Genomic DNA, 57,236 nt, shown 5'->3' on the forward strand with positions numbered 1-57,236 from the left:
AGGTGTCTGGAAATATAGGGGCAAATCCACTTATGTTGATTCCGTCTAAATTAAGTTGTCCGGTTCGTCTCGACCATACGGTGGTTCGTGAGCGCCTGTTGGCTAAACTTTCCGGCGCGAACAATTTCAGGCTCGCCCTGATCACAAGTCCTGCTGGTTATGGAAAAACAACGCTTGTTTCACAATGGGCGGCGGGGAAGACCGAGTTAGGTTGGTACTCTCTGGATGAAGGCGATAACCAGCAGGAGCGCTTTGCCAGCTATCTGATTGCCGCGATCCAGCAGGCGACCGGTGGACATTGCACCACCAGCGAAGCGATGGTGCAAAAACGCCAGTATGCCAGCCTGACGTCACTGTTTGCGCAGCTATTTATTGAACTGGCCGAGTGGCATCGTCCACTTTATCTGGTGGTGGATGATTATCACCTGATCTCCAATCCGGCCATTCACGAGGCAATGCGCTTTTTCCTGCGTCACCAGCCTGAAAATCTCACACTGGTCGTTCTTTCGCGTAATCTGCCGCAGTTGGGCATTGCCAACCTGCGGGTGCGCGATCAGTTGCTGGAAATAGGCAGCCAACAGCTGGCCTTTAACCATCAGGAAGCGAAACAATTTTTCGATCGTCGTTTATCCTCCCCTATTGAAGCAGCTGAAAGCAGCCGGATGTGCGATGACGTTGCTGGCTGGGCTACTGCGTTACAACTGATTGCTCTTTCCGCTCGCCAGAACAATAACTCTGCGCACCAGTCGGCACGACGCCTCGCCGGAATCAACGCCAGCCATTTATCCGACTACCTGGTGGATGAAGTGCTGGACAGCGTTGACCTCGGCACCCGTCACTTTCTGCTAAAAAGCGCCATCCTGCGTTCGATGAACGATGCGCTGATCGTTCGGGTCACCGGCGAAGAAAACGGGCAAATGCGACTTGAGGAAATTGAGCGTCAGGGGTTATTTCTGCAGCGGATGGATGACGTCGGCGAGTGGTTCAGTTATCACCCACTGTTTGGCAGCTTTTTACGCCAGCGTTGCCAGTGGGAACTGGCGAGCGAGCTGCCTGAAATACACCGCGCCGCCGCAGAGAGCTGGATGGCGCAGGGTTTCCCTAGCGAAGCTATCCACCACGCGTTGGCGGCAGGCGATGCCCACATGCTACGCGATATCCTGCTTAACCATGCGTGGGGCCTGTTTAACCACAGCGAACTGGCGCTATTGGAAGAGTCGCTGAAAGCCCTGCCGTGGGAAAGCCTACTGGAAAATCCGCGTCTGGTTCTGCTGCAAGCCTGGCTGATGCAAAGCCAGCACCGCTACAGCGAGGTTAATACCCTGCTGGCCCGTGCAGAACAAGAGATGAAAGGCGACATGGAGCCGACGCTGTACGCTGAATTTAACGCGCTGCGGGCACAGGTAGCGATTAACGACGGAAACCCTGACGAAGCTGAACGTCTGGCAAAACTGGCGCTGGATGAATTACCCATCGCCTGGTTCTATAGCCGTATCGTTGCCACCTCGGTGCATGGTGAAGTCCTGCATTGTAAGGGCGATCTCACACGTTCACTGGCGTTGATGCAGCAAACCGAGCAAATGGCGCGCCATCATGATGTCTGGCATTACGCGCTGTGGAGTCTGATCCAGCAAAGCGAAATTTTATTTGCCCAAGGCTTTTTACAGGCGGCCTGGGAGACGCAGGAAAAGGCGTTCCAGCTGATCAAAGAGCAGCACCTGGAACAGTTGCCGATGCACGAGTTCCTGGTGCGCATTCGCGCGCAACTCCTGTGGGCATGGGCACGTCTGGACGAAGCCGAAGCGTCTGCCCGCGCGGGCATTGAGTTACTTTCCACATTCCAGCCACAGCAACAGCTACAGTGCCTGGCGCTGCTGATTCAGTGTTCGCTGGCCCGGGGCGATTTAGACAACGCGCGTAGCCTGCTCAACCGTTTGGAAAACTTATTGGGCAATGGTCGTTATCATAGCGACTGGATCTCGAACGCCGATAAGGTACGGGTGATTTACTGGCAAATGGTAGGCGATAAAAAATCAGCCGCCAACTGGCTGCGCCACACGCCAAAGCCTGAGTTCGCTAATAACCACTTCCTGCAAAGTCAGTGGCGCAACATCGCCCGCGCGCAGATCCTGCTGGGTGAGTTTGAACCGGCGGAAATCGTACTGGAAGAGTTAAATGAAAATGCGCGTAACCTGCGCCTGATGAGCGATCTGAACCGTAACCTGTTGTTGCTTAATCAGTTGTACTGGCAGGCAGGACGCAAAAATGACGCGCAGCGCGTCTTACTCGAAGCGCTGCAACTGGCGAACCGTACCGGATTTATCAGCCACTTTGTTATCGAAGGTGAGGCGATGGCGCAGCAGTTGCGCCAACTGATTCAGCTCAATACGCTGCCAGAACTCGACCAGCACCGCGCCCAGCGCGTTTTGCGGGAGATTAACCAGCACCACCGCCACAAATTCGCCCACTTTGATGAAGGATTCGTTGAGCGACTGCTTACCCATCCGGAAGTGCCGGAGCTTATCCGCACCAGCCCGCTGACCCAGCGCGAATGGCAGGTTCTGGGACTGATTTATTCAGGTTACAGCAACGAGCAGATCGCCGGTGAGCTGGCCGTTGCAGCCACGACCATTAAGACGCACATCCGCAATTTGTACCAAAAACTCGGCGTCGCCCACCGCCAGGATGCGGTGCAGCATGCGCAGAAACTGCTGAAGATGATGGGCTATGGGGTATAGTTAATGCCTGATGCGCTACGCTTATCAGGCCTGGAGTTAACTTAACACAGCTCTAATTGAATATGGTGGTCGGCAATAACCTGCATCACACCGGCTGGCGGTAGCGTGTCGGTATACACCGCATCCACCATGCTGATACTGCCCATATTCACCATCGCGTTACGCCCAAACTTCGAGTGATCCACCACCAGCATGACGTGACGTGAATTCTCAATGATCGCGCGTTTGGTGCGCACTTCGTGATAATCAAACTCCAGCAGAGAGCCATCGCTGTCGATGCCGCTGATCCCCAGGATGCCGAAGTCCAGACGGAACTGGGAAATAAAGTCGAGAGTCGCTTCGCCCATAATGCCGCCGTCACGACTACGCAGTTCGCCCCCGGCCAGAATAATGCGGAAGTCCTCTTTCGCCATCAGCGTGTTTGCCACATTGAGGTTATTGGTCACAATGCGTAAGTTGCTGTGATTAAGCAGCGCATGCGCCACCGCTTCCGGTGTGGTGCCGATATCAATAAACAGCGTTGAACCGTTAGGGATCTGCGTGGCAACTTTGCGCGCAATGCGCTCTTTTTCCGCCGTCTGCGTCGCTTTACGGTCATGCCATGGGGTATTGACCGAACTGGATGGCAACGCCGCGCCACCGTGGTGACGCAAAATCATGTTTTGATCGGCCAGGTCATTCAGATCCCGGCGAATCGTCTGCGGACTGACGGAGAAATGCTCCACCAGCTCCTCGGTACTGACGTATCCCTGTTTTTTTACCAGCTCAATGATCGCGTCATGTCGTTGTGTTTGCTTCATTATTGTTCCCTGGAATTTTTCCGGATGCGCTGACGCTTATCCGGCCTACAAATTGGTCCAAACGCACACCGCCTTCCGGCACCACAAAACTTGCATCAAGTTCGTTTTCGCACATTAAGTGTATCGGCAAACGCCATTGCCAGACCCACGGCCAGCCCGGCGATATGTGCGCCGTTCGCCATCGACATGCCGAACAGATCAAACCAGCCGGCAACAATCCAGATCAAGGCAAAGATAATCAAACCACGCTGCAGGAAAATACCGCTTTGCGGATCGCGCTCGCCGCGCAACCACACGTAGCCCATCAGCGCATATACCACGCCAGACAGCCCGCCAAACCACGGGCCGCTAAATTTCTGCTGAACATAACCGCTCAGCAAGGCGCTGATCACAGTAATGACAATCAGCTTTCCGCTGCCCAGGCACTTTTCAACCGCACCGCCGAGATACCACCACCACAGCAGGTTGAACAAAATGTGCATCAGCGAGAAGTGCATAAAAGCGTGGGTGAAATAACGCCAAAACTCAAATTTCAGCGAAGGATCGAACGGCCAGGCCAGCCAGAGCATTACCGCCTGGTCGCCCAGCACATTCATCGCGATAAACACCAACACACACGCCGCCATTACCGCCCAGGTCACCGGGCCGGCACGTTCGCGCAATGTGGCCAGAAACGGATAACGTTGATAGCGCAGACCGCTGTCGGTATGACCTGACTGCCAACTGGCCGCGAGGTAACGCGGATCGCCCGGGTTATCGAGAAATCGCGCCAGTTCAGCACGCACGCGTTCAGCCTGGGACTCATCCGCCAGCCAGACATCCGTTTGCTGATGTTGTTGAATCGTCAGGATAACGCCCTGTGTCGCCATATAATCAACAAATGCCTGCGCCACGCGGGGGTTAGCAAAAGAGGTAATCATCAACATTATTGCTGTCGCTTATTCCACACAAAAGAGGACAGTATATATATCCTGTCCGTTTCAGGCTGCATCTTTGTTAGCTTACGAACCGTATGTCACTTCTGCAGGAAAATGTCGATGCCAGGCGTCGAAGCCGCCGTCAACGCTGTAAACCGCGTCATAGCCCTGCTGGAGGAGATACTGCGCCGCGCCTTTACTGCTGTTGCCGTGGTAACACATCACCATTACGGCAGTATCAAAATCATGGTCACGCATAAACGTCCCCAACGTGTCGTTCGTCAGATGAAAGGCCTGCGGCGCGTGGCCCATCGCATAGCTTTGCGGATCGCGGATGTCCACCAGCACCGCCATTCCGTGCAGTAGTTTCTGATGGGCTTCTTCGACATTAATACACTCAAACTGATCCATGGCGTTCTCTTGTTAAGTTCTACTTATATTCTGGCAGGTAACCAATATTACCCTCCAGTGTACGTTGCCTGAGCAGGTAAACGCCATAATGTTATATGTATCACTGTAAATTGTTTATCCGATGTTACCAATGGCGCGATTCTTTGCTATTATGCTCGATAACGAACATTAATGAGCTATAACGAAAGTGCGAGAGGCCAGCATGGAAACCAAAGATCTGATTGTGATAGGTGGAGGCATTAACGGTGCCGGTATCGCGGCAGATGCCGCTGGACGCGGTTTATCCGTGCTGATGCTGGAAGCTCAGGATTTAGCCTGCGCCACCTCCTCCGCCAGCTCCAAACTCATCCACGGTGGCCTGCGCTACCTGGAACACTACGAATTCCGCCTGGTGAGCGAGGCGCTGGCAGAACGTGAAGTGCTGTTGAAAATGGCACCGCATATCGCCTTCCCGATGCGCTTCCGTCTGCCCCATCGCCCGCACCTGCGTCCGGCATGGATGATCCGTATTGGTTTGTTTATGTACGATCATCTGGGCAAACGCACCAGTTTGCCGGGTTCTACCGGTTTGCGTTTTGGCGCGGATTCCGTAATGAAACCTGAGATTGTGCGCGGTTTCGAATATTCTGACTGCTGGGTAGACGATGCGCGTCTGGTTTTGGCAAACGCCCAAATGGTCGTACGCAAAGGCGGTGAAGTATTAACCCGCACCCGTGCCACCTCCGCTCGCCGTGAAAACGGCTTGTGGATTGTTGAAGCCGAAGATATCGATACCGGTAAAAAGCATACCTGGCAGGCGCGTGGTCTGGTCAACGCCACCGGACCGTGGGTGAAAGAGTTCTTCGACGATGGCATGCATCTACCGTCGCCGTACGGTATTCGCCTGATTAAAGGTAGCCACATCGTGGTGCCGCGCGTACATACCCAGAAACAAGCGTATATTCTGCAAAACGAAGATAAACGTATTGTGTTTGTCATCCCATGGATGGACGAATTCTCGATTATCGGGACGACTGACGTCGAATACAAAGGCGACCCGAAAGCAGTGAAAATTGATGAAAGCGAAATCAATTACCTGCTGAAGGTCTACAACGCGCACTTTAAGAAACAACTGGGCCGTGACGATATCGTCTGGACCTACTCGGGCGTGCGTCCGCTGTGCGATGACGAGTCCGACTCGCCGCAGGCTATCACCCGTGATTACACGCTGGATATCCACGACGAAAACGGCAAAGCGCCGCTGTTGTCGGTCTTTGGCGGTAAGCTGACAACCTATCGTAAGCTGGCCGAGCACGCGATGGAAAAACTGTCGTCATACTATCAGGGCATTGGCCCGGCATGGACCAAAGAGTGCATCCTGCCTGGCGGTGATATTGGCGGCGATCGCGAAGATTACGCGGCAAAACTGCGCCGTCGCTATCCGTTCCTGACCGAATCGCTGGCACGCCATTATTCACGTACCTACGGCAGCAATACTGAATGGATTATCGGCGACGCCACGTCAATTGCCGAGTTAGGCGAAGACTTCGGCCATGAGTTCTATGAGGCCGAGCTGAAGTATCTGGTTGAGCACGAGTGGGTGCGTCGCGCGGAAGATGCGCTGTGGCGTCGTACGAAAGAAGGCATGTGGCTGAATGCTGAACAGCAGTCCCGCATGACCCAGTGGCTGACGGAGTATGTCGAGAAGCACCAGCTGTCGCTGGCCTCCTGAGAAAAAATGCCGGGTAAAATATTGCCCGGCATGACTATCAAATCTTATCAACGATCTGCATAGTTGCTTATGGACGAGCGCCATTCCCGCTTAGCTATAGCATTCATTGCCCCATCATTAAGCGCAACGTATTGGTCGCGTCAGTGTCATAACCGGGGATAATCTGGTCGTAAGCCACCGCCAGGATCTCTTCGGCCTCAATCCAGCGCGTTTTCTTGCCTTCCTGCTGAATACGCCCGTCAACAATACTTTGCCTGAGCATATCGTATATCGTAGCGGATGCCGAGGTCTGGGTCGTTTTCTTCATCAATCAGCTCTTCAAGGTCTAAACCCATCCCTTCCAGCGCGCCTTTGACATTCCCCACAAGTTACTTCCCTAAATATATTCCGAATTTACAATAAATTGACAACACATCACTACTTACCTTCGTTTTCCAGGCGTATGTTGCTTCATCGTTATGTCACGGAGATACACCTATGTCATTGCAGGGACTGCGTTTTATCCTGTAAGTGGATGGTCAGAAACCAGATACGAGACGGGAACGACCGATGCCTAGGGTAAGGCAGCGTGGCATTTTGCCAATGAAGCTGAAAACACTTATCTGCATATGCTAATGGACTAACTATGGCTGTTTACCAACTCAGTACCCGTATCAAATCAAACGTTCCTGCATCCTCGCTACTTTACGATCTGGTCATTTACCGGATGGATGGCCAACGCAATAAGAAACTCATCGTGGACGTGCAGCAGCAGTCCCTGAACGCGGATTACAGCACGAAGCAACATAGCACCAGCGACATCGATGACCCGCTGACAACGATCTACATCATGGAAGTCACGCTCTATCGCCAGCTAATGCTCAAGATGATATGCGTCACGCTCACGCCCTTCACTAAGATGTACACCCTGAAGGAATTTGCGTCTGGCAAAGCCTTCTCACCGGTTAAGCGTGAAAACCCGTGTTACTTTGAGTCGCAGGGTACGATGAAGCCAGAAAGTCAGGGCGGAGAAATCAAGCGACTGCAAATATCCCGCCCTGAACGCCCTTTTATTGCAAAAGAATATCCGATTGGTAACCCTCAAGACCCATTCGAAAAAACAAGGATTTATAGAGATATTGAGGATAGATTTTATCGTAGATCTTTCCCTAATCAGAATCAGACTAGCGTGTGTGGCCCTGCTGCATTTTTTTATTGTTTACAGAAAGATCGTCCCGATGTTTACAAGCAAGCCGCTCTTGATTTGTGGAGTTATGGAAAAACGGCAATTGCCGGATTAGAAATAGCACCAAGCAATGGTTGCCGACACCCTGGTGGGGATTTTTATGGTGTATACGGCGAGACTGTTTCAGGTCTCGATTGGATGACCCTCGCAGGTTTAAGAGACTCAGAAAATGCGATTTTTAGTTTTGATGCGATTGACTCTCCTGTCGCCGGAATCACGATGTGGCAAACCTTGTCCGACTGGTTTGAAAAAACCGGATATGAAAAAGTGTTTAGTAACGTTGGAATAGCTCAGGCCGATCTTCAAGGGCTTCGAGACTTAAACAGTTATGTCGAGAAAGGATATAAAGTTGTGACCCTAATCGATGACAGTCTTTTAAGAAGAAGTAATTCTGAGAGGTCAACAATTCCAAAACACTGGATCGTATGGGAAGGTCCTGTAACCCAAGGAGAGGATGGTTCTGTACATTTAAATCTTTTTTCTTGGGGGGATGTTACTGATCGTATAAAAATCGGCAAGGATCTGACATTTTTCATTAAACGCTTTTTTGGAGGTATGGTTTTCAAGCCATTAAAATGAATATGCCATTTATTAGATTTTTTTGGGCCTTGTGTATTTTTTCGTTAGTTGCGTGTTCGCCATTAAGCCCAAAAGCTGAATATATACCTGATAATGCTGTATTGCCTAATGCAACGATCGGTAAGCCTTATTTTTTTAAGATTTTCATCCTTGGAGGAGCAGTTATAGGTGGAAAACAAATTAGAGCAGGCTTCGTTCATCCAGATGATTCGGGTATATCACTGAGAAACTGTAAGCTCCCTGCCTCAGTGATCACCGCAGACACGGTGGATACGAACGATCACAACTGTGTAGAAATCTACGGTACACCTACAAAAGCTGGAGTTATAAAAATTAACATCGGCGGTGGGATGTACGGCGACATGCTGGCCCCAGCAAGTAATTTTAGCAAAGACTACACGCTGAATGTTGATGCTTCTTAATCTCAAGAGGGGGGCTCGCCCATACTTTTTGGAAATCGCTAAAATCGAGGTTATTGGTGGCCGTGTCATGGGAGGTTGGTATCATCAGAACCCTGATTATAAAGCTGGCGTGGTAAACCCGTTGAATGCAGGCATTGCTATGCGTAACTGTTTACTTTCTATTCCAACCCGCAAGAACCTCTCTATGACGGCAATTGTGTTGAAGTTTTCGAAACACCAACTCAAACGGGAATTATAAAAATTACGATCGAAGGAGGCATGTACGAAAGCACGGCTATCCCTGCAAGCGAGTACAAGAAGGACTACACATTGAATGTCTGAGGTGTAGTGATATTAAGTACGACAATCCAGAAAACCGCTCAACTTCCGAAAGATGTTAGCAATAAAAAAGGCAGCGACATTATCTGCTGCTGCCCGATTCCTGACACATGGATATCAAGTCACGTCAACCCGCGCCTACAACCGCACCGAATCAATATGCCAGATGTTTTCGGCATACTCTTTGATCGTCCTGTCCGATGAGAAGTACCCCATATTGGCGATGTTTATCATCGACTTCGTGGTCCACTCTTCCGGATGGCGATACAGCTCATCAACCTTATCCTGGCAATCGACATAGCTGCGATAATCCGCCAGCACCTGATAGTGGTCGCCAAAGTTGATCAATGAATCGACCAGATCACGGTAGCGTCCCGGCTCCTCAGGGCTGAACACGCCGCTGCCGATCTGCGTCAATACCTGATGCAGCTCTTCGTCTTTCTCGTAATACTCACGCGGCTTGTAGCCCTGGCTACGTAAAGCCTCGACCTCTTCTGCCGTATTACCAAAGATAAAGATATTCTCTGCTCCCACATGCTCCAGCATCTCAACGTTGGCACCATCCAGCGTCCCGATGGTCAGCGCACCGTTGAGCGCAAATTTCATATTACTGGTCCCAGAAGCTTCGGTCCCGGCCAGCGAAATCTGCTCAGACAGATCGGCGGCAGGAATAATCACCTGCGCCAGACTGACGCTGTAGTTGGGGATAAACACGACCTTCAATTTATCGCCAATCTGCGGATCGTTGTTGATCACCTTCGCGACATCGTTGATCAAATGAATGATGTGCTTCGCCATGTAATAGGCTGAAGCCGCTTTACCCGCGAAGATATTCACGCGCGGCACCCACTCGGCGTCCGGATCGGCCTTAATGCGGTTGTAGCGGGTGATCACATGCAGCACATTCATTAGCTGACGTTTGTACTCGTGAATACGCTTGATCTGCACATCAAACAGCGATTTCGGGTTCACTACCACGTTCAGCTGCTGGGCGATGAGCGTTGCCAGTCGCTTTTTGTTCTCCAGCTTCGCACGACGCACAGCCTGATTCACTAACGGGAAATCACAGTGCTGCTCAAGCTCGCTGAGCTGGCTGAGATCGGTTCGCCAGGTGCGGCCAATGTTCTCATCAAGTACGTCAGAAAGCGATGGGTTCGCCAGCGCCAGCCAGCGACGCGGCGTCACGCCGTTGGTCACGTTACAAAAGCGGGTCGGGAAAATCTTCGCAAAGTCAGCAAACAGCGACTGCACCATCAGGTTGGAGTGCAGTTCAGACACACCATTAACCTTATGGCTCACCACGACCGCCAGCCATGCCATACGCACACGACGACCGTTAGATTCATCGATAATCGACGTCCGTCCCAGTAGACCGGTATCGTTCGGATACTGCTCCTGCAGCGTCTTCAGGAAGTAGTCGTTAATCTCAAAAATGATTTGCAGATGGCGCGGCAGGATTTTGCCCAGCATATCCACCGGCCAGGTCTCCAGCGCTTCGCTCATCAAGGTGTGGTTGGTATACGAGAAGACCTGACAGCACACCTCAAACGCGTCGTCCCAACTGAACTTGTGTTCATCTATCAGCAGACGCATCAGCTCAGGGATCGACAGCACCGGGTGGGTGTCGTTAAGGTGAATGGCGATTTTATCGGCCAGGTTGTCGTAGGCTTTATGCAGTTGATAATGGCGGTTCAGGATGTCCTGCACCGTTGAGGAGACGAGGAAATACTCCTGGCGCAACCGCAGCTCGCGTCCCGAATAGGTAGAGTCATCCGGATACAGTACGCGGGAGACGTTCTCGGAGTGGTTTTTATCTTCCACCGCCGCAAAGTAGTCGCCCTGGTTAAATTTACCGAGGTTGATTTCGCTACTAGCCTGGGCATTCCACAGGCGCAGCGTGTTGGTGGCATCAGTGTCATAACCGGGGATAATCTGGTCGTAGGCCACTGCGAGGATCTCTTCGGTCTCAATCCAACGCGTTTTCTTGCCTTCCATCTGCACGCGGCCGCCAAAGCGCACTTTGTAGCGCGTGTTGTGGCGTTTGAATTCCCACGGGTTACCGTATTCCAGCCAATAGTCCGGGGACTCTTTTTGTCGACCATCGACAATGTTCTGTTTAAACATGCCATAGTCATAACGGATACCGTAGCCACGTCCCGGCAGACCCAGCGTTGCCAGTGAGTCGAGGAAGCAGGCTGCCAGGCGTCCGAGGCCACCGTTACCGAGACCGGGGTCATTCTCTTCGTCGATCAGATCTTCCAGATCTAATCCCATACCTTCCAGCGCACTTTTAACATCGTCGTAAATCCCCAACGATAACAGCGCATTGGAAAGCGTGCGCCCAATCAGAAACTCCATTGACAGATAATAAACCTGACGGGTTTCCTGGGATAATTGCGCACGGTTAGAACGCAGCCAGCGCTCCACGAGACGATCGCGCACCGCGAATAACGTGGCGTTCAGCCACTCATGTTTGTTGGCAATGACCGGGTCCTTACCAATCGTGAACATCAGTTTGTAGGCAATAGAATGCTTAAGTGCCTCGACGCTGAGTGTGGGCGATGCATAAGTAAATGGAGCGTTCATATAGGTGATTCCTGGATATCTATTTCAAGCGGTAGTAAAGCTCGCGGTAAGACTTCGCCGCGACTTGCCAGCTAAAATCCATGGTCATGGCCTGGCGTTGTACAAACCGCCAAAGCGAAGGCCGGGACCACAATACGAAAGCACGCCGGATCGCGCGTAGCAGCGACCAGGCATTACTGTCTTCAAAGACAAACCCACTGGCGATACCGTCCGCCAGGTTTTCCAGCGAACTGTCAGAGACCGTATCCGCCAGCCCACCGGTACGCCGCACCAGCGGCAGCGTGCCATACTTCAGTCCATACAACTGCGTTAAGCCGCACGGTTCAAAGCGGCTGGGTACCAGAATGACGTCAGCCCCGCCCATGATGCGGTGCGAGAAGGCTTCGTGATAACCAATTTGTACCCCTACCTGTCCTGGATGTTCCGCCGCAGCGGCCAGGAAGCCTTCCTGTAATACTGGGTCGCCCGCGCCAAGCAGCGCCAGTTGCCCCCCCTGTTCTAACAGACCCGGCAAAGCCTCCAACACCAGATCTAACCCTTTCTGACTGGTCAGACGGCTCACGACAGCAAACAGCGGCACTTTATCGTTAACCTTAAGTCCCATCGCAATTTGTAGCTGACGTTTGTTCTCCGCCTTCTCGTCCAGCGTGTCGCGCGTATAGCGCGAGGCCAGTAGCAGATCGGTTTCCGGGCTCCAGATTTTTTCATCCACGCCGTTCAGCACGCCGGAAAGCCGTCCTTCCCGATGACGCTGCTGCAACAGACCTTCCATGCCGTAGGCAAACTGCGGCTCGGTAATCTCCCGAGCGTAAGTCGGACTCACCGCCGTAATGTGGTCTGCGTAGTACAACCCGGCCTTCAGGAACGAAATCTGCCCATTAAACTCCAGCCCGTGCACATTAAAGAACGACCATGGCAATTGGATGTCATCCATATGCTTTGCATAAAACATGCCTTGATACGCCAGATTGTGTACGGTGAACACCGATTTCGCCGGATGGCCGCGCGCCGCCAGATACGCCGGAGCCAGACCGGCATGCCAGTCGTGCGCATGCACCACATCCGGGCGCCAGAATGGGTCAAGCCCGCAGGCCATTTCACATCCGGCCCAGCCGAGTAACGCAAAACGCAGGACGTTATCGGTATAAGCGAACAGGTTGGTGTCGTGATACGGGCTACCAGGACGGTCGTAGAGATGCGGCGCGTCAACGAGGTAAATGCCTACACCGTTGTAATGCCCGAACAGCAGCGTGATTCTGCCTGCAAAGGTATCGCGACGCGTCACTACCTGAGCATCAGGAATGCCGCGACGGATATCCGGAAACGCCGGGAGCAGCACGCGGGCATCTACACCGTCGGCAATTTGCGCGGCCGGTAACGCCCCAAGCACATCCGCCAGTCCCCCGGTTTTTAGCAGGGGGAACATCTCTGAACATACGTGTAAAACCTGCATTATCGCTCCTGTTTGATTTGCAGTTTGCGCAGCATTTCACGCGTGACCAGCACAATGCCTTCTTCTGAGCGGTAGAAGCGACGTGCATCCTCTTCCGCATTTTCACCAATCACCATGCCTTCAGGGATAACGCAGGCGCGGTCAATGATACAACGACGTAAACGGCATGAACGTCCTACCCATACTTCAGGCAACAACACTGCCGAATCAATGTTACAGAATGAATTCACCCGCACTCGCGGGAACAGAACGGACTGCACTACCACCGAACCAGAAATGATACAGCCGCCGGAAACCAGCGAGTTCAGCGTCATTCCGTGGCTACCGGAACGATCCTGCACAAATTTCGCCGGCGGCAGAGATTCCATATGCGTACGGATTGGCCAGTCCTGGTCGTACATATCCAGTTCAGGCGTCACCGAGGCCAGATCGAGGTTGGCCTTCCAGTAAGCTTCCAGCGTTCCCACATCGCGCCAGTACGGCTCGGATTCCGGGTCAGACTGTACGCAGGACAACGGGAAGGGATGGGCATACGCCATGCCAGCTTCAGTGATTTTTGGAATGATGTCTTTACCAAAATCGTGACTGGAGCTTTCATCGAGATCATCTTCCGCCAGCAATTCATACAGGTAGTCGGCGTTAAAAACGTAGATCCCCATACTGGCAAGAGATTTGGTCGGATCGCCTGGCATGGCTGGCGGGTTAGCGGGTTTTTCAACAAACTCGATAATTTTGTCGCTGTCGTCCACGTCCATTACGCCAAACGCGCTGGCCTCTTCGATAGGCACCGGCATACAAGCCACGGTGCAACGCGCGCCCTTCTCGACGTGGTCGATCAGCATACGCGAGTAGTCCTGCTTATAAATATGATCGCCTGCGAGGATCACCACATATTCCGCTTTGTAACGGCGAATGATGTCCAGGTTTTGAGTTACCGCATCCGCCGTGCCGCGATACCAGTTTTCACCCTGCATTCTCTGCTGGGCAGGCAGCAGATCGACAAACTCGTTCATCTCTTCGCTAAAGAACGACCAGCCGCGCTGAATATGCTGTACCAGCGTGTGCGACTGGTATTGCGTGATCACGCCGATACGGCGGATGCCGGAGTTAATACAGTTGGATAAAGCAAAATCGATAATGCGGAATTTACCGCCAAAGTGTACGGCCGGCTTGGCACGTTTGTTGGTCAAATCTTTCAGGCGGGTACCGCGGCCACCGGCCAGGATCAGGGCAACAGATTTTAATGGCAGCTGGCGCGCCAACATAACACGATCGTTCTTCTCTAAACTCACCATGACTAACTCCTTTTTTATCCTCTATGGAACACACACAGTCCGTGCGCAGGTCCCTGCCAGACAGCCGTAAGCACCGGATTGTCCTCTCCGGCAAATGGGGGAATAGCTCGCCATTCCCCTTCAGGTAAAACGATATCTGTCACCTCAAGCGTGGCGTTAATTGCAATCAGGAAACGGCCAGAAAGCAGGATTTGCATCTGCCTCGGGCCGTTTTGCCACTCATCCGCACTTAAGGGTTGTGCGTACTTATTCAGCCAATGAACATTGCCATCACCCTCTTCCCACCAGCAATCGCCTGTTAATGCGGGAATTTGCTGGCGAAGATGAATCAACGCGGCGGTAAATGTGGTTAGCCCACCGTTTGCCTGCTGCCAGTCCAGCCAGGTTAAGGCGTTATCCTGACAGTAAGCGTTATTGTTGCCGTGCTGGCTATGACCATGCTCGTCACCGGCCAGCAGCATCGGCGTTCCCTGTGAGAGCAACAGCGTGGTCAACAACGCATGAATGCTGTCGCGCCGCCGTTCAATCAGGTCCAGCGTGCCGCCTAACCCTTCTTTACCATGATTATCACTGTAGTTATTGCTAGTGCCGTCGCGATTTTCCTCACCATTCGCTTCATTGTGCTTATTTGTGAAGCACACACAGTCACGTAGGGTAAAACCGTCATGCGCTGTCACCAGATTGACCGTGGCGCTGGGTTTGCGGCCATTGCGTTTAAACACGTCGCTGGATGCGGCAAAACGCCCGGCAAATTCTCCCAAAGAGAGATTACGCTGGAGCCAGAAACGTCGCGTCGCATCGCGAAAATGGTCATTCCACTCGGCAAACGGCGGTGGAAAATTCCCCACCTGATACCCGCCTTCACCGATATCCCACGGTTCCGCAATCAGTTTGACGCGTGAGAGCAGCGGACAGTTTTTAATTGCAGTAAACAACGGCGCATCCTGACGAAACGTAGGCGTACGTCCCATAACGGACGCTAAATCAAAACGAAAACCATCCACGTGGCAAGTTTCAACCCAGTAACGCAGGCATTCACACGCGTACTCCACAACGCCGGGATGGCTCAGATTGAGGGTGTTCCCACAACCGGTCCAGTTGTAGTAATCGCCATCATCCCTGATCCAATAATAGCTACGGTTATCAATTCCGCGCAGCGAGAAGACGGGGCCTTCGAGATCCAGCTCGGCGCTGTGGTTCAAAACGATGTCGAGAATGACCTCAATCCCCGCTTTGTGTAGCGCTTTCACCGCATCACGGAACTCATCCAACGCGCTCTCCGGCGAGCAGGCGTAAGCCGGATGCAACGCGAACATAGCGACCGGGTTGTAGCCCCAGTAGTTCGACAAGCCCAGCCGCTGAAGACGCGGTTCGCTGGCGAAATGCGCCACCGGTAGCAGCTCAAGCGCAGTAATGCCAAGGTGCTTGAAATAGTCGATCATTACCGGATGACCCAGCGCTTTATAGGTCCCGCGAAGTTCTTCCGGCAGCTCAGGATGCAGATACGTCAGTCCTTTCACATGCGCTTCGTAAATCACGGTATTGCCCCACGGCGTGCGCGGCGCGGCATCGTCTTCCCAGTCATAATGGTCAGACACCACCACGCCCTTCAGCGCGATGGCGGCATTATCATGATGATCAGGTTCATTTAGCCCGCCGTGCAGCAGCGGGTTATCTTTTAACTCGCCATCCACCCGGCGCGCATAAGGATCGAGCAGCAGTTTCGCCGGGTTAAACCGGTGGCCCTGCTCTGGTTGCCACGGACCATGTACGCGATAGCCATAGCGCAGGCCCGGACGGGCGTTGGCCAGATAACCGTGCCAGACATCGCCGCTACGTCCCGGCAGGTCGTAGCGGAGTTCACAGCCTTGCTCATCGAATACACATACTTCAACGCGCTCGGCGTGGGCCGAGAAAAGCGTGAAATTAACGCCATGGCCGTCATACGTTGCACCATGTGGGGTGGCGTTGCCGGTTGCCAGATGCGTCATTACCCCTCCCGAACCAGCCAGATCGTCGCCAACGGCGGCAACGTCAGGCTCAGTGAGTGCTGGCGGCCATGACTGGCGATTTCATCGCTATGTACCGCGCCGCCGTTGCCGGTATTGCTACCGTGGTAATGCATCGAATCGGTATTGAGGATTTCACGCCATTTGCCCGGCTGATTGATACCGAAGCGATAGCCGTGGCGAGGTACTGGCGTAAAATTGCTGATAACGATAATTTCGTTTCCGGCCTTGTCACGACGAACAAAAATCAGCACCGAACGTTCTTTATCGTCAACCACCAGCCATTCAAAACCATAGGTGTCAAAGTCGAGTTCATGCAGCGCCTTGTGATGGCGGTAGGTATGGTTCAGGTCACGTACCAGACGTTGCACCCCGTGGTGCCAGTTATCGCCGCCTTCCAGTAAGTGCCAGTCCAGACTGACGTCGTGATTCCATTCACGTCCCTGAGCAAACTCGTTGCCCATAAACAGCAGTTTCTTACCCGGGAAGGCCCACATCCAGCCGTAGTAAGCGCGCAGGTTGGCAAACTTCTGCCATGCGTCTCCCGGCATGCGGTCGAGAATGGATTTTTTACCGTGCACCACTTCATCGTGCGACAGCGGCAGAACAAAGTTTTCGGTGTAGTTGTACAGCATGCCGAAGGTCAGCTTGTCGTGATGATACTGACGATAGACCGGATCCAGTTTCATGTAGTCCAGCGTGTCGTGCATCCAGCCGAGGTTCCACTTATACCAGAACCCTAAACCGCCCATGTCCTGCGGTCTTGATACGCCGGCAAAGTCGGTTGACTCTTCCGCCATGCTCACGGCGCCAGGCACCTGCTCGCCAAGAATACGGTTGGTATTGCGTAAAAATTCAATCGCTTCGAGGTTCTCACGACCACCAAATTCGTTCGGGACCCATTCCCCTTCTTTACGGCTGTAGTCGCGATAAATCATCGATGCCACGGCATCCACGCGCAGCGCGTCAATACCAAAACGTTCTATCCAGTACAGGGCGTTACCCACCAGATAGTTGCTGACCTCACGGCGGCCGTAGTTGTAGATCAGCGTATTCCAGTCCTGGTGATACCCTTCACGCGGGTCACTGTGCTCATACAACCTGGTGCCATCAAACTCTGCCAGACCAAAATCATCTGACGGGAAATGGCCCGGAACCCAGTCCAGAATGACGTTCAGCCCCGCCTGATGCGCGGCATTCACAAAATAGCGGAAATCATCACGCGTCCCGAAACGACGGGTCGGCGCATACATGCCGGTAGGCTGGTAGCCCCAACTGCCGTCGAACGGATGCTCGTTAATCGGCAACAGCTCGAGATGAGTAAAGCCCATCCACTTGGCGTAAGGAATCAGTTGATCCGCCAGTTCGCGGTAGCTCAGCCAGAAGTTGTTATCAGTATGACGACGCCATGAACCCAGGTGCACCTCGTAGATAGAGATCGGCGCATCAAACTGGTTGGCTTTTTTGCGCTCCTCGCTTTGCACCACTTTTTCGGGCAGGCCGCAGATAAGCGACGCGGTTTCCGGGCGCATCTGCGCTTCGAAGGCGTAAGGGTCAGCTTTAATGCGCAACTTACCGTTAGCATCGATCATCTCGTACTTATACAGCTGACCATGCTGTGCGCCGGGGATAAACAGCTCCCAGATACCGCTCTCTTTACGCAGACGCATCGGATGACGACGGCCATCCCAGTAGTTGAACTGCCCGACCACTGAAACACGTTGAGCGTTGGGCGCCCAGACTGAGAAACGCGTACCGGTTACGCCATCCATGGTATCCGCATGCGCGCCCAGCGTTTCGTAAGGACGCAGGTGCGTACCTTCAGATAACAGCCAGGCATCCATATCTTGGATTAGCGGACCGAAACGATAAGGGTCATCAATCAGATTCTGCTGACCATGCCAGACAACGGCTAACTGATAACGAAAGAAATTTTTACGGCGGGGAAGTACAGCACAGAAAAAACCGCGAGAGTCGAGGCAGTCCAGCTTGCCGACTTTACGTCCGGTTTTGGGTTCGATCACCCACACTTCTGTGGCGTCTGGAAGTAAGGCGCGGACTTCAAGTCCCGCGTCAGTTTGATGCATACCGAGTACGGAAAAAGGATCCGCAAAATGGCCTGCAATTAGCGCATTAATCACGTCTCTATCGATACGAACGGACATGGTTGTCATCCTGTTTTATGGTGTCACGCCTTCCAACTGATTTTCGACATCAGGTAGTGACACTTTTTTTGACCTGAACGGCGCAGCACAATTGTGCATCCTCTCTGCGTCGTCCCACCTTCAGGCAACAACTTAATACCTCCGGTACTAAGTCACCCTTAAAGAATAGCCAATGCTTTATCTTACTCCTGGTAAAAAATGAAACATCTGCGCTTACTCCTGTATTACGCAAAAAAAGGGGTGATTCCTCACCCCTTGATCGTTAACAAATTATTACGCCAACTGGCGCAGCATACGGCGCAATGGCTCCGCAGCTCCCCACAGCAACTGATCGCCCACGGTAAAGGCTGACAGGAACTCCGGTCCCATATTCAGCTTACGCAGACGGCCTACTGGCGTGGTCAGCGTACCGGTAACGGCCGCCGGGGTTAACTCACGCATGGTGATCTCCCGATCGTTTGGCACCACTTTGGCCCACGGATTGTGTGCCGCCAGCAGCTCTTCCACGGTCGGAATAGACACATCTTTTTTCAGTTTAATGGTGAACGCCTGGCTGTGGCAGCGCAGCGCGCCGACGCGCACGCACAGACCATCGACCGGGATCACAGCAGAGGTGTTGAGAATTTTGTTGGTTTCCGCCTGTCCCTTCCACTCTTCACGGCTCTGACCGTTATCGAGCTGTTTGTCGATCCACGGAATCAGGCTCCCGGCCAGCGGTACGCCAAAGTTATCAACCGGCAGTTCACCGCTGCGGGACAGGGTCGTCACTTTACGTTCGATATCGAGAATAGCAGAAGAAGGGGTCGCCAGTTCATCGGCCACATGGCCATACAAATGGCCCATCTGGGATAGCAGTTCACGCATATGACGTGCGCCGCCGCCGGAAGCCGCCTGATAGGTCGCCACGGAAACCCAGTCGACCAGGTCATTGGCAAACAGGCCACCGAGAGACATCAGCATCAGGCTAACGGTACAGTTACCGCCGACAAAAGTCTTAATACCTTTGTTCAGACCGTCGGTAATCACATCCTGGTTAACCGGATCGAGAATGATGATGGCATCGTCTTTCATGCGCAGCGAAGAGGCCGCGTCAATCCAGTAACCCTGCCAACCGCTTTCACGAAGCTTTGGATAGATTTCGTTGGTATAATCGCCGCCCTGACAGGTCACGATGATATCGAGCGCCTTCAGCGCGTCCAGATCAAAAGCGTCCTGAAGCGTGCCGGTCGCGGTTCCACCAAACGTCGGTGCCGCCTGCCCGAGCTGGGAGGTAGAAAAGAAAACAGGGCGAATGGCGTCGAAGTCACGCTCCTCAACCATGCGTTGCATGAGAACAGAGCCGACCATACCGCGCCAGCCGATAAAACCAACATTTTTCATAGCGTTTTTTCCTGCGAAGATGTGTGCTGTGTATGTATGCCAGCGTCCTGGTGGCATATCCTTCACCATACAAAATGCAGCCAAAGTCGCAAGTGAAATTAATCAATGATAGCGAAGCCATCAGTAATGCGACTTATCCCGCTGCGCAAGCAAGCAGAAAGTCCGCGGTAATTATCAGGGAATTTGAGTTATGAATGAAATCATTTCAGCGGCAGTTTTATTGATCCTGATTATGGATCCGCTCGGAAATCTGCCCATTTTCATGTCCGTATTGAAACATACCGAACCAAAACGCCGCCGCGCGATTATGATTCGCGAGCTGTTCATTGCGCTGTTGGTGATGCTGATATTCCTGTTTGCGGGCGAGAAAATTCTGGCATTTCTTAACCTTCGCGCAGAAACCGTCTCGATTTCCGGGGGCATCATTTTATTCCTGATTGCCATTAAGATGATTTTCCCCAGCGCCACCGGGAACAGCACTGGGCTGCCGGCAGGCGAAGAACCGTTTATCGTACCGCTGGCAATCCCTCTGGTGGCCGGGCCGACAATCCTGGCGTCGTTGATGCTGTTATCACATCAGTACCCAAATCAAATGGGGCATCTGGTGATTGCGCTGCTGATCGCCTGGGGCGGAACATTTGTAATTTTGCTGCAATCTTCGCTGTTTTTACGTCTGTTGGGCGAGAAAGGGGTGAACGCGCTGGAACGTCTGATGGGATTGATTCTGGTGATGATGGCAACCCAGATGTTCCTCGATGGCGTACGAATGTGGATGAAGGGGTAATATGCTCGCCGGGTGGCGGCCTCGCCTTACCCGGCCTATGGTGTCGATATGTGCCCGTTTCCAGGCCCGGTAAGCACAGCGCCACCGGGCAACAAGACTCAGCTCAGCAGTTGGAAAGCAATCATACCGACAATCGCGCCGACCGTGCCGAGGATAGTTTCCATCATCGTCCAGGTCTTCAGTGTTTGCGCTTCGGTCGCGCCAGTGAATTTACCGAACAGCCAGAAACCGGCGTCGTTAACGTGGCTGACGACGATTGAGCCGCCTGCGATACAGATAGACAGCGCCGCCATCTGCGCACCGGAGTAGTTCAGTTGCTCAATCACCGGCATGACCAGACCGACCGCCGTTAAGCAGGCCACGGTCGCGGAACCCTGAATGATACGTACCGCCGCCGCCAGCACGAAGCAGGTAATGGCAATGGGCAGCCCCATACCGGTTAACGCTTCACCCAATGCCGGGCCAACGCCGGAATCAACCAGCACCTGCTTGAACACGCCGCCCGCACCAATCACCAGCAGAATAATACCCGCCGGTTGCAGCGCGTGACCGCATATCTCCATCACCCGATCTTTTGCCATGCCCTGGCGCACTGCCAGGCCGTAAATCGCCACCAGACAGGCAACCAGAATCGCGGTAAACGGGTGACCGATAAACTCGAACCATTCGTAGGTTGAAGAACCAACTGGTACAAAGCGCGCGGCGATGGTTTTCAGGCCAACCAGTACTAACGGCAGCAGGATCAGCGCCAGACTGAAGCCAAAGGAGGGCATTTTGCCTTCGCCCAGATGCGGCTCGGTAATGTCTTCTGGTACATGCAGTTCAACGTAACGGCTGATGAAATTGCCCCACAACGGCCCGGCAATAATCATGCCCGGAATGGCTGCGCACAGACCAATCAGGATCATCCAGCCAAAGTCAGCGTGCATTTGGGATGCCAGCAGCATCGGTGCAGGTCCCGGCAGCAGGAACGCCGCAGCTGCTGCCACCCCCGCAAACAGCGGAATGACCAGCTTCACCAGGTTCGTTCCGGTGTGGCGCGCCATTGAGAACGCCACGCTTATCAGCAGCACAATCGCCACTTCAAAGAACAGCGGTAGCGCGCAAATCAGGCCGGCCAGGCCAATCGCATAATGCGCACGGCTGTGACCGAAAGATTTCAGCATCTTGACGGCAATCTGATCGACCGCGCCGGTCTCATGCAGAATCTTGCCAAACATCGCTCCCAGCGCCACCACAATCGCCAGGAAACCGAGCGTGCCTCCCATCCCTTTTTCCATGGTCGCCGCTATTTTATCAAGCGGCATACCGGAAAAGAGACCTGCACCAATGGACACCACCATCAAAGCAACAAAGGCATGCATACGCGCCTTCATCACCAAAAACAGCAGTAATAAAACAGACCCTACTGCTGTTAAAACAAGCGTTAATGTAGTCACTACTTACTGCCCTGGTTAATCACTTCAATGGTGCTAGCTACCACACCGTCCAGCGGCTGATCGATATCAACCACCAGAACATCATTTTCATTCGCACCTGGTTCTTCCAGCGCTTCGAACTGGGTTACCAGCATTTGCGTTTTGAAGAAGTGGCCTTTACGTGCCTTCAGGCGGCTTTCGATTACGTCGAAATCGCCTTTCAGGTAAATGAATGAAAGGTTCGGGTTACCGTCGCGCAGCTGATCGCGATAGACTTTTTTCAGCGCGGAACAGACGATCAGCGACACCTTATTGGTACGCTGCATCGCAAAGGCGGCGTCATTCAGCGCCTGTAACCACGGTTTACGGTCGTCATCGTTGAGTGGCTCACCGGAAGCCATTTTCATGATGTTGCTGCGCGGATGGAGAAAATCGCCATCAAGAAACGCGGCCTGCAGTTGATGCGCCACTTCGCTGGCGACAGCAGATTTACCGCTGCCCGATACGCCCATCAGAACGTAAACGTGGTGATCATGATTAGTCGTGCTCAAAGCGTTGCCCCCACTGGTACAAGAATCAGGAAATTGTTACGGGTAACTGTTATCGGTAACATTGTCCAGCCGGATAAATGGAGAAGCAATATCCATTCGTGCTCGAAGTGTATAAGTGTGAGCTACTTCAAAGTTGTTGGCTTAAATAGATCCACCCGGTGACAAGGTGAAACCTAAATCTAACATTTTAGGTGTGACTGCTTCACCTCGGATACGCGCCAGCAGGCGTTCTGCGCCAATGCTGCCCATCCGTTCACGCGGCGTGAGCACACTCGCCAGACGCGGCTCCATTACCTGACCGATGTCATGACCGTGGAAACCGGCAATCGCCATATCGTCAGGAATTCTCAGCCCTAAACGCTGACATTCAAATGCCGCCCCTACCGCCAGGTCATCGTTGGTACAGAACACGCCATCAAGCTGCGGGTATTCACGTCGCGCCTGACGGATAAGTTCAATACCGGATGAGTAAGATGAAGACTGCTCCACCATCACGCTGTACGGCACCAGATTGGCATCGCGCATAGCCTGTTCGTAGCCCCTCTGTTTGATGATAGTACGTTCATCAAGACGCGCGCCGAGATAAGCAACATGACGGTGTCCACGGGCGATGATAGCGGCGGTCATCTGACGTGCGGCCTCGAAGTTATCAAAACCGACGGCGATATCCAGACACGGGGACTGACTGTCCATCAGCTCGACGACCGGGATTCCCGCGACTTCGATCATTTTCAGCGTACGGGGTGTATGGCTACGTTCAGTGAGGATCAGACCATCGATATTCCACGACAGCATCGACTCCAGACGCTCTTGCTCCATTTCGGGCTTATAGCCGTAGTGCGCCAGCATGGTTTGATAACCATGCGCGTCGGTGACGGCCTCAATGCCGCGTAACACTTCAGCAAAAACCTGGTTGGTGAGAGACGGTAACAGCACGCCGATAGCGCGACTGGTGGCGTTAGAAAGGATATCAGGTGCGCGATTGGGAATATAACCCAGCTCATCAAGTGCAGCGGCAATTTTGCCCCGCAGCGCCACGGAGACCTGCTCCGGGTTACGCAAAAAGCGGCTGACCGTCATTTTGGTCACGCCCACGCGGTCGGCTACATCCTGAAGTACGGGTCTTTTCTTTTTCATCGTCCTGAAGCGTTAAAAAGGGATAGATTTGCCCAGTTTACCACGGACGTGCGGAATTAATGACAAACGATGAAAAGCCGGATGTCGACGCTTTCGCGTCTTATCCGGCCTACAAAGGGCTACAGCACGTTATACTGGTGGCAGGTCAAACAGTAACACTTCGCTGTCGCTATCGGCATGAATCGAAATTGCCTGCTCATCCCAGATTGCCAGACCATCGCTGGTGGTGGCTTTGGTGCCGTTAATGGTGACATTTCCTTTTACCACCTGGATCCAGACGCGGCGCTCGGCGGCAATCTGATGCACCGACTGCTCATCTTTGAGCAGTGCCCAGCGATACAGCTCCATATCCTGGTACACTTTCAGCGAACCATCACGGGCATCCGGCGACAGCACCAGCTGTTTGCCCTGCACCGCATCGAAACGGCGCTGTTCATAGCGCGGCGTAATCCCGTTTTCCTGCGGCATGATCCAGATTTGATACAGATGCAGTTTCTCAGTATTGCTCGGGTTGTACTCCGAATGACGGATCCCCGTACCGGCGCTCATAATCTGGAATTCACCGGCCGGAACCTGCTCCTTATTGCCCATACTGTCCTGATGCTCCACCGCGCCTTCCAGCACATAAGTCAGGATTTCCATGTCTTTATGGGGGTGAGTACCAAAGCCCTGGCCTGCGTCGATCACGTCATCATTAATCACGCGCAGTGCCGAGAATCCCATAAAATTCGGGTCATAGTAGTTGGCAAAAGAAAAGGTATGCCAGGAATCGAGCCAACCATGATTAGCATGGCCACGGTCGTTAGCTTTGCGTAAATAGATCATTATGTTCACCCCCAGATGTTTTCGATGGAGTAAGTGTGGACTCAATCTGCCTGGGATCATAGAGGGTGAAAATTGACTCCTCTGTTCAAAAAATATGAACAAGCCCAGAGGAGTCTGCGCAGGCTATTTAGCGAGGGTTATCGTGGCAGGCGTTGCCTGTTCGAAAGCACGCTCGAGGATTTCCAGGTTGGTAAGAACTTCAGATTCCTTGACGTAATTAGGCGTACCGACGGTCAGCGTCTGGTACAGCGCATCATAGACGCGACCGTAGTCCCCCACTTCCGGTTTCACCTCTTCTTTCACCGTAACACCGTCATCATTGACATACTCCAGCACACCAACAGAATCGTCAGCGGCGAAACCGGGTTCACCGGGCATGATATTGGCCTTCAGGCTGGTTTCCTGCTGGTCGATGCCGTACTTCACAAACGAGCCTTTGGTGCCATGAACGATAAACTTCGGATAGTCAATTTTCACCAGATGGCTGGTTTTCACAATGGCTTTCAGGTCGCCATAGAACAATTGCGCTTCAAAGGTATCATCCGGGTTCGCTTTGTTGCGCAGACTGCGAATGTCATAGGCTACATGGTCGGGACGCCCGAAAAGGGAAATAATCTGATCCATGGTGTGTACGCCCAGACCATAGAATGCGCCGTCCTGTGGCAGGCCCGGTTTGGTTTCCGCCACGGGTCGGTAGTAGTCAAAATGGCTTTCAACTTCCACTATTTCACCCAGTTTGCCGCTCTCAATCGCTTTTTTAGCAGTGAGAAAACAGGAGTCAAAACGCCGATTCTGATACGGTGTGACGGTCAGTCCTTTGCTTTTCGCCAGTTCGAACAACACTTTTGCTTGCGCCAGCGTCGGCGTGAACGGTTTCTCAACCAGCACGCTTTTACCCGCTTCCAGCGCGCGTTTGGCGTATTCAAAATGGCTATCAGCATGCGTACAGACGATCACCAGTTTTACCTGCGGATCGCCCAACACCTCATCCAGATCGCTGGTGAAGTGAATGTGGGAATAGATCGGTGCCTGCTCTTCCGGTTTAGCGTGACGACGGAAAATATGCGCGACATGCCAGGTATCTTTACGATTCAGAACGTAAGGGAGATGGTAACGGGTGGTGCTTTTACCGAATCCAATAAATGCGCAGTGTAAGGTCATGAGACGATCCTTTTGAAGGTGATTGTCTACACCATAGCGCAAAGCGGCTGGAGACTGAATGTTGGATTCTTTACCGGATGGTGGCATTGCCTTATTCGGGCTACAAAAGCAGATGCCTCAAAATCGGCCGTCGGCGTCGCGGTCAGTTTGTTCACGGCAAGCGCGCAGGGCCCAGAGCGTACTAAATGTACATGAGGAGCACTTCCCGGGGACAAAATGGCAAGTAAGCCAGGCTGAAACAAAACGCAAAAAAAAAAGCCAGCAAAAGCTGGCTAAAGTAATACTGGAAGCAATGTGAGCAATGTCGTGCTTTCAGGTTCTCCGTAGGGGTTCCCCTGAACGCAGAGCAATAATAATCATTCTCATTCGCACTTGTCTACTTCTTTTTGCAAAAAAATGCAGTTGACGGAATTTTCTTTCTCAGCGAGTGTAAATGCTCAATTAACCCTGCAGGAGATAAGGAATGAGTGAGATAGTGATACGCCACGCTGAACCGAAAGATTACGATGCCATTCGTCAGATCCACGCCCAGCCGGAGGTGTACCACAACACGCTACAGGTTCCTCATCCTTCCATGGAGATGTGGCAAACGCGACTCGCCGATCAGCCGGGGATCAAACAGCTGGTTGCCTGCATCGATGATATCGTCGTGGGACATCTTTCCATTGCAGTTGCCCAGCGCCCGCGCCGCAGCCACGTTGCTGATTTCGGTATTTGCGTTGACGCTCGTTGGCAAAACCGCGGCGTCGCCAGCGCGCTGATCCGCACCATGATCGACATGTGTGACAACTGGCTGCGCGTTGACCGTATCGAGTTAACAGTGTTTGTTGATAACGAGCCCGCCGTAGCGGTCTATAAGAAGTACGGTTTTGAAATCGAAGGCACCGGTAAAAAATACGGCCTGCGCAACGGTGAATACGTTGATGCGTACTTTATGGCGCGCGTGAAATAAATTTAAGGGCGAGTCATATCGCCCTGATTATTGAAAGGACGCAATAGTGAAAAAGTTTCTTCCCCTGGTTTTGCTGGCCTCGCTCTCCCCTGCTTTTGCCACTACTGTACAAAATCTCGATTCCGTACCCAGTGCCATCCAACATCCGGAAGGTAAACAGATTTTCGCTGAACAAATGGCGGGAGCAACCCCTGCAAAAGGATTTGGTGAGCTTCCTCAGGGCTTATCTGAAAAGCAGTGGATTGCCTGGGTTGCACCGAATGAAGATCCTGACAACCTGATCCTGACTGGTGCTAAATCTTGGGGAAAAGACGGTAAATATATTGGCATTGCCTGTTTTGCCGATAATACGGCTGACGCCGAGCAAGCAAAAAAATACGCGGATAACACCTGCCCGGAAAACTACAGCAACGGGCGCGCTAATAAATTATATCTCGGCGTTTTTTCCTGGCAGAATCCACAGCTAACGCCGATTGCACGCTCGGAAAAACCGTTAAACCAGCTCTCAGAGTGGAATAAAGCCGCTGAAAAAGAGAGCGATGATGAGTCCGTCAGACCGCTGGCTTATTATACAAAGCTGGATCTGGCACCGTACCGGATAGCACCCGATACCCTGGCATTCGGGGTACGGGGTGGATACTCCGATGCCTACTCCGGCGGTGGCGCATTTTATGAAGTGCTGGAACTCTACACCATCAAAGACAGCAAAATAATCAACGTGTTTTCTGACCTTGTTTATTACTATTCAGACATCGCCGGAGACTGGAATAAAGACGGCACAAGGCAGCACGACATCAGCGAAAGTAAGTACATTCTCAAAATGCGCTCGGCAAAGACGCACGGGTTTTATGACTTAGAGCGCGTTAATCTACAGGATAAAAGCAGCCAAATATTCCGCTGGTCCGAATCACTGCAGCAATATGCGCCATAACCTACCAGTCAGGCCTACATCGTTCAGAATGCTGTAGGCTATCGATATGGATAAAACAATATCGACCAATACTCCATCTATAACTCCAAATTATTGAATATATAAATTCTCATCTTACACATTATTTATATTCAGATTCCCCTCAAAAAAACTCACTTAAAGTGAAACGTTTTATTTCTGCTATATACGAACGCCATCAGAAAGCGTAATTACAACAAAGAAAGAATTACCCTTTTCACGACAACACGTAATAAAAGGATAAGGATGTCATGAGTGATATCGTCTATCTGATGGTTTCTGGACAACAGCAGGGCGCTATTTCTGACGGATGTGGAACCGTTGCATCTGTGGGTAACCGCTGGCAATCAGGGCACGAAGACGAGATTTTTGCCTTTTCGCTCTCTAATAGTATAACCAGTACTGGCAGAGGTTCACATTTGCACGGACTGCGATTTTGTAAACTTATCGATAAAAGTACACCGTTGTTTGTTAATACGATTAATAACAACGAACAGTTGTATATGGAGTTTTATTTCTACCGTATCAATAGATTCGGTAGATGGGAGAAGTATTATTATATTCAACTGCGGGGAGCATTCTTATCAGGTATTCAACACCAATTCAGTGAAAATAATTTAGATACAGAAACAATAACCATCAGCTATGAATATATCCTTTGCAAACATCTTATTGCCAACACTGAGTTCAGCTACCTGGCATTGCCCGAAAACTACAACCGTCTGTTTATCCCCCGACCAAAAACCCCCGCAGACAACGGCCTCAAAACGTTAAACAGCAAAGGGGTTGGCAGACTGCTTGCCGCCGGAGGGATCTACAACGGCAATATCGACGGTTTCAGGGAAACGGCGGAAAAGCTGGGTGGCGATGCTCCTGCGGGTTACGAGCAGGTTATGGATAACAAAGGATTGCTGATTCTTGGTGCTTCAGTAGCTGCAGGCTTAACTATGGGAAGGATGAAATTTCCTGAATTAGAAGAACTGGAGCAGTTTGGAGCGAAAGGAACTTATACATCAAGGCCATTTGATCCAGATAAAGCGGGAGGCCCTGTTGAACATCTTACAACTGAAGGCGTAAATATTACCCATGAAGGAATTGCAATTGTAGAAAAACACATATCTCGCTTCGATCCAGATCCTGGTAATGAATTTATGGTAAGCCGTTAAAAAAGATAGCGAACGGTGAGTTGTTACCAGAACAAGTGGATTTAAACTACTACACTCATGAATGTCGAGAGTATCAACGTTATTGCAATTTAGGTTGGGAAACTGGCAGGCCAAGCGATAACCAAGAGGCTTATGATCTATGGAATAACACGCATACATCAACACTCGAAGATTATAGAATAACTGGTAATGACCTTTATCACCCGGATGCACCATCATGGTAAACAATACTGAACTTAACATCTTGAAATTATTAGCTTCCAGAGATGACGTAAATTGGACCTGGTATAATCTTGATCGCGCAATGACCAGTAGGAAAATGGATGGAGTTGGTAACGTAGTCAGGCTCATAAATAACCTATCTAAAGCGGGTTTAGTCGATATAGTAGCAAGGACCCCCTCAGGAATGGATTATTATCGCGTATCTGCCCAAGGCCATAAGTTGCTAATCGAAATTGACCAGCATCACCAAGACCATTCACTATAGTGAAAACTACCCGACAAGCCCTCTCCCATCGAAGAGGGCCGTTATGCTTAGTATCCCGCCGTTAAGTCATCTACGGAACGCGGGTCGGACGCGCCATACAGTGCGCCATCCGGCCCAACCATAATACTTTGGGTGCTGCCCATCGCCTCTTTCAGCGCCACTTTCTGTCCTTTTTGCTCCAGCAGTTTGATTGTATCCGGGCTGAAGCCCTTCTCAACGCGAAGCTCATCCGGCAACCACTGATGATGGAAGCGCGGCGCGTTGGTCGCTTCGGCGACGTTCATTCCGAAATCAATGCTGTTCACTACCATTTGCAGCACAGTAGTGATGATTCGACTCCCGCCAGGGCTGCCGGTCACCAGCCAGGTTTTTCCGTCTTTTACCACGATAGTCGGCGACATAGACGACAGCGGACGCTTCTTCGGACCAACCGCGTTGGCGTCGCCGCCCACCAGTCCGTATACGTTCGGCACGCCTGGCTTGGCAGAGAAATCGTCCATTTCATTATTGAGCAGAATACCGGTATTACCCGCCACAATCCCGGTGCCGAAGGTAGTATTCAGGGTATAGGTCACCGCCACGGCATTGCCGTCTTTATCCACCACCGAGAAGTGGGTGGTCTGGTTGCTTTCATACGGGGCGAGCTTGCCCGGTTTTATCTGGCTGGAAGGTTTGGCCTTGTTGATATCAATTTGATCGGCCAGCGTTTTCGCATAGGCTTTGTTGGTCAGCGCCTGCCACGGCACTTTCACAAAGTCCGGGTCACCCAGATACTCTGAACGGTCGGCATAGGCGTATTTTTCCGCTTCCGCCATGATTTGCATGGCATCGGCACTGCCAAAGCCGTACTTCTTCATGTCGAAGTTTTCAAGAATATTAAGGATCTGCACGATGTGAATACCGCCCGAGGATGGCGGCGGCATGGAGAAGACCTGATACCCGCGATAGTCACCACTGATTGGCGTACGTTCAACGGCTTTATAGCTGGCTAAATCCTCTTTGGTCATCAGACCGCCGTTCTTCTGCATTTCCCCGGCAATCTGGTCGGCAATCGCCCCTTTATAAAACGCATCCGGGCCATTTTCGGCAATCATTTCCAGGCTTTTCGCCAGATTCTTCTGGACCAGCTTATCGCCTTTTTTCAGCGGCTCACCGTCTTTCCAGAAAATGGCTTTGCTGTTCTCATGATTAGGGATCACTTCGCTGCCGTAAGTTTTTAAGTCGTCGGCCAACGCATCGTTAACCACAAACCCCTCTTCCGCCAACTTCATCGCCGGACGCACTACTTTATTCAGCGGCATCGTGCCGTATTTCTCCAGCGCCAGCGAGAAACCCGCCACGGTACCCGGCGTACCGGATGCCAGATGCGACGTCAGCGACTTTTTCGCATCGGCGTTACCCTGATCGTCGAGGAACATATCACGGGTCGCGGCAGCAGGCGCCATTTCACGAAAATCAATCGCCGTCGTATTACCGTCTTTGGTACGCAGCAGCATAAAACCACCACCGCCCAGATTACCCGCCTGCGGATGCGTCACCGCCAGCGCATAGCCAACGGCCACGGCGGCATCGACGGCATTGCCCCCCTGTTTGAGGATATCCACCCCAACCTGGGTGGCTAATGCATCCACCGAGGCCACCATTCCCTGCTGCGCACGCACGGGATGGAACACATCTTCCTCGACACCGTAGGATACCGGTGGTGGCGCTGCCGGCGCAGCAGCAACGCTAAAACAACTTCCTGAGAGCAGAGCAGCAATGGCTACCCGGCGTAAAAACGTCGGTTTTATCATCGTTATTCTCCAGATGTATGGGGTCGGCCCCCACTAAGCCTGGTGCATAACTCTGAAATAATCATCGTAACGGCGAGAAAGGAGTAAACTTAAACGATCCCCGAGAGGAGAAAAGCGATGAAACGACTCTTACTTTTAGCCATGCTATTGCCGTTTGCAGGCTTTGCACAGCCCATCAACACCATGAATAACCCGAATCAACCGGGTTACCAGATCCCGAGCCAGCAGCGTATGCAGACCCAAATGCAAACGCAGCAAATTCAGCAAAAAGGGATGCTCAACCAGCAGTTGCAAACGCAAACCCGCATGCAGCAACAGCATATGGAAAACCAAATCAACACGAACTCCCAGCGAGTCCTTCAGTCTCAGCCGGGAGAGTTGAATACGGGTCAACAACAGATGCTGCCCAACAGCAACGGTGGCATGTTGAACGGAACTCGTAACCCGGACAGTTCGCTGAATAAACAGCAACATATGCTGTCGGAGAAAAAGAACGGCGACATGCTGAAGCCCTCCAGCACGCCGCAGCCTAACGTTCCGTTAAAAACGATCGGGCCTTAATAGGGCTGGAAATCCGGCCCTATTGTATCAATGGCATCGGTACAGATGCAGTCCACTCCCCAGCGCAGCAGCTCTGCCGCGCGCTGGGGTCGGTTGACGGTATAAACCAAAATACGTAGCCCCGCGTCGCGCAGCGCATCCACGCGCGCTTCATCCAGCAGCTTATGATTAAGATGAATCGAGACGCAGCCGAGCCGGGTAGTGAGTTCGCGCCAGTCGTCACGCCATTCATCAAGCAGTAAACCGCGCGGCAGTTCCGGAGCCGCCTGCTGCGCTGCTTCAAGCGCGTCAATTTCAAAAGACGACAACAGCGGCGGCGTCATTCCCACCCACAGTTCACGCGCAGCCAGCGCCACGACTTTGCCGGTTAACGTTCCGGTGCCGGTCGTGGGTTTAATTTCAATATTCGCCATCATGCCGTGCTGACGGCAGCGCTCAGCCACTTGCGAGAGCAGCGGCAGCGGTTCGCCTTTAAACTCGCCGCTAAACCAGCCGCCTGCGTCCACGCGTAATAGATCCTGCCAGTTCAGCTCACCCGCCACGCCCCAGCCGTTACTGGTCCGCTCGAGATTGTCGTCGTGCAGCAAAAAGATCTCGCCGTCTTTCGACAATTTAGCGTCAAATTCAATCATGGTATGCCCGTATCGCGCCCCCACGTCGATCGCCGCCAGGGTGTTTTCCGGTGCCAGCTTACCGCCGCCGCGATGGGCGGCAATGTGGGGATAAGGCCAGTTACTCATACGCGTTGTCCTGTTTCGCCATCAAAGAGATGCAAATGATTTTCTGGCAGATGCAGCCATAGCGTGCTGCCTGCCGTCGGGCGATGCTGATGCGCCAGTCGCACCACCAGCTTTTGCTCACCCCAGCGTCCGTGCGCCAGGTTATCCGCGCCCAGCATTTCCAGGGTGTCGACAACCAACGGCACACCGCCATCGGCCTGCGAGCTTAACGCAATATGCTCCGGGCGGATACCCAGCGTCATGTTACGCCCAATATATTCCCGGACGTTCCTGGCAATGGGCAGGGCCATGCCGTCATCCAGTTCAAAATGCGTACCCGAAGCGCTAATGCGCCCGTCCAGCAGGTTCATCGCCGGGCTGCCGATAAAGCTCGCCACAAAACGGCTGGCAGGTTTCTCGTACACCTCAACCGGCGTACCGATCTGCTCGGCAATGCCTTTGTTCATCACCATCACCCGCTGGGCAAGGGTCATCGCTTCAACCTGATCGTGCGTCACATACAGCGAGGTGGTTTTCAGTCGGCGATGCAGATGTTGTAACTCCAGACGCATCTGGACGCGCAGCTTGGCATCGAGGTTAGAAAGCGGCTCATCGAACAGGAATACCGCCGGATCGCGAACAATCGCCCGTCCCATCGCCACGCGCTGACGCTGGCCGCCTGAAAGTTCGCGCGGGCGACGTTTAAGCAATTCACCCAGTTCGAGAATACGTGCCGCCTCTTTCACCCGTTCGGCAATATGCTCCTTGCCCATTCCACGAATCTTCAATCCCCAGGCCATGTTTTCTTCCACGCTCATATGCGGGTAGAGGGCATAGTTCTGGAACACCATTGCAATGCCGCGATCTTTCGGCTCCATCTCGGTGACGCGCTTATTATCGATCCAGATATCGCCGCCGCTGACCCGCTCCAGCCCAGCCACCATCCGCAGCAGCGTAGACTTGCCGCAGCCGGATGGCCCGACCATCACGATAAACTCACCGTCCGCAACGTCCAGCGTCAGCGGTTTAATCACCTGGGTTTTGCCATCCCAGCTTTTGGTTACTGCCTGTAGTTTTAAACCAGCCATTTTATTTCTCACTGTCCACTAAACCACGCACGAAGGCACGCTGCATGGCTAACACGATGATTACCGGAGGGATGAGCGTCAGCAACATGGCTGCCATCACCTGATTCCATTGGGTGGTACCTTCGCCGGTGGCGATCATGCCTTTGATGCCCGCCACCGCAGTGCCCAAGTTGACATCGGTAATAATTAACAACGGCCACAAATACTGGTTCCAGCCGTAGATAAAGGTGATCACGAACAGCGCCGCCAGATTGGTTTTTGACAGCGGTAGCACGATATCGCGGAAAAAACGCATCGGTGACGCGCCGTCAATACGCGCCGCTTCAACCAGCTCATCCGGTAGCGTCATAAAAAACTGACGGAACAGGAAGGTCGCAGTAGCCGATGCCATCAGCGGCAACGTCAGACCCGCGTAGCTGTCGAGCATTTTCAGGTTGGCGATCACTTCCACCGTCGGGAAAATACGCACCTCAACCGGCAGCATCAGGGTGATAAAAATCATCCAGAAGAACAGGTTGCGCAGCGGAAAGCGAAACCAGACGATAGCGAACGCAGAGAGCATAGAGACGGTGATTTTCCCCACCGTAATACTGAACGCCATGATGAAACTGTTGAGCATCATCAACCAGAATGGCGCGCTGTTGACGCCTACGCCGTTGACCCAGATATATTTCATGTTTTCCAGCAACTGCGTGCCGGGAACCAGTGTCATCGGCGTTTCAAATACCGCTTTGTTGTCCAGCGTCGCCGCGACAAACGCGACATACAGCGGGAACAGGATCACCATGATCCCCATAATCAGCATGGTATGGCTGAATATTGTCAGCCCACGACGGTTCTCAATCATTGGTAACGCACCTTACTTTCCACATAGCGGAACTGCACCACCGTCAAAATAATGACCAGGAACATCAGCACCACCGACTGCGCGGCTGACGCAGAGAGATCCAGGCCGACAAAGCCTTCACGATAGATCTTATAAATCAACGTCGTGGTCGCCTGTACCGGCCCACCTGCCGTGGCAGCGTCGATCACTGGGAAGGTATCAAAGAAGGCATACACCAGATTCACCACCAGCAGGAAGAAACTGACCGGCGCAATCAGCGGTAGCGCCAGTTTAAAGAAGCGGCGAATCGGCCCCGCGCCATCAATTGCGGCGGCTTCGATCAGCGACCGGGGAATAGATTGCAGTGCGGCAAAGAAGAAAAGGAAGTTGTAACTAATCTGCTTCCAGACCGACGCGAACACCACCAGAAACATTGCCTGACCGCTGTTTTGCGCGTGGTTCCAGTCATAGCCAAACTCACCGAGAAAATGGGTAATCAGCCCGCGACCCGGGTTGAACAGGAAGATCCACAGTACGGCGGCGACGGCAGGCGCAACGGCGTAGGGGAGTAGCATTAACGTCTGGTAAAAACGGCTACCGCGCACCACGTAATTCACCAGCGCAGCAAAAAACAGCGACACCAGCAGGCCGCTTACCGTAACCAACGTACTGAACTTTATCGTCGTCCAGAACGAATCAAGGTAGTACGGGTCATGAAACAGCGCGACAAAGTTTTCCAGTCCGACAAACTGGCTGGAAAGGCCAAAAGGATCAACGCTTTGTAGCGAGTACCACAGCGCTTCACCGGCGGGCCAGATAAAGAAAATAACGGTGATAACCAACTGCGGGGCCACCAGTAAATAGGGAAGCCAGCGCGAGCGGAACACCGGACGGGATGAGGACATGAAGGTTCTTTTCCTGGAAGGTGCCGGATGGCGCTACGCTTATCCGGCCTACGCGTACTTTGTAGGCCGGGTAAGGCGAAGCCGCCACCCGGCATTTCATATTAAGATTTGGTCGATTGCTCAAAGCGGCGCAGTAACTGATTGCCACGCTCAACCGCGGCATCCAACGCCTGCTGTGGGGTTTTCTTTCCGGTCCACACGCTTTCCAGCTCTTCATCCACGATGGTACGGATCTGCGGCATGTTGCCCAGACGCAGCCCTTTAGTGAACGGTAACGGCGGTTTGTTCAGCATCTGACGGGTGGCGATATCGGCCCCGGGGTTCTTATCATAGAAGCCCTGCTCCCGAGTCAGATCGTACGCGGCAGTGGTGATCGGCAGATAGCCGGTTTTCTGGTGCCATTCGGCAGCAATCTCTGGTTTCGCGAGGAAGTTAAGGAACTGCGCTACGCCTTCGTAGGTGGCTTTGTCTTTGCCTTGCATCACCCACAGGCTGGCCCCACCGATAATCGCATTCTGCGGCGCGCCCTTCACGTCGGCATCGTACGGCATCATGCCGACGCCATAGTTGAATTTGGCGTAGTGACGGATGTCGGCCAGAGAACCAGAAGAAGCAGTGGTAATGGCGCAATCCCCATTGTAGAACTTCTCGGTGGATTCATCTTTACGTCCGAAGTAGCTGAAATCACCTTTTTTATTCAGCTCTTCCAGTAGTGCAATGTGTTTCACCTGCTCCGGTTTATTGAACTCCAGCACCGCGTCAGTACCGTCAAAACCGTTGTTTTTGGTGGCGACCGGCAGACCGTTCCAGGCGCTGAAGTTTTCGATCTGAATCCAGCCCTGCCAACCGCTGGCGTAGCCACACTTCATACCTGCGGCTTTCAGCTTCGCGGTGTATTCCGCCAGATCCTGCCAGGTTTTTGGCGGTTGCTCAGGGTCTAAACCGGCTTTTTTGAAGGCGTCTTTGTTGTAATACAGCACCGGCGTGGAGCTGTTAAACGGCTGGGAGAGCAGATGTCCGCTTTTCGAGTCAGTGTAATAACCGGAAACCGTCGGCACGAACTGAGATTCATCGAAGTTGATGCCAGCCTCTTTGAATACTTCATAGACCGGTTTAATGGCTTTTGAGGCCATCATCGTTGCCGTACCCACTTCATAAACCTGCAACAGCGCAGGGGCGTTTCCGGTACGGAAGGCGGCAATACCTGCGCTCAGGCTCTGCTCGTAGTTACCTTTGTACTGTGGAACAATTTTGTAGTCGGGGTTGGCGGCATTAAAACGTTGCGCCAGTGAATCAACTTCTTTACCCAGTTCGCCTTCCATTGAGTGCCAGAACGGGATGGTGGTAACTGCCAGCGCCTGACCTGCAAATGCCAGGCTAAGTGCCAGTCCTAAAGCTGTATGTCGTAACGATATCATCGGTTATCTCTCTTGTTGTGCCGGATGCGCGATATCACGCGTTTTATGCTCGCGGGGGTAACATGACATGCTCGAATGACAGAAAAATAACTTTTTTATTACAAAAAAAAGATAGTAAGGCGACAAACAGATGGCAAGGCGGTGAAAGCGGAGTGACAGGAAAATGCGGGGTGGAGCACAACAAAGCCGGGGAGGTGCCTTACCCGGCCCATAAAAAGATTTGCCGTACAGATGAGATCACTCAGGTTGTGCGAACGTAAACTCCAGCGCCAGGCCCAGAACCTGCATACCGTGGATATTATCTTCCGGCGATATCGCCACCAGACTTTCCAGAAACTTGAGCCGTCGCGACTGGGCGTTAATGATGAGCTTTCCTCGTAACGCAGGAAGCTTCAGCGAAGTGATGGGATAAACCACACGGCCAACGACTTCAACCGGCAGCTTGCGTAACTCGACCTGCTGCAGCACACCAACAGAAGAGTACAGCAATGCAACAGGCGTAACGGCAAGCAACGGCGCGCTACTGATACTCACGAAATCCAGAAGCAGCTCGGGGCGCAGATAGTGCAGTCCATTAAAAGAGACCGTGACACCTTCTATTGCGGGCATGGGCAGCACGTCAGTTTGACGCGGTAAATCATTCATTCAATTACCATTGACTCGAGATATACATCAAGCCGTTGATTATGCAGCAAATAACCTATGCTTGCTGGGACAAGGCTCGCAATACCTGCAGATTTAGCTAGCGACGTGACCTGACACGCTGCCCATTCACTCCGGTAACGTTAATCCCGACGCCAGCGTCGTTCAAATTCATTCTGTAAACGCTGCTGTTCCCGCCGCTCACGTTCACGCTGGATATCTGATTTCTCATCTTCCCAGCCAGGGCATACCGAGCTGGTGAAGACTTCGCAGGGCGAGCTGGACTGTGCCAACGGGTTGGTTGGTTTCTCTTCCCAGATAGACGGATCGCGCGGGTCGAACGTTTGCGGTTCCAATGCCTGAGCGCCAGATGCAAACGCCAATAACAGAGTTCCAATCATCATGCAGGTACCTGAACGTATCATCCTTTCTCCATGTTCATATTATTATTGATAACCATTCTCAATAATAACATAACGCGATAAAAAGGGGCCATCAGGCCCCTTAACTCTTAAGAGAAATCTTAACCGCCCAGATAAGCGCTACGCACCGCTTCATTCGCCAGTAGCGCATCGCCGGTGTCTTCCAGTACCACATGACCGTTTTCCAGCACGTAGCCGCGGTCGGCGAGTTTCAGCGCCTGGTTGGCGTTCTGCTCGACGAGGAAGATGGTCATCCCCTGCTCGCGCAACTGCTCAATGGTGTTAAAGATCTGCTGGATGATAATCGGCGCCAGCCCCAGAGAAGGTTCATCCAGCAGCAACAGGCGCGGCTGGCTCATCAGCGCGCGGCCAATCGCCAGCATCTGTTGTTCACCGCCGGACATGGTGCCCGCACGCTGAATGCGACGCTCATGCAGGCGCGGGAACAGGTCATACACCCACTTGATACGTTCCTGAAACTGGTCCTTCTCGGCAAAGAAGCCGCCCATCGCCAGGTTCTCTTCCACCGTCATACGCGAAAACACACGACGCCCTTCCGGAACGATCGCCACCGCTTCGCGCATGATTTTCGCTGTCTGCCAGTCGGTAATGTCTTTACCATCAAAGACAATTCGCCCGCTGGTCGCGCGTGGGTCGCCGCATAACGTACCGAGCAGGGTGGTTTTCCCCGCGCCGTTGGCGCCGATAAGCGTTACGATTTCACCCTGATTGATATACAGGCTAACCTCGTGCAGCGCCTGAATTTTGCCGTAGTGGGCGCTGACTTTATCGAACGATAACATCGCCTTATCCATATTATGCCTCGCCCCCATTATGCTTCACCTAAATAGGCGCGGATCACGTCCGGGTTATTACGAATCTGTTCCGGCGTCCCGTTCGCCAGCGGCGTGCCCTGGTTCACCACGTAAATACGGTCGGAAATTCCCATCACCAGTTTCATATCGTGCTCAATCAACAGAATGGTGGTGTTGTGATGGTTGCGCAGCTCGGCAATCAGCTCGTCCAGCTCTTTAGTCTCTTTCGGGTTGAGGCCAGCGGCCGGTTCGTCGAGCATCAGGATTTCCGGCTGTGTCACCATGCAGCGGGCGATCTCCAAACGACGCTGGTCACCGTAGGCGAGGTTACTGGCCTGACGGTTGGCATGCTCCAGCAAACCAATACGCGCAAGCCAGGTGGCGGCGCGATCCAGGGCTTCACTCTGCGCGCGACGGAACGACGGCGTTTTTAACAGGCCGGAAAAGACGCCGGTTTTCAATTGCTGATGTTGCGCCACCAGCAGGTTTTCAATCACCGTCATTTCACGAAACAGGCGTACATGCTGGAAAGTACGCACCACGCCCATACGCGCGATTTGCTGACCCGGCAGCCCTTCCAGATGCTGGTCGCGCAGCTTAATCGTCCCGCCCGTCGGTTTATAAAAACCGGTCAGGCAGTTAAAGACCGTGGTTTTACCCGCGCCGTTTGGCCCGATTAACGAGACGATTTCCTGCGGCCTCAGTTCCAGCTCAACGTTGTTCACCGCCAGCAGACCGCCGAAGCGCATCATCAGGCCGTTAACGGATAATAATGGCTGACTCATGCCTGCTCTCCTTTTGCTTCCCCGTTTTTCAGCTTCAACTGCGGACGGGTCATCGGCAACAAGCCCTGCGGACGCCAGATCATCATCAGTACCATCAAACCACCCAGCATTAACATGCTGTATTCATTGAAATCACGCATCAGTTCGCGTGACACGACCAGCAGGATAGCTGCGAGGATGACCGCAAACTGCGAACCCATCCCACCCAGTACCACAATCGCCAGCACAAAGGCCGACTCGGCAAAGGTGAACGATTCCGGGCTGACAAAACCCTGCCGCGCGGCAAACAGCGTGCCGGCAAAACCCGCGAACGCGGCGCTGATGGTAAAGGCGGTCAGCTTGATGCGTGTAGGATTTAAGCCCAGCGAACGGCAGGCGATTTCATCTTCACGCAGCGCTTCCCACGCACGTCCCAGCGGCATGCGCAGCAGACGGTTGATGACAAACAGCGAGAACACCACCAGCAGCAGCGCCACCAGATAGAGGAAAATCACGCGATCGGACGGGTCATACTTCACGTTAAAGAAGTTGCTGAAGGTATCCCAGCCGCCTTCACGCGCGCTGCGGCTGAACTCAAGCCCGAAAAAGGTGGGTTTCGGGATCTGGCTAATACCGTTCGGGCCGCCGGTGATTTCGGTGTTGTTGAGCAGCAGGATACGGACGATTTCGCCGAAGCCTAAGGTCACAATCGCCAGATAATCACCGCGCAGGCGCAGTACCGGGAAGCCCAGCAGGAAGCCCGCAGCAGCGGAAACCAGCCCTGCCAGCGGCAGACAGGTCCAGAAGCCGAGGCCGTAATAATGGTTCAGCAGTGCGAAGGTGTAAGCGCCGATGGCATAGAAGCCGCCGTAGCCCAGCACCAGCAGGCCGGAAAGCCCCACCACCACGTTTAAGCCGAGGCCGAGGATGATATAAATCATCGTCAGCGTGGCGATATCCACCGTTCCGCGCGACACCATAAACGGCCACACCACGGCAATCACCAGCAGCGCCACCAGGAACAGCTTCTGTTTAACGGTGGAGCCATCAATCGCCGGCAGAATAAACTTCGGCCCGGAGACACTCTTCAGGCCCTTCTGGAAGGCCGGACGCAACAGCTGGAAAAGGAACACCACGCCAGTGCCGATGAACACCCACTGCCAGCGGATATCCGCAGCGGTATCCACCACCAGTTTGGTGCCATCCAGTTCTAACTGAACGCCCATAAAGACGCCCGCCAGAATGAAGAACATGGCGGCAGAGAGCAGCGCCATTGCAAAATGCATCGGTTTCATACTTTCTCTACCTCCGGACGACCCAGAATACCGGTCGGCATCACCAGCAGTACCAGAATCAGCAGCGCGAACGACACCACGTCTTTGTATTCGGTACTCAGATAAGCAGAAGAAAGCGCTTCGGCAACGCCCAGAATCAGGCCGCCGATCATCGCGCCAGGGATGCTGCCAATGCCGCCCAGTACCGCCGCGGTAAAGGCTTTCATCCCGGCCATAAAGCCGATGTAGGGGTTAATTACGCCATAGAACTGACCGAGCAGCACGCCCGCAACCGCCGCCATTGCCGCACCGATCACAAAGGTCAGCGCAATCACGCGGTCGGTGTTAATGCCGAGCAGGCTGGCCATTTTCAGATCTTCCGCACAGGCGCGGCAAGCGCGTCCCATACGCGAATAGCGGATAAACAGCGTCAGCGCCAGCATCGCGAGGAAGGTTACAATCCAGATAACCAGCTGCATAGTGGTGATAGATGCAGAGAAGTTATCACTACTGCCGACAGTCCACTGGCCGTTAAACAGGCTGGGCAGCGCCACGTCGCGCGAACCTTCCGTCAGGCTGACGTAGTTTTGCAGGAAGATGGACATCCCGATAGCGGAAATTAGCGCGATCAAACGCTTGGAGCTGCGCACGGGCCGATACGCCACCCGTTCAATACTCCAGCCGTAGGCGCTGGCAATCACAATCGCGCCGACGAAGCCCGCCGCGACCAGTAGCCAACTGGAATCAATCCCCATCATCATTAGCGCAGCGATGATCATAAAGGAGACATAGCTGCCGATCATATACACCTCGCCATGGGCGAAGTTAATCATGCCAATAATGCCGTACACCATCGTATAACCGATGGCGATCAGCGCGTAGGTGCTTCCCAGCGTGACGCCGTTAAACATCTGCTGCAAGAAATAGAGGAACTGCTCGGACATAAGGTAACCTTTCTTAACCCGCCCGTTTTGCACGGGCGGTGGGATAACTCGTCTTCAGGTATTACTTCGCGACGGTCGATGATCCGTCGGCGTGCCACTGGAAGACACCAAACTCAAATCCCTTCAAATCGCCTTTTTCGTCCCATTTCAGCGGCCCAATCACGGTATCAGCCCCGTGTGCTTTCAGATCTTTCACCAGATCCAGCGGCTCTTTGCTTCCGCTGCGATCCATTGCGCTCGCCAGTGACTGGACGGCTGCATAAGTGATCCACACGTACGGCCCGGTTGGATCTTTCTTGTCAGCTTTGAGCGCATCGACAATCGCTTTATTCGCCGGATCCTGGTCATAGCGTTTTGGCATCGTCACCAGCATGCCTTCTGCGGCATCACCAGCAATGTTAGACAGAGAGGCATTACCCACACCCTCTGGCCCCATAAACTGAGTTTTCAGGCCAACGGAGCGCGCCTGGCGCAGCATTTGCCCCATTTCCGGGTAGTAGCCGCCGTAATAGACGAAGTCGATATTTTCTTTCTTCAGGCGGGCAATCAGCGCAGAGAAATCTTTTTCCCCGGCGGTGATCCCATCAAAGAAGACGATGTTGGCTTTGCCCGCTTTCAGGCTGTCCTGCACCGAACGCGCCAGACCTTCACCATATTGCTGTTTATCATGGATGATGGCGATGCGCTGCGGCTTCACCTTCTCCAGAATGTATTTCGCGGCCGTTGGTCCTTGGGAGGAGTCCAGACCCGCAGTACGCATAATGTGTGCGTAACCGCGCTGAGTCAGTTCCGGGTTGGTTGCCCCCGGGGAAATCATCAGGATCCCTTCGTCTTCATAGATGTCTGACGCTGGCTGAGTCGAAGATGAGCACAGGTGGCCAATAACATACTGAATACCGTCGTTGACGATTTTGTTTGCTACGGCAACAGCCTGTTTTGGATCGCAAGCATCGTCATATTCCACGGCGACCAGCTTGTCGCCTTTGATCCCACCTTTGGCATTGATATCTTTAATGGCCTGACGTGCGCCATTAAATTCCATATCACCCCACTGTGCGACCGGACCCGACATCGCCCCGACAACAGCAACCTTAATATCTTCTGCCATGACAGCATGCGACATTGCCAGTGCTATCACCCCTGCGATGATTGTTTTCGCATTCCGTTTCATTACCTGAATCCCCATTCGTGACGTAATTAATATTTTGTATTTATGTGGTTAAAAAGCAGACTGTGCTTTTTTTGAACTGCACTATTTTTACCAATCTCATTAATGGTTTAGCACAGTTTTTTAAGCAAAATCAGGCTAAAATCTCTATATTTCAGTCGATTAAGAAAAGATAATATTCTGCTTTTCACTATAGATAAACAAAAAAAAGCACGTTTGTCAGCATAAAATAACGGTACAAAGAGCGGAATAAAATGCTGCATCCCAGGGTATTATCCTGCCTGTTTTTCAATCTCTAATGTTTCAAACTGTCATTACCGTCGTCGCAAAACGATTAACCTGGTTAATCGCATAAAAAAGAGAAAGCATCCGGGTGAATTATTTCGGTACACTGCTTCCATCTTTTGTGATTTGGACATGCTGCTAATGAAGCTGACCATCGTTCGTTTAAACAACTTTAGCGCCCAGGATCTGATTGATCTGGGCAAAATCTGGCCGGAATATTCCGCCTCATCGTTAAGCGTAGATGAAACGCACCGGATCTACGCCGCGCGTTTTAACGAGCGTCTGTTAGGCGCTGTACGTGTCACCCTGAGCGGCACACAAGGTGCTCTGGATTCGTTGCGCGTACGTGAAATCACCCGTCGTCGCGGCGTCGGGCAGTATTTGATCGAAGAGGTGATCCGTGAAAACCCAAGTGTGAGTTCATGGTGGATGGCAGATGTAGGCGTTGAAGACCGCAGCGTGATGGCCGCGTTTATGCAGGCGTTAGGCTTTACAGCCCAGGCGGATGGCTGGGAGAAAAGATAAAAAAACCACCTCGCAATTTTCCAGGTATGTAGGCCGGGTAAGGCGAAGCCGCCACCCGGCACTCAATTACTTGGCGTCGGTCGCCGTACCATTAGCATGCCAGTCAAACACGCCGAATTCGAAGCCTTTCAGATCGCCCTTCTCGTCCCAGGACAGCGGCCCCATTACGGTTTCTACTGAGTTTGCTTTCAGGTACTTGACAATTTCAGCCGGATCGTCAGACTGGTTCAGACCGGCCTGCAAGGATTGCAGCGCGGCGTAAGTGGTCCACACGAATGCGCCACTTGGATCCTGTTTCTTGGCCTTGATAGCATCCACAATCGGTTTGTTTGCAGGCACCTGGTCGTAGTTCTTCGGCTTGGTTACCAGTAAGCCTTCCGCAGACTCACCCGCAATGTTAGACAGCGACACGTTCGCTACCCCTTCCGGACCCATAAACTGGGTTTTCAGACCTGCGGCACGAGACTGACGCAGGATCTGCCCCATTTCCGGGTGATAACCACCGTAGTAAACGAAATCGATATTCTCTTTCTTCAGGCGCGCTACCAGCGTCGAGAAGTCTTTTTCACCGGCGGTAATCCCGTCAAAGAACACCACGTTGGCGTTGCCTTTCTTCAGGCCGTCCTGCACCGCACGCGCCAGACCTTCACCGTACTGCTGCTTATCGTGAATGATGGCAATGCGTTGCGGCTTCACTTTTTCCAGAATGTATTTGGCGGCAGTTGGCCCCTGATCGGAATCCAGGCCGGTGGTACGCATCACCAGCTTATAACCACGCGCGGTCAGCTCCGGCGCCGTCGCTGCCGGGGTGATCATCAGAATGCCTTCATCTTCATAGATATCTGACGCGGGCTGGGTAGACGATGAGCACAGATGGCCGATAACGTATTTAATCCCGTCGTTGACCACTTTGTTCGCGACCGCTACCGCTTGTTTCGGGTCACAGGCATCGTCATATTTCACCACGACCAGTTTGTCACCTTTCACCCCGCCCTTGGCGTTGATATCCGCAATCGCCTGCTCTGCGCCAGTAAACTCCTGATCGCCATACTGCGCTACCGGACCGGACATTGCGCCGACAACGGCCACTTTAATATCCTTAGCAAACGCCATATTGCTCAAAGACAGGGCGATACATCCTGCCAATAACGCTTTACCCTTCATATTCATCCTGACAATCCCCATTATTGTGGTTATTACGTGTGTTGTGATGTTGTTGTTCAGCACTTTATTTCGATTATTGGATAGCCACCCGTGCTTTAGCAGCATACTCTGCTAAAACATACCCGATTTTTATTATTTTGGAATAGCTAAATTTACATCCAGATAACAAATTCGTGTCTGTGGAGGGGAGGAAAGGTCGTAGGCCCGATGAGCAAAGCGCCATCGGGCAAAGGTGTTGCCGGATGGCAGCGTACACGCCTTATCCGGCCTACAAAAAACAAAACCCCCGAATTCACATTCGAGGGTTCATTGGCAATGCGCGAAGATTACGCTTCGATCGCCGCGCGCAGTTTTTTCATGGCGTTCTTTTCAAGCTGACGAACACGTTCAGCAGAAACGCCGTAGCGATCGGCCAGTTCCTGCAACGTGGACTTGTTATCTTCGTCCAGCCAACGAGCGCGGATGATATCCTGGCTACGTTCGTCCAGACCTTCCATTGCGTGAGTCAGTTTGTTCGCGGCCTGATCTTCCCAGTTATCTTCTTCAATGCCATCGGCAAAGTTAGAGGATTTATCCTGCAGATACAGAACCGGCGCCATCGGCTGGCTGTCAGACTCGTCGTCTGAAGACATGTCAAACGTCATGTCCTGCGCCGCCATACGGGATTCCATTTCACGCACGTCTTTGCTGGAAACACCCAACTCACGAGCCACCATTTCAACTTCGTCCTGGTTGAACCAGCCCAGACGCTGCTTGGTTTTACGCAGGTTAAAGAACAGCTTACGCTGTGCTTTAGTGGTCGCGACTTTCACGATACGCCAGTTACGCAGAACGTATTCATGGATCTCTGCTTTGATCCAGTGCACAGCGAAAGAAACCAGGCGCACACCCACTTCCGGGTTGAAACGGCGCACGGCTTTCATCAGGCCGATATTACCTTCCTGAATCAGATCCGCCTGCGGCAGGCCATAGCCCGCGTAGTTACGAGCAATATGAACAACAAAGCGCAGGTGAGACAGGATCAGCGTTTTAGCTGCTTCCAGATCGCCCTGGTAATGCAGCTTTTCAGCCAGTGCCCGCTCCTCGTCAGCCGACAACATCGGCCACGCGTTCGCAGCCCGGATGTAAGATTCCAGGTTACCAACAGGGGCTAAAGCTAAATTTTGCATTTCTTTGGTCATTCAAATCCTCTCAATCTTTTCATCTGGCGCGTTGGCAAAAACTAATTAACAAAAACCAGTAGCAACAACCATGCCAGAGCTTATGAGCAACGAGAATATCATTCAATCTTTTATCAGACAGTGATTTTATCCACAAGTTCCATGTCGTAATGTGTATAAATTACGCACAAAATGTGACATCACAATGAATACGCCGGGAAGAGATAACAGGGACTCTTTCCCTGCAGAGCGAACTACTCAGTGCAGGGAAAGATTATACCAGAGATTTTTTAATCGGGGGTAAAGTGGCGTAAATGTTGAACCGTGGCAAGCCAGGCAGCCACCCAGCCGATCATTGAGCACACCAGCAGCAATAACAGGCACTCGTCGAATGATAAGCCATTGATATCAAACTTTGTTCCAAAAACCTGCGCCACTTCAGTCACCGCTGACGACAAACGCATCACCAAAATTTCTGACAAAATCAGTGAAAGAAATGCGCCGGAAAAACCGAGCAGCGCGCCGCCGTAAAGGAATGGACGCAGGATAAATCCGTCCGTTGCGCCAATCAGCTTTTGCACGTTAATGGTATCGCGACGCGCAAAAATACTCAGGCGCACGCTGTTACCGATGACGAGGAAGACCGCCGCCACCATCAGCACGCCAATCATCGCGGATACGCGCCCCACGAGTCCCGTCAGCGCCGCCAGACGAGCGAACCAGCTGTCGTCCATCCGCACTTCATCAATACCGTTGATTTGTGCAATACGGTCGCGCAGGGTGTTCAGCGACTCCGTCCCCTGGAAGTCCAGTTTCGGGATCACCACCGCTACGGCAGGAAGCGGGTTCTCTTCCAGCATGTCCAGCGCACCGCCAAAACCGGACCAGTTACGGAATTCACCCAACGCATCTTCGCGGGAAAGATAATTTACTTTCTCGACGCCCTGTTCGGCCTGCAACTGACCCACCACCCGCGCGGCGGCATCGTCATCCAGCGTTTTTTGCAGATAGACGGTGATTTGTGGCGAGGGATAATACTGGCTTGCCGCCTGGTTTACGTTTTTATAAACCATGTAACACACGCTTGGCAGCGTCAGGGAGATGGCGATCACCATCACCGTCAGGAACGTCGCCAGCGGCTTACTTTTCAGGTCCTGCAACGCGCCCTGGAACGCGTAACGCACCTGCTCGTTAAAAACGTTGGTTTTACGTGAGTTCGGTTTTGGCGCGGCTTTCGCACGCTTCGGCGCATTACGACCGCCATCACCCGGCGCGCCGCCTGATTTACGAAAACGATCCAGTCGGCCACCGAACTGCTTGATTTGATTGATAGCGTCACGTCTATTCATGCGCCAGGCCTCCATGCAGGTGTCCATCACTCAGGACCAGCTGGCGGTAGGAGCGACGGGAGATCAGACCAATATCGTGCGTGGCCATTAATACCGTGACCCCGACGCGGTTAAACTCTTCGAACAGACGAAGGATCCCTTCCGACAGCGCGTCATCCAGGTTCCCCGTCGGTTCATCCGCCAGCAGTACCGCAGGTTTATTCACCACCGCACGGGCGATACCCACACGCTGTTGCTCACCGCCAGAGAGCTGAATCGGGAAGTTTTTCGCTTTGTCCAACAGCCCGACCTTATCCAGTGCCGCTGACACGCGACGACGAATATCGTCCCCGCTGGCGCCCGCGATGATCAGCGGAATTGCCACGTTGTCAAACACGGTTCTGTCCATCAACAGGTGGTGATCCTGAAAAATCATGCCAATCTGACGACGCAGAAACGGCACTTCACGGTTTTTCAAACGGCTGATGTCATGCCCGCTGAAATAGATTTTTCCGGCGCTGGGCCGTTCAATTCCACAGATCAGCTTCAGCAGGGTACTTTTACCCGCACCAGAGTGGCCGGTCAGAAACGCCATCTCGCCAGGCTGCATATGGAAGGTCACTCCCTGCAGCGCTTGTCTCCCACCGAGATAGGCCTTGCTGACATGTTCAAAGCGAATCATTGTTAATCCTCTCGGGCAAAAAGTGCCTCAATAAAATCGTCCGCTTTAAACGGACGTAAATCCTCGATACGTTCGCCCACACCAATATAACGGATAGGGATGCCAAACTGATCGGCAACCGAGAAGATGACCCCACCCTTCGCCGTACCGTCCAGCTTGGTCAGGGTGATACCGGTTAAGCCCACCGCTTCATGGAACAGTTTGGCCTGGCTTATCGCATTCTGCCCGGTACTGGCGTCGATAGTCAGCATAACTTCATGCGGCGCCTCTTCGTCGAGCTTCTTCATGACACGAACGATTTTTTTCAGTTCTTCCATCAGGTGCGATTTGTTCTGCAAACGCCCTGCGGTATCAGCGATCAGCACGTCTACGTTACGTGCCTTCGCGGCCTGAATGGCATCAAAGATAACGGAGGCGGAATCCGCGCCGGTATGCTGCGCAATCACCGGGATATTGTTACGCTGACCCCAGACCTGCAACTGCTCTACCGCTGCCGCACGGAAGGTATCGCCCGCCGCCAGCATCACCGTTTTACCCTGCTGCTCAAACTGACGCGCCAGCTTACCAATGGTAGTTGTTTTACCCACGCCGTTGACGCCAACCATTAAGATAACAAATGGCGTTTTACCCTCAACGTTCAGCGGCTCATCAACCTTCGCCAGAATCTCGCCCATTTCATCTTTCAGCAGACCATACAGCGCTTCTGCATCTTTGAGCTGCTTACGGCTGGCGCCTTCCGTCAGATTCGCAATAATCTTACGGGTCGTTTCTACGCCCACATCCGCTATCAGCAGTTGCTCTTCCAGCTCTTCAAACAGATCATCGTCGATCTTTTTACCGCGGAACAGACTGATAAATCCGGAACCGAGGTTTTCTTTTGTTTTCAGCAGACTGCGTTTCAGACGCGCAAAGAAACCTTCTTTAGTTGGTTTTTCCTGCTCCTGGACCGCCTCTTCTACCGGTTCTTCAACGGCAGGTTCTTCAACCGGCACCACCATGACGGCTTCTTCCGCCGCCTCAGCGGCCAGGGCCTGCGCTTCCAGCTCTTCATCGGTCAGTTGCGGTTCGTTTTCGGCTTCTTCTTCAACCGCCTCGACGATTTCTACAGTTTCTGCTTCAGCCTGCCACTCTTCGGCAGAAACATCTGCGGTTTTCACCTCTTCCGGCAGCGGCAATTCTTCGTGTTCGATAACCGCCGCCGCAGGGGTTTCCACTGCAGGTTCAACAGTGGATTCAGCAACCGCTTCAACTTCCGGCTGCAGTTGCTCAGCAACAGGCTCTTCTTCCGGCTGCAGTTTTTCGATTTCCGCAACCTGTTCAGTGACTTCAACAACTTCAGCAGCAAAGGCTTGTGTTTGTGCCTCGCTACGGGTTTCCTCGGCACGCGGCTGTTCGTCAACGACGGTAGTTTCTTCAGCAACCGGTTGTTGTTCTTCGTTTTTTAGTTCTGTCTCGTTTTCCGGTGCCTGCTCTTTTTGACCAAAGCCCAGCCAGGAAAAAAAGCCACGTTTTTTCTCTTTCGCCATTTGCGACTACACTCCCCCGCTGTTGCTTCATGGCACAGCGTCAACGCTATGTACATAGCAGCTAAAAAAATGATGAAATAGTCTATCACTTAACTTAACTCACATCACCGCCTGGAATGACACGTCAGCAGCGGATTGAACAATAATTGAAATGAAAAAACCGAATCACTCTGGTAGCGGCCAGATCCGCATTATTGGCGGGCAATGGCGTGGCCGTAAACTCCCGGTTCCGGACAGTCCCGGCCTGCGCCCGACCACCGACCGCGTACGCGAAACCTTATTTAACTGGTTGGCCCCGGTAATGGTCGATTCACATTGCCTGGACTGCTTCGCCGGCAGCGGCGCGTTGGGGCTGGAAGCCCTCTCTCGCTATGCGGCAAATGCGACGCTTCTGGAGATGGATCGCGCGGTATCGCAGCAGTTGCAAAAGAATCTTGCTACGCTGAAGGCAAATCATGCCCGCGTCGTCAACACCAATACGCTGGCGTTTCTGGCCCAACCCGGTACGCCGCATAACGTGGTGTTCGTTGACCCGCCGTTTCGCAAAGGATTACTGGAAGAAACATTAACCCTTCTGGAAACCCATGGCTGGCTGGCAGATGAAGCGTATATCTACGTTGAAAGCGAAGTCGAAAACGGCCTGCCGCCGGTTCCGGTAAACTGGTCACTATACCGTGAAAAAGTGGCAGGACAGGTCGCCTACCGCCTGTATCAACGTGAAGCACAAGGAGAGCACGATGCTGATTAACCTGGGACGCCTGCTGATGCTGTGCGTCTGGGCCTTTTTACTACTGAATATTTTTCAACCCTTTCCACGCCCGCTTAACATCTTCGTTAACGTCGCACTGATATTTATGGTGCTGATGCACGGCATGCAATTGGCGCTACTGAAAAGCACCATGCCAAAAGATGGCCCGCAGATGACCAGCGGGGAGAAAATCCGCATTTTCCTGTTCGGCGTCTTTGAGCTGCTGGTCTGGCAGAAGAAGATTAAGGACCAGTTGAAGAAGTAACTGTAGTTTTTCGCCCGGCGGCGCGTTGCGAGCCGGGTCTGCAAAACGTCATCACGGTGGTAATATACCGTCCAGTTGATCTTTCAGTTTTGGAATATCTTTACTGGCTCTTGTTTTCCGCAGGTGTTTCACCTGCTCACAAATCTCTTCGGTCCGGGTGTAATAGGTGCCAGACGTCGGGCCTGGACGCTCGCATAAAACATAGTTAGTTCCAAGCGGATAAAAAATGACAATAAAAGAGAGGATATTACCAATAACAAATCCTACCCCCGCGACGTGGAAAACAATGGTAAATGTCCTGTCGAAGAATTTTGGCGGCTTCATGCTTTTCGCAAAAGCCAGGTAGGCAATGCCCAAAGTAAAGCAGCCCGTCACCGGAATCATGAAAAACATGCAAAATGAACCCCAGAAAAAATAGACGATGCTTCTGGATTCAACGAGATCGGTGAGATCCGGTACGCTGGCAATATACTCCACCCAAGTCCCCCCCCCAAAAATGAATATACAGAGAAATAAATTGCATCTCTTCTTAATATTCATCAGATTAATATTATGCTTCATGTCAATAATTTCCGCCGTAAAGGGAGCTTCTGTACCCCAGCCGTTGGATGTTCCACTCTTCGATTCTTTGCCGTTCTTTAAGTCCCTCACGAATACACGCTATCAGTTTGTCTGATAGCTCATATTTTTTGTCCACTTCATTCAGAGACCGGGCAATAATAAAACCTAATACAACGACACCGACAATTTCTCCCCAAACCGGAACGGCGGCGCTAGAGAACAATAGAGGTACAGCTAACTCAAGAGCACTACCCACTGATTGCGAGACAAAAATACTTACAATCACCTTCGCCACATCCATCGTCACATTCCCCAGTAGTGCGGCGACGTCATGCTCGGATTTAAACACCAGCTCAATCAACCGCCAGCATGCGGAGAACCAGATGCAGAACCTGGCGCCTGACATAATGCCATCCCGAAACCCGGCGCTGCCAATACCCACTTCAAGTACCTTAGGATGATTAATCCGGTAACGGGTTCCGTTAAGAATGCGCCGCAGAGAAGGGTAGCCCGTAATCTTCACATACAGCTTTCCCTGATAAGCATATTGCGTGGCTTTAATCCCAAGGCCTTTTAAGGTGAAGACAATCTTTCCGGCCTGCTGATAAGAAAAAAGCTTCGACAGTTTTTTAGTCGCATCAGCCGTATCTTTGATATTACCGGCATAATTCGTCGAAAAACTGACGGATTTACTACTTAGCAAATCTTCAATCACGCCCTGCGCCTCTTCAGGCGTGAGCAGTATAATGTGTTGTGTATTGCTATTCAGATTATTTTTCAGCTTTCTGATTTCGTTCTCAACGCGCTGATTACGTTGCCAGTTATTTCCTCTAAGAATATCTTCACGATGATTTCCTATCCAGTCATAATACCTTTCCATCCTTATCCCTTAATAAATTCGCTCATCCCAAAGGCTGTATGCGCTGGTTCCCGCCATAATGTGCTCCCAGGTAATTGACTCATACGAAAGCTCAATGATTTCCTCTGGCTGCCCCGCACTGTCATCAATGGTATGAGGCACCTGTAAATGGATGCTGGATATTCTGGCATTAATAAGTTTTATCGCGTAATAACACTCATTTAAACCCGCCGGACTCGTGCGATAGAAGCTAAATTCACAGTTTAATGTTTCATTGTCAGTTATGGCTTTCCCTAATAATGGCGAGGATTTATCTACTGGCTTTATAAACGTCAAACATTGATGATTCACATTTTGTACTCGGCTCATGCCATGATTAACTGCCATTACCATTATCTGATCGCGATGGGCAGTTTGTGATTTATTTTCAATCGAATTTACCGATGCGCATCCAGCAGAAATCAATCCCTGCGCCTGCCCATTCAAGGTCAACCACATTGTATTCGCCATATAAATCCCTTAGCCATTTTAAATTACATGTTTATATGTATGCGATAACATTGAAATAATAGGGTAGTGAAAATCTGATAGCAGAATAGTGATACCATCGATATTTTAGACACACAAAAAAATATAATACCAACGATATTTGTACAGAAGAATAAATAATAACTATATTTTAACGATGTTATATATTTCAGTTGAATTCATTATCGGCACTGGCAAGATAAACACAGTGCCGCTCGGCGTTATTGCCCAGGCTTAAAATCCTCAAAACGCGAACCTTTATAACTCAGCGTGCCTTTGTCTCCGACAGTTAGCGCATGGTACTGCTGGGCATCCAGGCGAAACGTCAACTCCAGACCACCGCTTTGCGGCTTAAAGCTGGCTTCATAGCGCATGCTGGTTCCTGCCGGGCTCACTTCCTGTTGACGTGATCGCCGATCGTTAAGTGGTTTTTCCCGCTTATTACTCACTACCACCTGCTTTTGCACCAGCGGTGCTGCATCGTTATCCGCTTTTTCACGCCGCTGCTGGACAAAGCGAAACGACGCAGCTACAACAATTAAGACAATGATAACAATGAAAAAAAGTGGCGGCTTGCTCATAGTATTAACCCATCAGAAAATGCGGAAATAAGCATACATTGCCTGTTATGGTGTTGTCATCTGGCAGTGTCGACCTCTACACTGAACAATAGAGCCGTAAGCACCCCGCTTACGAAAAAATAACGAATTCAAGGAACTAAGATGCTTTGGTCGTTTATCGCTGTCTGCCTTTCCGCATGGTTGTTCGTGGATGCTTCCTATCGTGGGCCCGCCTGGCAACGCTGGGTCTTTAAACCCCTAACTTTACTCCTGCTGGCGCTGCTGGCCTGGCAGGCGCCAATGTTTAACGCCATCAGCTATCTGGTGCTGGCAGGGCTGCTTGCCTCACTGCTGGGCGATGCGCTGACGCTGTTGCCGCGCCAACGTCTGCTCTACGCCGTGGGGGCATTTTTCCTCTCACACCTGCTGTATACCATCTATTTCGCCAGCCAAATGACGCTGTCGTTCTTCTGGCCTTTGCCATTGGTATTGGTGGTGTTGGGAGCACTGCTGATCGCTATCATCTGGACGAGACTGGAAGAGCTGCGTTTAGCCATCTGTACTTTTATCGGCATCACGCTGATGATGGTCTGGATGGCGGGCGAACTGTGGTTCTTCCGCCCCACTGGCCCCGCGCTGTCGGCATTCCTCGGCGCCTCATTATTGTTCATCGGCAATTTTGTCTGGCTGGGTAGCCATTATCGCCGCCGCTTCCGCGCCGATAACGCCATTGCCGCCGCCTGCTACTTCGCCGGACATTTCCTGATTGTTCGTTCGTTGTATCTGTAATATCGCTTGACTCTGGAGTCGACTCCAGAGTGTATCCTTCGGTTAATACGAAATGATTATTAACCGGAGGATGCCATGTCGACGCCCGATGCCCCTGGCAAAAAAGCCCCACAATTCTCTTCTTTCAAGCCAGCACCTGCCCCACAAAAAGCGGACGACTGCTGCTGTGAAGGAAGTTGCTCAACCCCATCACCCGTATCCGAAAGGGTAATTGGCACCCGTTATTCCTGGAAAGTGGCAGGAATGGACTGTGCCGCCTGCGCCCGGAAAGTGGAAAATGCGGTCCGCCAGGTGAGCGGCGTCAACCAGGTCCAGGTGCTGTTCGCCACCGAAAAACTGGTCGTCGATGCGGGTTCCGATATCCGTCAGCAAGTTGAAAGCGCGGTACAAAAAGCAGGTTATACCCTGCGCGATGAACAAGCACCGGAAGCCGCCCCCGAATCACGCTTTAGAGAGAACCTGCCGTTGATTTCGCTGATAATCATGATGGCGATTAGCTGGGGGCTTGAGCAGTTCAATCATCCTTTCGGTCAGATAGCGTTTATCGCCACCACGCTGGTGGGCCTGTATCCCATTGCCCGTCAGGCGCTACGTCTGATGAAAACCGGCAGCTACTTCGCCATTGAAACGTTGATGAGCGTGGCCGCGATTGGCGCGCTGTTTATCGGCGCGACGGCGGAAGCCGCCATGGTGCTACTGCTGTTTTTAATTGGTGAGCGTCTGGAAGGGTGGGCCGCCAGCCGCGCCCGTAAAGGGGTCAGCGCACTGATGGCACTCAAGCCGGAAACCGCCACGCGCCTGCGTAACGGCGAGCGCGAAGAGGTCGCTATCAATACCCTCCAGCCTGGCGATATTATCGAAGTTGCCGCCGGTGGGCGTTTACCTGCCGACGGTAAGTTGGTCTCCGGCTTTGCCAGCTTTGATGAAAGCGCCCTGACCGGCGAATCGATCCCGGTTGAACGCGCCACCGGCGAGAAAGTCCCGGCGGGCGCCACCAGCGTAGATCGTCTGGTTACGCTGGAAGTGCTTTCCGAGCCGGGCGCCAGCGCTATCGATCGCATTCTGAAGCTGATTGAAGAAGCGGAAGAACGCCGCGCCCCCATTGAGCGCTTTATTGACCGTTTCAGCCGAATTTATACCCCCGCTATTATGGCGGTTGCGCTGCTGGTTACCCTCGTCCCGCCGCTGCTGTTTGCCGCCTCGTGGCAGGAGTGGATTTATAAAGGACTGACGCTGTTGCTGATTGGCTGCCCGTGTGCGCTGGTTATCTCAACCCCCGCAGCGATTACCTCTGGTCTTGCCGCCGCGGCGCGTCGTGGAGCACTCATTAAAGGCGGTGCGGCACTGGAACAGTTGGGTAGAGTCACGCAGGTGGCGTTTGATAAAACCGGCACCCTGACCATCGGTAAACCGCGCGTGACGGCGATTCATTCGGCAAGCGGTATTGATGAGGCTGAACTGCTGGCGCTGGCAGCGGCGGTAGAGCAAGGTGCAACACACCCACTGGCGCAGGCGATTGTTCGGGAAGCGCAAACGCGTGAGCTGACAATTCCTGTAGCGAAAGAACAACGGGCGCTGGTTGGCTCCGGAATTGAAGCGCTGGTCAACGGCGAGCGCGTACTGATTTGCGCTGCGGGCAAACAGCCTGCCGATGCCTTTGCCGGACAGATTAGCGAGCTGGAAAGCGCGGGCCAGACGGTGGTGCTGGTGCTGCGTAACGATACCGTTCTCGGCGTACTGGCTCTACAGGACACGCTGCGCGATGACGCCCGCACGGCCATCAGCGAGCTCACTCAGATCGGCGTGAAAGGGGTAATCCTGACCGGCGATAACCCACGCGCGGCAGCAGCCATTGCCGGGGAGCTGGGTCTGGAATTCAAAGCAGGATTAATGCCGGAAGATAAGGTGCGGGCCGTTACCCATCTCAACCAACAGTCGCCGCTGGCGATGGTCGGCGACGGTATCAACGACGCTCCGGCAATGAAAGCGGCGACCATCGGCATTGCCATGGGTAGCGGGACCGACGTCGCGCTGGAAACCGCCGATGCCGCCCTGACCCACAACCGTCTGCGTGGCCTGGTGCAAATGATTCAACTGGCGCGCGCCACCCACGCTAATATTCGCCAGAACATTGCGATTGCGCTGGGTTTGAAGGGGATTTTCCTCGTCACCACGCTGCTCGGGATAACCGGACTGTGGCTGGCGGTGCTGGCTGATACGGGGGCGACGGTGCTGGTGACCGCGAACGCGCTGCGGTTGTTGCGTAAAGGGTAACCTGTAGGCCGGATAAGCGTTAGCGCCATCCGGCATAACAAGATTACTGCCCTTTGCGCACTAAATAGCGGTACGGCAGAGAGTCGGTCTCTTTGGCCACCAGTTCATGCTCCATAAAGGTACAGAAGCCGGGAATATCGCGGGTTGTCGCCGGATCGTCGGCGACAATCAGCAACGTTTCACCCGCCTGCATACCGCGCACAGTTTTACGCACCATCATTACAGGTTCCGGGCAGCGTAGTCCCTGGGCATCAAGCGTATGGTCGGGAGAGGTAAACAGATCGCTCATCGTAGTCTCATTCATGCAAAAACGGCGTTATTTTACGCTCTGTTGTGGCGTAAGCCAATCAGGTTAACGATTGCGTGAAAAACAACCATTGCAATGTGCTCTTAAAGCAGTATCATGCGACGGTTTTTTATTGGGTTCCCTCACCCCATCCAACAAAAAGGTCACAATATGACTCCGTTTACACAATCTCAGCGCGTAAAAGCGTTGTTTTGGCTATCGCTATTTCATCTGCTGGTGATCACCTCCAGCAACTATCTGGTGCAGCTCCCGATCTCCATTTTTGGTTTCCATACCACATGGGGCGCTTTTAGCTTTCCGTTTATTTTCCTCGCGACCGACCTGACCGTGCGTATTTTTGGCGCGCCGTTGGCACGACGTATCATCTTTGCGGTGATGATCCCCGCGCTGCTGATCTCCTATGTTGTGTCATCACTGTTCTATATGGGGTCGTGGCAGGGGTTCAGCGCGCTGCTGCACTTTAACCTGTTTGTCGCCCGTATCGCTGCAGCCAGCTTTATGGCTTACGCGCTGGGACAAATTCTGGATGTGCATGTCTTTAACCGCCTGCGTCAGAACCGCCGCTGGTGGCTGGCGCCGACGGCTTCCACGCTGTTTGGCAACATCAGCGATACGTTGGCCTTTTTCTTTATCGCTTTCTGGCGTAGCCCGGATGCCTTTATGGCCGAGCACTGGATGGAAATCGCGCTGGTCGACTACTGCTTCAAGGTACTGATCAGCATTATTTTCTTCCTGCCGATGTACGGCGTACTGCTGAATATGTTACTGAAAAGGCTGGCAGATAAATCTGAATTATCTGCATTGCAGACGAGTTAAAGGTTCATTTTCCGAGTTGTGATAAGATGGTCGAATGAGCCGTTATGGCCGTTTATCGAAAGGAAGAAGTCAATGCGCAAT

At 52.6% G+C, this 57,236-nt stretch carries 54 protein-coding genes and 3 pseudogenes (1 of these 57 running past the window's edge); 19 read left to right on the forward strand and 38 right to left on the reverse strand.

All coding sequences use genetic code 11. From position 1 onward, the window contains the following. Nucleotides 1-32 precede the first annotated feature (32 nt). Nucleotides 33-2,738 (forward strand): HTH-type transcriptional regulator MalT, encoded by a 2,706-nt coding sequence (malT, locus tag FDX14_RS04260; protein ID WP_137349071.1) that lies wholly within the window; start codon nt 33-35, stop codon nt 2,736-2,738. A 41-nt stretch (nt 2,739-2,779) separates the two neighbouring features. Here the strand turns inward: malT and FDX14_RS04265 are convergent, their stop codons facing one another. The 3 genes from FDX14_RS04265 to glpE form a co-directional block, all read right to left on the reverse strand. Continuing rightward, nucleotides 2,780-3,538 carry a DeoR/GlpR family transcriptional regulator gene (locus FDX14_RS04265; protein WP_003023499.1) on the reverse strand — a complete coding sequence of 253 codons (759 nt, stop codon included), beginning with the start codon at nt 3,536-3,538 and terminating at the stop codon, nt 2,780-2,782. Between the two features lie 95 nt (nt 3,539-3,633). Next, on the reverse strand, nt 3,634-4,464 hold the full coding sequence (gene glpG, locus FDX14_RS04270; RefSeq protein WP_137349072.1) for a rhomboid family intramembrane serine protease GlpG: 831 nt from the start codon (nt 4,462-4,464) through the stop codon (nt 3,634-3,636). A gap of 75 nt (nt 4,465-4,539) precedes the next feature. After that, a complete protein-coding gene (gene glpE, locus FDX14_RS04275) occupies nt 4,540-4,866 on the reverse strand; it encodes a thiosulfate sulfurtransferase GlpE (protein WP_042311890.1) in 327 nt (108 codons plus the stop codon). A 202-nt stretch (nt 4,867-5,068) separates the two neighbouring features. On the opposite strand from glpE, the gene glpD reads away from it, so the two are divergent. Continuing rightward, nucleotides 5,069-6,577, forward strand: coding sequence for a glycerol-3-phosphate dehydrogenase (gene glpD / locus FDX14_RS04280; protein WP_038634920.1), 1,509 nt, complete (start codon nt 5,069-5,071; stop codon nt 6,575-6,577). Nucleotides 6,578-6,683: 106 nt separating this feature from the next. On the opposite strand, the pseudogene FDX14_RS04285 reads toward glpD, so the two are convergent. Further along, nucleotides 6,684-6,936, reverse strand: a pseudogene (locus FDX14_RS04285) (glycogen phosphorylase); the annotation flags it as partial. A 266-nt stretch (nt 6,937-7,202) separates the two neighbouring features. On the opposite strand from FDX14_RS04285, the gene FDX14_RS04290 reads away from it, so the two are divergent. Genes FDX14_RS04290 through FDX14_RS04300 form a run of 3 tightly spaced genes read left to right on the forward strand, consistent with a single transcriptional unit; the run spans nt 7,203 to nt 9,041 of the window. Next, on the forward strand, nt 7,203-8,381 hold the full coding sequence (locus tag FDX14_RS04290; RefSeq protein WP_042311886.1) for a hypothetical protein: 1,179 nt from the start codon (nt 7,203-7,205) through the stop codon (nt 8,379-8,381). Beyond that, a complete protein-coding gene (locus FDX14_RS04295; protein WP_042311884.1) occupies nt 8,378-8,803 on the forward strand; it encodes a hypothetical protein in 426 nt (141 codons plus the stop codon). The genes FDX14_RS04290 and FDX14_RS04295 overlap by 4 nt, the downstream gene beginning before the upstream one ends. Continuing rightward, nucleotides 8,793-9,041: a hypothetical protein gene (locus FDX14_RS04300; RefSeq protein WP_042311881.1), complete on the forward strand. Its 249-nt coding sequence runs from the start codon at nt 8,793-8,795 to the stop codon at nt 9,039-9,041. The genes FDX14_RS04295 and FDX14_RS04300 overlap by 11 nt, the downstream gene beginning before the upstream one ends. Before the next feature lie 218 nt (nt 9,042-9,259). On the opposite strand, the gene glgP is transcribed toward FDX14_RS04300, so the two are convergent. The 6 genes from glgP to asd form a co-directional block, all read right to left on the reverse strand. Next, nucleotides 9,260-11,707 (reverse strand): glycogen phosphorylase, encoded by a 2,448-nt coding sequence (gene glgP / locus FDX14_RS04305; protein WP_137349073.1) that lies wholly within the window; start codon nt 11,705-11,707, stop codon nt 9,260-9,262. 19 nt (nt 11,708-11,726) lie between these two features. Further along, on the reverse strand, nt 11,727-13,160 hold the full coding sequence (gene glgA / locus FDX14_RS04310) for a glycogen synthase GlgA (protein ID WP_038634926.1): 1,434 nt from the start codon (nt 13,158-13,160) through the stop codon (nt 11,727-11,729). Beyond that, nucleotides 13,160-14,455, reverse strand: coding sequence for a glucose-1-phosphate adenylyltransferase (glgC, locus tag FDX14_RS04315; protein ID WP_042311877.1), 1,296 nt, complete (start codon nt 14,453-14,455; stop codon nt 13,160-13,162). Before glgC ends, glgA begins: the two co-directional genes overlap by 1 nt. A 14-nt stretch (nt 14,456-14,469) precedes the next feature. After that, nucleotides 14,470-16,446 (reverse strand): glycogen debranching protein GlgX, encoded by a 1,977-nt coding sequence (glgX, locus tag FDX14_RS04320; RefSeq protein WP_137349074.1) that lies wholly within the window; start codon nt 16,444-16,446, stop codon nt 14,470-14,472. After that, the gene (gene glgB, locus FDX14_RS04325) at nt 16,446-18,629 is read right to left on the reverse strand and encodes a 1,4-alpha-glucan branching enzyme (protein WP_042311874.1); all 2,184 of its coding nucleotides are present in this window, start codon (nt 18,627-18,629) and stop codon (nt 16,446-16,448) included. Before glgB ends, glgX begins: the two co-directional genes overlap by 1 nt. Before the next feature lie 273 nt (nt 18,630-18,902). Then, complete coding sequence (gene asd, locus FDX14_RS04330) at nt 18,903-20,009, reverse strand: aspartate-semialdehyde dehydrogenase (RefSeq protein ID WP_069323790.1); 1,107 nt, start codon at nt 20,007-20,009, stop codon at nt 18,903-18,905. Between the two features lie 190 nt (nt 20,010-20,199). On the opposite strand from asd, the gene yhgN reads away from it, so the two are divergent. Both yhgN and FDX14_RS25715 read left to right on the forward strand, forming a co-directional pair. Continuing rightward, nucleotides 20,200-20,793, forward strand: a complete 594-nt coding sequence (gene yhgN / locus FDX14_RS04335) for an NAAT family transporter YhgN (RefSeq protein ID WP_003023480.1) — start codon at nt 20,200-20,202, stop codon at nt 20,791-20,793. A gap of 8 nt (nt 20,794-20,801) precedes the next feature. Continuing rightward, nucleotides 20,802-20,969 (forward strand): annotated as a pseudogene (locus FDX14_RS25715) (MarC family protein); the annotation flags it as partial. On the opposite strand, the gene gntU reads toward FDX14_RS25715, so the two are convergent. The 5 genes from gntU to FDX14_RS04360 all read right to left on the reverse strand — a co-directional run bounded on the left by gntU (nt 20,892) and on the right by FDX14_RS04360 (nt 25,885). Beyond that, nucleotides 20,892-22,232, reverse strand: coding sequence for a gluconate transporter (gene gntU / locus FDX14_RS04340; RefSeq protein WP_032940610.1), 1,341 nt, complete (start codon nt 22,230-22,232; stop codon nt 20,892-20,894). The pseudogene FDX14_RS25715 and the gene gntU sit on opposite strands and share 78 nt — an antisense overlap. Next, nucleotides 22,232-22,762, reverse strand: coding sequence for a gluconokinase (gene gntK / locus FDX14_RS04345; protein WP_003023475.1), 531 nt, complete (start codon nt 22,760-22,762; stop codon nt 22,232-22,234). The genes gntU and gntK overlap by 1 nt, the downstream gene beginning before the upstream one ends. 141 nt (nt 22,763-22,903) lie before the next feature. Then, on the reverse strand, nt 22,904-23,899 hold the full coding sequence (gene gntR / locus FDX14_RS04350; protein WP_038634949.1) for a gluconate operon transcriptional repressor GntR: 996 nt from the start codon (nt 23,897-23,899) through the stop codon (nt 22,904-22,906). A gap of 129 nt (nt 23,900-24,028) precedes the next feature. Beyond that, nucleotides 24,029-24,724, reverse strand: a complete 696-nt coding sequence (yhhW, locus tag FDX14_RS04355) for a quercetin 2,3-dioxygenase (protein ID WP_005121602.1) — start codon at nt 24,722-24,724, stop codon at nt 24,029-24,031. Nucleotides 24,725-24,847: 123 nt separating this feature from the next. Continuing rightward, nucleotides 24,848-25,885 (reverse strand): oxidoreductase, encoded by a 1,038-nt coding sequence (locus FDX14_RS04360; RefSeq protein WP_137349075.1) that lies wholly within the window; start codon nt 25,883-25,885, stop codon nt 24,848-24,850. A gap of 58 nt (nt 25,886-25,943) precedes the next feature. Between FDX14_RS04360 and FDX14_RS25125 the strand changes: the two genes are divergently transcribed. From FDX14_RS25125 to tssD, 4 genes and pseudogenes are all read left to right on the forward strand, one after another. Next, nucleotides 25,944-26,183 (forward strand): hypothetical protein, encoded by a 240-nt coding sequence (locus FDX14_RS25125; protein WP_042311865.1) that lies wholly within the window; start codon nt 25,944-25,946, stop codon nt 26,181-26,183. Between the two features lie 165 nt (nt 26,184-26,348). Continuing rightward, nucleotides 26,349-26,837 (forward strand): N-acetyltransferase, encoded by a 489-nt coding sequence (yhhY, locus tag FDX14_RS04365; RefSeq protein WP_006687445.1) that lies wholly within the window; start codon nt 26,349-26,351, stop codon nt 26,835-26,837. 46 nt (nt 26,838-26,883) lie between these two features. After that, entirely contained in the window at nt 26,884-27,768 is an 885-nt protein-coding gene (locus tag FDX14_RS04370) for a hypothetical protein (RefSeq protein WP_042311863.1), read from the forward strand. A 269-nt stretch (nt 27,769-28,037) separates the two neighbouring features. Next, nucleotides 28,038-29,176: pseudogene (gene tssD, locus FDX14_RS04375) on the forward strand (type VI secretion system tube protein TssD). Between the two features lie 310 nt (nt 29,177-29,486). On the opposite strand, the gene ggt reads toward tssD, so the two are convergent. After that, on the reverse strand, nt 29,487-31,232 hold the full coding sequence (gene ggt, locus FDX14_RS04385; RefSeq protein WP_042311859.1) for a gamma-glutamyltransferase: 1,746 nt from the start codon (nt 31,230-31,232) through the stop codon (nt 29,487-29,489). Between the two features lie 117 nt (nt 31,233-31,349). On the opposite strand from ggt, the gene FDX14_RS04390 reads away from it, so the two are divergent. Next, on the forward strand, nt 31,350-31,793 hold the full coding sequence (locus tag FDX14_RS04390) for a DUF2756 family protein (protein ID WP_042311856.1): 444 nt from the start codon (nt 31,350-31,352) through the stop codon (nt 31,791-31,793). On the opposite strand, the gene ugpQ is transcribed toward FDX14_RS04390, so the two are convergent. From ugpQ to livK, 12 genes are all read right to left on the reverse strand, one after another. Further along, nucleotides 31,790-32,533 (reverse strand): glycerophosphodiester phosphodiesterase, encoded by a 744-nt coding sequence (gene ugpQ, locus FDX14_RS04395; protein ID WP_042311855.1) that lies wholly within the window; start codon nt 32,531-32,533, stop codon nt 31,790-31,792. The genes FDX14_RS04390 and ugpQ overlap by 4 nt on opposite strands. After that, entirely contained in the window at nt 32,530-33,600 is a 1,071-nt protein-coding gene (locus FDX14_RS04400; protein ID WP_042311854.1) for a sn-glycerol-3-phosphate import ATP-binding protein UgpC, read from the reverse strand. The genes ugpQ and FDX14_RS04400 overlap by 4 nt, the downstream gene beginning before the upstream one ends. A gap of 1 nt (nt 33,601) precedes the next feature. After that, complete coding sequence (gene ugpE / locus FDX14_RS04405) at nt 33,602-34,447, reverse strand: sn-glycerol-3-phosphate ABC transporter permease UgpE (RefSeq protein ID WP_046274512.1); 846 nt, start codon at nt 34,445-34,447, stop codon at nt 33,602-33,604. Continuing rightward, entirely contained in the window at nt 34,444-35,331 is an 888-nt protein-coding gene (ugpA, locus tag FDX14_RS04410; RefSeq protein ID WP_038634974.1) for a sn-glycerol-3-phosphate ABC transporter permease UgpA, read from the reverse strand. The genes ugpE and ugpA overlap by 4 nt, the downstream gene beginning before the upstream one ends. A gap of 101 nt (nt 35,332-35,432) precedes the next feature. Continuing rightward, nucleotides 35,433-36,749: a sn-glycerol-3-phosphate ABC transporter substrate-binding protein UgpB gene (gene ugpB, locus FDX14_RS04415; RefSeq protein WP_016154831.1), complete on the reverse strand. Its 1,317-nt coding sequence runs from the start codon at nt 36,747-36,749 to the stop codon at nt 35,433-35,435. Nucleotides 36,750-36,986: 237 nt separating this feature from the next. Then, entirely contained in the window at nt 36,987-37,394 is a 408-nt protein-coding gene (locus FDX14_RS04420; RefSeq protein ID WP_042311848.1) for a hypothetical protein, read from the reverse strand. A 140-nt stretch (nt 37,395-37,534) separates the two neighbouring features. Then, nucleotides 37,535-37,816, reverse strand: coding sequence for a hypothetical protein (locus tag FDX14_RS04425; protein WP_042311846.1), 282 nt, complete (start codon nt 37,814-37,816; stop codon nt 37,535-37,537). A 98-nt stretch (nt 37,817-37,914) separates the two neighbouring features. Beyond that, the gene (gene livF, locus FDX14_RS04430; protein ID WP_087856271.1) at nt 37,915-38,628 is read right to left on the reverse strand and encodes a high-affinity branched-chain amino acid ABC transporter ATP-binding protein LivF; all 714 of its coding nucleotides are present in this window, start codon (nt 38,626-38,628) and stop codon (nt 37,915-37,917) included. A gap of 17 nt (nt 38,629-38,645) precedes the next feature. Beyond that, nucleotides 38,646-39,413 carry a high-affinity branched-chain amino acid ABC transporter ATP-binding protein LivG gene (livG, locus tag FDX14_RS04435; RefSeq protein WP_003827578.1) on the reverse strand — a complete coding sequence of 256 codons (768 nt, stop codon included), beginning with the start codon at nt 39,411-39,413 and terminating at the stop codon, nt 38,646-38,648. Then, nucleotides 39,410-40,687: a branched chain amino acid ABC transporter permease LivM gene (livM, locus tag FDX14_RS04440; protein ID WP_042311843.1), complete on the reverse strand. Its 1,278-nt coding sequence runs from the start codon at nt 40,685-40,687 to the stop codon at nt 39,410-39,412. Before livM ends, livG begins: the two co-directional genes overlap by 4 nt. Next, complete coding sequence (gene livH / locus FDX14_RS04445; protein ID WP_003827575.1) at nt 40,684-41,610, reverse strand: high-affinity branched-chain amino acid ABC transporter permease LivH; 927 nt, start codon at nt 41,608-41,610, stop codon at nt 40,684-40,686. Before livH ends, livM begins: the two co-directional genes overlap by 4 nt. A gap of 61 nt (nt 41,611-41,671) precedes the next feature. Next, complete coding sequence (livK, locus tag FDX14_RS04450) at nt 41,672-42,781, reverse strand: high-affinity branched-chain amino acid ABC transporter substrate-binding protein LivK (RefSeq protein ID WP_038634989.1); 1,110 nt, start codon at nt 42,779-42,781, stop codon at nt 41,672-41,674. A 423-nt stretch (nt 42,782-43,204) separates the two neighbouring features. Between livK and panM the strand changes: the two genes are divergently transcribed. Further along, nucleotides 43,205-43,588, forward strand: a complete 384-nt coding sequence (panM, locus tag FDX14_RS04455; RefSeq protein ID WP_038634992.1) for an aspartate 1-decarboxylase autocleavage activator PanM — start codon at nt 43,205-43,207, stop codon at nt 43,586-43,588. Between the two features lie 66 nt (nt 43,589-43,654). On the opposite strand, the gene livJ is transcribed toward panM, so the two are convergent. The 5 genes from livJ to ftsY all read right to left on the reverse strand — a co-directional run bounded on the left by livJ (nt 43,655) and on the right by ftsY (nt 49,448). Continuing rightward, nucleotides 43,655-44,758 carry a branched chain amino acid ABC transporter substrate-binding protein LivJ gene (gene livJ, locus FDX14_RS04460; RefSeq protein WP_170973569.1) on the reverse strand — a complete coding sequence of 368 codons (1,104 nt, stop codon included), beginning with the start codon at nt 44,756-44,758 and terminating at the stop codon, nt 43,655-43,657. 320 nt (nt 44,759-45,078) lie between these two features. Next, nucleotides 45,079-45,933 (reverse strand): RNA polymerase sigma factor RpoH, encoded by an 855-nt coding sequence (rpoH, locus tag FDX14_RS04465; protein WP_038634997.1) that lies wholly within the window; start codon nt 45,931-45,933, stop codon nt 45,079-45,081. A gap of 269 nt (nt 45,934-46,202) precedes the next feature. After that, nucleotides 46,203-47,261 carry a permease-like cell division protein FtsX gene (gene ftsX / locus FDX14_RS04470; RefSeq protein ID WP_042311999.1) on the reverse strand — a complete coding sequence of 353 codons (1,059 nt, stop codon included), beginning with the start codon at nt 47,259-47,261 and terminating at the stop codon, nt 46,203-46,205. Further along, nucleotides 47,254-47,922 carry a cell division ATP-binding protein FtsE gene (gene ftsE, locus FDX14_RS04475; RefSeq protein ID WP_006687468.1) on the reverse strand — a complete coding sequence of 223 codons (669 nt, stop codon included), beginning with the start codon at nt 47,920-47,922 and terminating at the stop codon, nt 47,254-47,256. The genes ftsX and ftsE overlap by 8 nt, the downstream gene beginning before the upstream one ends. Before the next feature lie 2 nt (nt 47,923-47,924). After that, entirely contained in the window at nt 47,925-49,448 is a 1,524-nt protein-coding gene (gene ftsY, locus FDX14_RS04480) for a signal recognition particle-docking protein FtsY (protein WP_137349076.1), read from the reverse strand. A gap of 151 nt (nt 49,449-49,599) precedes the next feature. Between ftsY and rsmD the strand changes: the two genes are divergently transcribed. After that, nucleotides 49,600-50,196: a 16S rRNA (guanine(966)-N(2))-methyltransferase gene (rsmD, locus tag FDX14_RS04485; RefSeq protein WP_042311838.1), complete on the forward strand. Its 597-nt coding sequence runs from the start codon at nt 49,600-49,602 to the stop codon at nt 50,194-50,196. Beyond that, nucleotides 50,186-50,461 (forward strand): DUF1145 family protein, encoded by a 276-nt coding sequence (locus tag FDX14_RS04490; RefSeq protein ID WP_042311836.1) that lies wholly within the window; start codon nt 50,186-50,188, stop codon nt 50,459-50,461. The genes rsmD and FDX14_RS04490 overlap by 11 nt, the downstream gene beginning before the upstream one ends. A 51-nt stretch (nt 50,462-50,512) precedes the next feature. On the opposite strand, the gene FDX14_RS04495 is transcribed toward FDX14_RS04490, so the two are convergent. The 4 genes from FDX14_RS04495 to FDX14_RS04510 all read right to left on the reverse strand — a co-directional run bounded on the left by FDX14_RS04495 (nt 50,513) and on the right by FDX14_RS04510 (nt 52,990). Continuing rightward, nucleotides 50,513-51,022: a DUF1240 domain-containing protein gene (locus FDX14_RS04495; RefSeq protein WP_042311834.1), complete on the reverse strand. Its 510-nt coding sequence runs from the start codon at nt 51,020-51,022 to the stop codon at nt 50,513-50,515. A 1-nt stretch (nt 51,023) separates the two neighbouring features. Next, nucleotides 51,024-51,902: a hypothetical protein gene (locus FDX14_RS04500; RefSeq protein WP_042311832.1), complete on the reverse strand. Its 879-nt coding sequence runs from the start codon at nt 51,900-51,902 to the stop codon at nt 51,024-51,026. A gap of 9 nt (nt 51,903-51,911) precedes the next feature. Further along, nucleotides 51,912-52,391, reverse strand: coding sequence for an Hcp family type VI secretion system effector (locus FDX14_RS04505; protein ID WP_137349077.1), 480 nt, complete (start codon nt 52,389-52,391; stop codon nt 51,912-51,914). Between the two features lie 239 nt (nt 52,392-52,630). Continuing rightward, on the reverse strand, nt 52,631-52,990 hold the full coding sequence (locus tag FDX14_RS04510; protein WP_042311827.1) for a DUF2500 domain-containing protein: 360 nt from the start codon (nt 52,988-52,990) through the stop codon (nt 52,631-52,633). Nucleotides 52,991-53,131: 141 nt separating this feature from the next. Here FDX14_RS04510 and FDX14_RS04515 point away from each other — a divergent pair, with 141 nt between their 5' ends. Continuing rightward, the gene (locus FDX14_RS04515) at nt 53,132-53,758 is read left to right on the forward strand and encodes a lysoplasmalogenase (protein ID WP_038635015.1); all 627 of its coding nucleotides are present in this window, start codon (nt 53,132-53,134) and stop codon (nt 53,756-53,758) included. 75 nt (nt 53,759-53,833) lie between these two features. Then, nucleotides 53,834-56,032 carry a Zn(II)/Cd(II)/Pb(II) translocating P-type ATPase ZntA gene (gene zntA / locus FDX14_RS04520; RefSeq protein ID WP_137349078.1) on the forward strand — a complete coding sequence of 733 codons (2,199 nt, stop codon included), beginning with the start codon at nt 53,834-53,836 and terminating at the stop codon, nt 56,030-56,032. A gap of 43 nt (nt 56,033-56,075) precedes the next feature. Here zntA and tusA read toward each other — a convergent pair whose 3' ends face one another. Further along, nucleotides 56,076-56,321: a sulfurtransferase TusA gene (gene tusA, locus FDX14_RS04525; RefSeq protein ID WP_003827551.1), complete on the reverse strand. Its 246-nt coding sequence runs from the start codon at nt 56,319-56,321 to the stop codon at nt 56,076-56,078. Between the two features lie 168 nt (nt 56,322-56,489). Between tusA and FDX14_RS04530 the strand changes: the two genes are divergently transcribed. Beyond that, nucleotides 56,490-57,155, forward strand: a complete 666-nt coding sequence (locus tag FDX14_RS04530; RefSeq protein ID WP_061380975.1) for a 7-cyano-7-deazaguanine/7-aminomethyl-7-deazaguanine transporter — start codon at nt 56,490-56,492, stop codon at nt 57,153-57,155. Nucleotides 57,156-57,227: 72 nt separating this feature from the next. Continuing rightward, nucleotides 57,228-57,236, forward strand: partial view of a DcrB family lipoprotein gene (locus FDX14_RS04535; RefSeq protein ID WP_003827547.1) — the 5' end (the start) only. Its footprint extends 549 nt past the window's final position; the window shows 9 of its 558 coding nt (coding positions 1-9); its start codon is at nt 57,228-57,230; its stop codon lies off the right edge, out of view.

The sequence above is a fragment of the Citrobacter sp. wls710 genome (assembly GCF_005281115.1).
Taxonomy (GTDB): Bacteria; Pseudomonadota; Gammaproteobacteria; order Enterobacterales; family Enterobacteriaceae; genus Citrobacter; species Citrobacter werkmanii.

What these genes read in the sequence shown, in the direction of transcription:
- malT (WP_137349071.1), top strand. Translation starts at nt 33, where the DNA reads ATGTTGATTCCGTCTAAATTAAGTTGTCCGGTTCGTCTCGACCATACG.
- FDX14_RS04265 (WP_003023499.1), bottom strand. Translation starts at nt 3,538, where the DNA reads ATGAAGCAAACACAACGACATGACGCGATCATTGAGCTGGTAAAAAAA.
- glpG (WP_137349072.1), bottom strand. Translation starts at nt 4,464, where the DNA reads ATGTTGATGATTACCTCTTTTGCTAACCCCCGCGTGGCGCAGGCATTT.
- glpE (WP_042311890.1), bottom strand. Translation starts at nt 4,866, where the DNA reads ATGGATCAGTTTGAGTGTATTAATGTCGAAGAAGCCCATCAGAAACTA.
- glpD (WP_038634920.1), top strand. Translation starts at nt 5,069, where the DNA reads ATGGAAACCAAAGATCTGATTGTGATAGGTGGAGGCATTAACGGTGCC.
- FDX14_RS04290 (WP_042311886.1), top strand. Translation starts at nt 7,203, where the DNA reads ATGGCTGTTTACCAACTCAGTACCCGTATCAAATCAAACGTTCCTGCA.
- FDX14_RS04295 (WP_042311884.1), top strand. Translation starts at nt 8,378, where the DNA reads ATGAATATGCCATTTATTAGATTTTTTTGGGCCTTGTGTATTTTTTCG.
- FDX14_RS04300 (WP_042311881.1), top strand. Translation starts at nt 8,793, where the DNA reads ATGCTTCTTAATCTCAAGAGGGGGGCTCGCCCATACTTTTTGGAAATC.
- glgP (WP_137349073.1), bottom strand. Translation starts at nt 11,707, where the DNA reads ATGAACGCTCCATTTACTTATGCATCGCCCACACTCAGCGTCGAGGCA.
- glgA (WP_038634926.1), bottom strand. Translation starts at nt 13,160, where the DNA reads ATGCAGGTTTTACACGTATGTTCAGAGATGTTCCCCCTGCTAAAAACC.
- glgC (WP_042311877.1), bottom strand. Translation starts at nt 14,455, where the DNA reads ATGGTGAGTTTAGAGAAGAACGATCGTGTTATGTTGGCGCGCCAGCTG.
- glgX (WP_137349074.1), bottom strand. Translation starts at nt 16,446, where the DNA reads ATGACGCATCTGGCAACCGGCAACGCCACCCCACATGGTGCAACGTAT.
- glgB (WP_042311874.1), bottom strand. Translation starts at nt 18,629, where the DNA reads ATGTCCGTTCGTATCGATAGAGACGTGATTAATGCGCTAATTGCAGGC.
- asd (WP_069323790.1), bottom strand. Translation starts at nt 20,009, where the DNA reads ATGAAAAATGTTGGTTTTATCGGCTGGCGCGGTATGGTCGGCTCTGTT.
- yhgN (WP_003023480.1), top strand. Translation starts at nt 20,200, where the DNA reads ATGAATGAAATCATTTCAGCGGCAGTTTTATTGATCCTGATTATGGAT.
- gntR (WP_038634949.1), bottom strand. Translation starts at nt 23,899, where the DNA reads ATGAAAAAGAAAAGACCCGTACTTCAGGATGTAGCCGACCGCGTGGGC.
- yhhW (WP_005121602.1), bottom strand. Translation starts at nt 24,724, where the DNA reads ATGATCTATTTACGCAAAGCTAACGACCGTGGCCATGCTAATCATGGT.
- FDX14_RS04360 (WP_137349075.1), bottom strand. Translation starts at nt 25,885, where the DNA reads ATGACCTTACACTGCGCATTTATTGGATTCGGTAAAAGCACCACCCGT.
- FDX14_RS25125 (WP_042311865.1), top strand. Translation starts at nt 25,944, where the DNA reads ATGTTGGATTCTTTACCGGATGGTGGCATTGCCTTATTCGGGCTACAA.
- yhhY (WP_006687445.1), top strand. Translation starts at nt 26,349, where the DNA reads ATGAGTGAGATAGTGATACGCCACGCTGAACCGAAAGATTACGATGCC.
- ggt (WP_042311859.1), bottom strand. Translation starts at nt 31,232, where the DNA reads ATGATAAAACCGACGTTTTTACGCCGGGTAGCCATTGCTGCTCTGCTC.
- FDX14_RS04390 (WP_042311856.1), top strand. Translation starts at nt 31,350, where the DNA reads ATGAAACGACTCTTACTTTTAGCCATGCTATTGCCGTTTGCAGGCTTT.
- ugpQ (WP_042311855.1), bottom strand. Translation starts at nt 32,533, where the DNA reads ATGAGTAACTGGCCTTATCCCCACATTGCCGCCCATCGCGGCGGCGGT.
- FDX14_RS04400 (WP_042311854.1), bottom strand. Translation starts at nt 33,600, where the DNA reads ATGGCTGGTTTAAAACTACAGGCAGTAACCAAAAGCTGGGATGGCAAA.
- ugpE (WP_046274512.1), bottom strand. Translation starts at nt 34,447, where the DNA reads ATGATTGAGAACCGTCGTGGGCTGACAATATTCAGCCATACCATGCTG.
- ugpA (WP_038634974.1), bottom strand. Translation starts at nt 35,331, where the DNA reads ATGTCCTCATCCCGTCCGGTGTTCCGCTCGCGCTGGCTTCCCTATTTA.
- ugpB (WP_016154831.1), bottom strand. Translation starts at nt 36,749, where the DNA reads ATGATATCGTTACGACATACAGCTTTAGGACTGGCACTTAGCCTGGCA.
- FDX14_RS04420 (WP_042311848.1), bottom strand. Translation starts at nt 37,394, where the DNA reads ATGAATGATTTACCGCGTCAAACTGACGTGCTGCCCATGCCCGCAATA.
- FDX14_RS04425 (WP_042311846.1), bottom strand. Translation starts at nt 37,816, where the DNA reads ATGATACGTTCAGGTACCTGCATGATGATTGGAACTCTGTTATTGGCG.
- livF (WP_087856271.1), bottom strand. Translation starts at nt 38,628, where the DNA reads ATGGATAAGGCGATGTTATCGTTCGATAAAGTCAGCGCCCACTACGGC.
- livG (WP_003827578.1), bottom strand. Translation starts at nt 39,413, where the DNA reads ATGAGTCAGCCATTATTATCCGTTAACGGCCTGATGATGCGCTTCGGC.
- livM (WP_042311843.1), bottom strand. Translation starts at nt 40,687, where the DNA reads ATGAAACCGATGCATTTTGCAATGGCGCTGCTCTCTGCCGCCATGTTC.
- livH (WP_003827575.1), bottom strand. Translation starts at nt 41,610, where the DNA reads ATGTCCGAGCAGTTCCTCTATTTCTTGCAGCAGATGTTTAACGGCGTC.
- livK (WP_038634989.1), bottom strand. Translation starts at nt 42,781, where the DNA reads ATGAAACGGAATGCGAAAACAATCATCGCAGGGGTGATAGCACTGGCA.
- panM (WP_038634992.1), top strand. Translation starts at nt 43,205, where the DNA reads ATGAAGCTGACCATCGTTCGTTTAAACAACTTTAGCGCCCAGGATCTG.
- livJ (WP_170973569.1), bottom strand. Translation starts at nt 44,758, where the DNA reads ATGAATATGAAGGGTAAAGCGTTATTGGCAGGATGTATCGCCCTGTCT.
- rpoH (WP_038634997.1), bottom strand. Translation starts at nt 45,933, where the DNA reads ATGACCAAAGAAATGCAAAATTTAGCTTTAGCCCCTGTTGGTAACCTG.
- ftsX (WP_042311999.1), bottom strand. Translation starts at nt 47,261, where the DNA reads ATGAATAGACGTGACGCTATCAATCAAATCAAGCAGTTCGGTGGCCGA.
- ftsE (WP_006687468.1), bottom strand. Translation starts at nt 47,922, where the DNA reads ATGATTCGCTTTGAACATGTCAGCAAGGCCTATCTCGGTGGGAGACAA.
- ftsY (WP_137349076.1), bottom strand. Translation starts at nt 49,448, where the DNA reads ATGGCGAAAGAGAAAAAACGTGGCTTTTTTTCCTGGCTGGGCTTTGGT.
- rsmD (WP_042311838.1), top strand. Translation starts at nt 49,600, where the DNA reads ATGAAAAAACCGAATCACTCTGGTAGCGGCCAGATCCGCATTATTGGC.
- FDX14_RS04490 (WP_042311836.1), top strand. Translation starts at nt 50,186, where the DNA reads ATGCTGATTAACCTGGGACGCCTGCTGATGCTGTGCGTCTGGGCCTTT.
- FDX14_RS04495 (WP_042311834.1), bottom strand. Translation starts at nt 51,022, where the DNA reads ATGAAGCATAATATTAATCTGATGAATATTAAGAAGAGATGCAATTTA.
- FDX14_RS04500 (WP_042311832.1), bottom strand. Translation starts at nt 51,902, where the DNA reads ATGGAAAGGTATTATGACTGGATAGGAAATCATCGTGAAGATATTCTT.
- FDX14_RS04505 (WP_137349077.1), bottom strand. Translation starts at nt 52,391, where the DNA reads ATGGCGAATACAATGTGGTTGACCTTGAATGGGCAGGCGCAGGGATTG.
- FDX14_RS04510 (WP_042311827.1), bottom strand. Translation starts at nt 52,990, where the DNA reads ATGAGCAAGCCGCCACTTTTTTTCATTGTTATCATTGTCTTAATTGTT.
- FDX14_RS04515 (WP_038635015.1), top strand. Translation starts at nt 53,132, where the DNA reads ATGCTTTGGTCGTTTATCGCTGTCTGCCTTTCCGCATGGTTGTTCGTG.
- zntA (WP_137349078.1), top strand. Translation starts at nt 53,834, where the DNA reads ATGTCGACGCCCGATGCCCCTGGCAAAAAAGCCCCACAATTCTCTTCT.
- tusA (WP_003827551.1), bottom strand. Translation starts at nt 56,321, where the DNA reads ATGAGCGATCTGTTTACCTCTCCCGACCATACGCTTGATGCCCAGGGA.
- FDX14_RS04530 (WP_061380975.1), top strand. Translation starts at nt 56,490, where the DNA reads ATGACTCCGTTTACACAATCTCAGCGCGTAAAAGCGTTGTTTTGGCTA.